Raw genomic sequence first — 45,846 nt, forward strand, 5'->3', positions numbered from 1 at the left:
CTATTACGGATAATGATATTGATGATTCAGAGGAATATTATGATAGTGCAAAAAATAGCAACTTGCAACTTTCTTTAGCATATAAATTCTAATTTATAAATTTATTTTTATAAATATTTCCAAAAAGCCTTTCCCAACGGAAAGGCTTTTTTACTTATAGATTTTTGTCGCAAAATAAAACTATTTTATGTAAGTATATTTTTATATTTTCGCGACAAATTTAATCTAGTATAAAAATGAAAAGAATTCTTTTATCTGCGTTTGCATGTATGGTATTTGCATTTGTGAATGCTCAAGATAACCATTTTAAAGTAGGAGCTCACGTTGGTCTTCCAATTGGGAAATCGTATGATTTATTTGACATGAATTTAGGTGTCGATGCCGCTTATCTTTGGAGTATTAACGACAAATTTAGTGCGGGAGTAACAAGTGGCTATACAATGTATATTAGTAAAACATATATAGGACAGGCTGGAAGAATGAGTAGAAGTACAAATCAAGATTTTGTGCCAGTAGCGGGAACAGCGCAATATTCATTATCAGAGAATTGGTTTCTTGGTGCAGATTTAGGATTTGCTGTTAATGTCTATGGAGATCTGGATCGAGGCATTTTATATCAGCCTAAGTTTGGTTATCAAACAAAAAAGATTGAATTGTTTGCAGCTTATAAAGGAATTGCAGATGAATATACGGTTTCTTCTCTGAATATTGGATTTAATTATAAGTTCTAAAAATCTTAATTAGTACATAACCTTCTAAAAAAAAATGGAAGGTTTTTTTTATGTAAATTTTTTCTATTAAATGTTTATTTGGTAAGTATATTTTTATATTTGATTAATTAATTCTAACTAAATAAAAGATCTTAAAGAATGAAAAAAGTTATTTTATCTGCTCTTGCAGTTATGGCATTTGGTTTTGCAAATGCACAGGACGGACATTTTAAAGCAGGAGTTCATGCTGGTGTAGTTCTAGGTGATTTAAAAGATTCATACACCTCTAATTTTGGTGTTGATGTGGCATATCTATGGAATGTTGCCGATAAATTTAGTGTCGGGGCAACAAGTGGTTATACCGTTTATATCCCGAAATCTTACAATTATAATGATATCTATGGCTCATATAGAGTAGAAAGTTCTGAAGCGGGTTTTATTCCAGTTGCAGGAACAGCACAATATTCAATAACTAATTATTTGTTTGTTGGAGCTGATTTAGGATATGCTATTTATGTAGGAAGTGGCAGCGGAGATGGAGGTATTTTGTATCAGCCAAAATTTGGTTACCAAAATAATAAAATCGAAGTATTTGCTTCTTATAAAGGAATATCTGATGATGCAACGTTATCTACTTTTAATATCGGATTTAATTACAAGTTCTAAAAAAAATCTTAACTAATGAATAACCTTCCAAAAAAATCAGGAAGGTTTTTTTTATGTGAATTTTTCAGATTAAATATTTATTTAGTAGGTAAATTTTTATATTTGGTTAATTAATCTAACTTAACAAAAAGATCTTTAAAGAATGAAAAAAGTTATTTTATCTGGTCTTGTACTTATGATATTTGGTTTTGCGAATGCCCAAGGAACTGGGAGTAGATTTGGAATCAAAGGAGGTGTTAATTTTCCAAATAGTTCTAGTGATTTTCATGAAAATGAAAATTTAATAGGGTATCAGGCTGGCATTTTTTCGGAAATTAAAACAGATGAAAGATTTGGTATTCAGCCAGAACTGCTATATTCAACTCACGGATTGAAAAATAAATTTGTAAAGGACGGTATAGCCTACGATCATAAGGTTGATATGAGCTATTTAAATTTGCCTATTTTGGCTAAATATTTTGTCACTCAGGGATTAAGCGTTCAGGCAGGTCCTAAAATTGGTTTTTTAATGCATGCTGAAGAAAATGGTATAAATATTACAGATCATGTTAAAACTATCGATTTTGGTTTGGACTTTGGTATTGGTTATAATTTTCTTGAGGTTTGTTCGGTAGATCTTCGCTATAGCTTAGGTTTGTCAAATGCCCTGGATTTTCATGTTGGAGATGATAATTATAAAATTAAAAATAGTCTATTTTCTTTGGCTGTGGGATATAAATTATAATATTTAGATAAAAAAACTTTCTCTTTGAGAAAGTTTTTTTATCGCGTTGTATGGGACATTTTTATGTTTAAAAATGTTTACTTTGTAAATATGAATTGGAGCAGATATATAAAAGATTATCAGTCGTACTTGAGGATTGAAAGGGGTTTGTCTAAAAATACAATAGAAAACTACGGCTTTGACATTGAGCGTTTATGTCTTTTTCTGGAAATTAATCAGATTGATGTTTCTCCAATAAAAATTTCTGATGAAACACTGCAGCAGTTTATTTATACTGTGGCCAAAGAAGTAAATCCAAGATCGCAGGCGAGGATTATTTCTGGGCTTAAAAGTTTCTTTAATTATCTGGTTTTTGAAGATTATAGAAATGATAATCCTTTAGAATTAATCGAAGCGCCAAAAACAGGCCGTAAATTACCCGATACTTTATCGCTAGAAGAAATTGATCGCTTGATTGAAACCATCGATTTAAGCACCAATGAAGGCGAACGAAACCGTGCGATGCTTGAAACGCTATATGGTTGCGGATTACGTGTTTCTGAATTAATTTCGCTTAAAATTTCAGACCTTTTTTTTGACGAAGGTTTTATTAAAATTACTGGTAAAGGAAACAAAGAAAGATTTGTTCCTATAGGATCATTAACGCAAAAATATATTGACATTTACCGGAATGCTGTTCGTTCTGGTCTTAATGTTAAAAAGGGAGCGGAAGATACTTTATTCTTAAACCGAAGAGGAAATCAGTTAACTCGTGCCATGGTTTTTACAATCATTAAAGATCTTGCTCAAAAAATGGGACTCAAAAAGAGCATAAGCCCACATACATTAAGACATTCTTTTGCGACACATTTGCTTGAAAATGGCGCAGACTTGAGATCAATTCAGTTAATGTTGGGACATGAATCTATTACCACAACAGAAATTTATGTGCATTTGGATCGCCGTTTTCTAAAAGAAGTAATGCATAGTTTTCATCCCAGAAAATAATTTTTTACCGTATTGTGTGTTTTTTGTTTTGAAAATTTATATATTGTGTTAAAATTTTGTTTTAATTTGAATAAAAGGCACTGAAACATTGTCGTTTGTTTTGCTTTTTCTGAATAAGTTCTCAATATCTTATTTACATAAAAAGAAGTAGTATATGGTTTTTGATTTGTATGGAAATGAAGATTGCTTAGAGGTAAATAATTTTTATAAAAAATTGTTGGCCGAAATGCCCGACCTGCTTTTTCAGTTTGTTATTGATGCTGATAATAATTACTCGTTTCCTCTTGTAAGTAAATCAGCAGATGAGATATTTGAGCTTTCTGTAGCAGATTTTAATAATGATATTAAGTTTATAGTTTACGATCGAATTGTACCGCAAGATCGTGAGCTTTTTTTTCAGTCTTTGATCAAAGCTAGAAAAGAAATAAAACCTTGGGAAATAGAATTTAGGGCTACTCTTCCTAAAAAAGGAATTCGCTGGTTTAAAATTGCCGCAAAAACAGAATCTTCAGCAAATGGAAATGTGGTTTTTTATGGTCATGTTTCGGATATTACCGAATTAAAAGATAAAGAAGAAAAGCTTAGAATTTCTGAAGAGCGTTTTCAATTTGCTCTCGATGCTTCTACCGCCGGGATTTGGGATTGGGATATGGTTACCAATAGCGTTTTTTATTCTTCTCTGTCTCTTAAAATATTAGAATTGGAATCTACTGATATTTTTGATGATCCAGAACGATGGGATAAAATTGTGCATCCTGATGATCTTCCGAAATATTATTCAGATATTCATGAACATTTTGACAATAAGATTCCGTTTTACGAAAATTACCATCGTGTAATGACTTCTAGCGGTAATTACAAATGGATTTTAGATCGTGGAAAAGTAATTAAGCGTGATGAAAACGGAAAGCCTTTACGTGTAATTGGGACTCATACAGATGTTTCGGCGCAGAAAGAAAAAGAGCTGGAACTAATGAAAACAATGAAACTGTATAGCGATCAAAATAGTCGATTGCTGAATTTTTCGCATATTGTTTCTCATAATTTAAATACACAGGCTGGAAATATAAAATCGATTTTAGATCTTATTGATGCAGATGTTAGTAAACAAACTGTAGCAGAGATGCTGGAATACTTGCGAGCTGTTTCTAATGATCTAAATGAGACTATTTCAAATCTTACTCAAATTGTAAAAACACAGAGCAATATTAACATTGCGGTAGTTCCGTTAAAGCTTTGCGAGTATATTGAGAAAACTATTTCGACAATTAAGGGGTATGATAAGCAGCGAAAAGTTACCATTGTAAATAATGTTCCAAAGTATTTAACGATTAATTTTAATCCAGCTTATATGGAAAGTGTTTTGTTGAATTTTACAACAAACGCAATTAAATATGCGCATCCAGATCGAGATCCGATTATTACTTTTGATTTTGCAATTGAACCTGAAGGTTATAAATCGCTCACAATTACAGATAATGGTTTAGGAATCGATTTGAAAGTTTATGGCGAATTATTATTCGGAATGTATAAAACTTTTCATAAGCACGAAGAAGCTCGAGGAATTGGCCTGTACATTACAAGAAATCAAATAGAGGCCATGAAAGGAACGGTTGAAGTAGAAAGTGAAGTAGGAGTTGGAACAAGCTTTAAAATCGTTTTTAATGATATGTAAAATGTAAATAGATATAAAAAAACAAAGGCTGTCAATTGACAGCCTTTGTTTTTTTTATGTTCCTTAGATTATTTAGCAATATTTACAGCTCTAGTTTCTCTAATAACTGTAACTTTTACCTGTCCAGGATAAGTCATTTCTGTTTGAATTTTTTGTGAAATCTCGAAAGATAAGTTTGCAGCATTATCATCAGAAACTTTTTCGCTTTCTACAATTACGCGAAGCTCTCTACCGGCTTGGATCGCATAAGCATTTTTAACGCCGCTGAATCCGTAAGCTACATCTTCAAGGTCTTTCAAACGCTGAATGTAAGAATCAAGAACCTGACGTCTAGCGCCTGGTCTAGCTCCAGAAATAGCATCACAAACCTGAATGATTGGAGACAATAAAGATTTCATTTCAATCTCGTCGTGGTGCGCTCCAATTGCATTGCATACTTCTTCTTTTTCACCGTATTTCTCAGCCCATTGCATACCTAAAAGCGCGTGTGGCAAATCGCTTTCTGTGTCTGGCACTTTTCCGATATCGTGTAATAAACCAGCTCTTTTTGCCAGTTTTACGTTCAGTCCTAATTCTGCAGCCATGATACCGCAAAGTTTGGAAACCTCTCTTGAGTGCTGCAATAAGTTTTGTCCGTAAGATGAACGGTATTTCATTCGGCCAACAACTTTAATTAATTCTGGGTGCAAACCGTGAATACCTAAGTCAATAACTGTACGTTTTCCAACTTCGATAATTTCGTCGTCGATTTGTTTTGCAGTCTTTGCAACAACTTCTTCAATACGTGCTGGGTGAATACGTCCGTCAGTTACTAATTTGTGTAAAGACAAACGAGCAATCTCTCTACGAACAGGATCGAAACAAGAAAGGATAATAGCTTCTGGCGTATCGTCAACAATAATTTCAACCCCAGTTGCAGCTTCAAGTGCTCTAATATTACGTCCTTCACGCCCGATAATTCTACCTTTTACATCATCAGATTCTATATTGAAAACAGAAACACAGTTTTCAACTGCTTCTTCAGTTCCAACTCTTTGGATCGTATTGATGATGATTTTTTTAGCTTCTTGCTGTGCAGTCAATTTAGCCTCTTCAATAGTTTCTTGAATATGAGACATTGCTTTTGTTTTAGCTTCAGCTTTTAAGCCTTCTACCAATTGTTCTTTTGCTTCTTCAGCAGAAAGTCCAGAGATTACTTCTAATTGCTGTAACTGGCTTTTGTGAAGTTTGTCAACTTCAGCTTGTTTTTTGTCTAAAACCTCAATTTTGTTATTGTATTCAGCTGTTTTAGCTTCGTAATCTTCGTTTACTTTTTTGGCTTTAGAAAGCTCGTTAGAAACTTGAGATTCTTTATCGCGCACGCGTTTCTCTACTTCAGCAACTTTTTTATCACGTGCTAAAATAACTTGTTCGTGCTCTGATTTAAGTTCGATAAAACGCTCTTTTGCTTGAAGAATTTTATCTTTTTTGATATTTTCTGCTTCTAAATTAGCATCTTTTAAGATAGAAGCTGCTTCTTTTTTAGCGTTTTTAATTAGATTTGAAATATTACTTTTCTCGATAATTTTAGCTATTGCAAATCCTGCTGCAATACCCACAATACCAATAATGATCGTTATGATGTCCATGTTTGTTAGGGTTTATATATAAAAAAAGCCTACATTAATTGCTTGTATAAACTCGTAAAGACAAGTTTTGAGCTAACTCACTGTTCAAGTTTCCCAGCCAAATGGAGGGCATACTATAGTAGCGACGATTTGCTCATTCTAAATTGTTAGTGTTGAGTTTACCAATTGTGAACTAATGTAGGCAGTATCTTAGTTTCTGTAAAGAACGTTTATTTTTCGAGATATTGATCTAAAAGCGTATTTAATCTTTTAATTCTTTCGATAGTCTCTTCTCCATCGATTGTATTATCAATCTGTTTTTGTTCTACCTGCGATGCAAATTGTAATGCACACATAGCTAGAACATCTTGTTTGTCACGAACCGCGTAATTTTCTTCGAACTGCTTGATCATGGCATCAATTTTTTTAGAAGCACTTCTAAGTCCTTCTTCCTGAGCGGGTTCAACCGTAAGTGGGTAAACGCGGTCGGCAATTGATATTTTAATTCTAAGCTTTCCGTCCATACTGTTAATCTGATAGTTGTGCTATACAGTAATCAATTTCGCGAATTAATGAATTTATTTTAAGCTTTGTCTCTCTCTTGTTATTGTCGCTGCCAAGCAACGAATTGGCTATCTTAAGTGTTTCATTTTGCTTCTTCAAAGCTTCCATTTCCTCAGATTGTTTCTGGATAATTTGCGCAGCTTTGGCTAGTTCTAATCGTAATACTTGATTGTTTTGTTCCAAACCTTTTGATTTCTCAAAAAGCTTTTCGACTTTATATTCAAGAGTATCAATTATTTCTGCAATTACACTCATTATACATCCTATTCATTACTTAATCCTACAAAGTTAGTATTCCTTTTTATTAATGCAATTTTTTATCGATTTTTTTATATTAAAAATAAGCAAATAAATGAAATTCAAGTTATTGTGTTTTTATGAGGGTTTTCCTCGGTTTTCCCCTGTTAATTTTTTATCTTAGCAAAAATGTTGCTTATGAGATTTTCTGTCCTTACCCTTCTGATTTGTAATTTTATATTTGCTCAAACGCAATATCCTAAAGACTATTTTCGTCCTCCACTAGATATTCCAATGCAGCTTTCCGGTAATTTTGGAGAGCTAAGGCCTAATCACTTTCATGCGGGTTTTGATTTAAAAACCAATCAAAGAGAAGGATTGACTGTACATGCAATTGCGGATGGATATGTGTCAAGAATTAAAATTTCGACTTTCGGAAACGGAAAATGTATTTATATCACACATCCAAATGGGTATACTTCTGTTTATGGGCATTTGCAAACGCCAACGGGTGCAATTTTAGATTATGTTAAAAAAACGCATTATAAAGAAAAGGCATACGAAATTGAAATGTTTCCAAAACCAGACGAACTTCCTGTAAAAAAAGGAGATATAATTGGACTTTCTGGAAATACAGGCTCTTCAGAAGGACCGCATCTTCATTTTGAAATTCGAGATACCAAAACAGAATTTGTTATCAACCCGATTTTCTTTGGCTTTGACCAAAATTTAAAGGATACCAAAAAGCCAACTTTGTCTAGTTTGTATGTATATCCTTTGGATAATGCTACGGTTAATCAGTCCAAACAGCCTTTGCTGGTGAATATGGCGCTTCAAAAAGACGGGACTTATTTGGCTTCGAAAGTTAAAGCAAACGGAAAAATTGGTTTCGGAATTAATGCTATTGATACCGATGATGTGTCTCATAATAGAAATGGGGTTTTTAATGTTTCGACTTTTTTGAACGGAAATCAGAATTATAACTATCAATTTAATACCTATTCTTTTGATGAAATGCGATATATTAATGCATTGATCGATTATTCTCGATATAAAAAAGCAGGACAGCGTGTGCAGAAACTTTTTATGAAAACGCCTTTTCCTTTAAGCATTATCAAAACAGATTCTCTTCGCGGAATTGTAAAAGCAGAGCCTAATTTAACTTCAAATTACAAAATTGAAGTTTCGGATTATTTCGGGAATTTGAATTCGGTTACTGTTCCGATTGAGTTTGATGCTGCCGTACCTCTTGTAGAGTCAGAGTCTGTTAATGGGAAGTATTTTATAAAATACAATAGAGATGCCAATTTTGAGAAAGATAACATGTCGGTTTTCTTTCCAGCTGGAACTTTTTACGATGATTTTAATATGAATTTTGATGTAAGAAATAACAAAATTTATATTCACGATGATACAGTTCCTGCACATTCTAATTTCACAATTACCATAAAAGACAGCACTTATCCAGAAGATTTGCGTGATAAGCTTTATATTGGTAAAGGAACAAGTTTTAACGGAACTATTAGAAAAGGTGATGTTTTTACTGCGAAAGCAAAAATATTAGGAACGTACGGTTTGGTTCTAGATACGATTTCGCCGGTTGTTAAAATTGCAAAACCAATTGAAGGAAAATGGATTAGCGATCAAAAGAAAATTGATTTAACGATAAGCGATTCTTTGTCTGGAATAAAATCTTATAACGGATATTTGAATGGAAGTTGGGTTTTGTTTGAATACGAAAATAAAGCCAGAAGAATCACGCATACTTTTGATGATCAATATTTGGCAGAAGGTGAAAACGTATTAAAAGTTGAAGTTGTTGATAATGTAGGAAATACTACTATCTTTGAAACTCGTTTTTTTAGAAGTCAACAAAAATAAAACCCAAAATCTTTGAGTTACAATAGGTTTACATTCGCTTTTCTTTTTTTATTTTTCAGCTGTATTGCTTTAGCTCAAAACGCTCGTGTGAAAGGGCTGATTTTAGACGCAGATAAACATCCTGTCGCAAGTGTAAATATTTCTTCGCAGGAAACTTCTACGCAATCTGATGCAAATGGATTTTATGAAATTGTAATTCCATCAAACAAAAAAGTTTCTTTAATTTTTACTCACGTTTCTTTAAAAATGATGAGTTTGACGGTTAGTTTAAAAACAAATGAAGTTTTTGTTTTTAATCCGATTATGAGTAATTCTGAAGAGCAGATGGGAGAAGTTTTTGTTTCTTCTGGAAATAGAAAACGGGTTCAGGGGATTACATCGGTTGATACTGAAACCATAAAAAAGATTCCAGGTGCAAATGCTGGAATCGAAAATATTCTAAAAACACTTCCCGGCGTTAATTCAAATAACGAATTAAGCACACAATATATGGTGCGAGGCGGGAATTATGACGAAAATCTAGTTTATGTAAATGAAGTAGAAGTATATCGTCCGTTTTTAATTCGTTCTGGACAGCAGGAAGGACTTAGTTTTACCAATACAGATTTAGTGCAGAATGTTGAATTTTCTGCGGGTGGATTTCAGGCAAAGTTCGGAGATAAATTATCTTCTGTTTTAGATATTACATATCGAAAGCCAACTCAGTTCGGTGCTGCTTTTGAAGCCAGTTTTTTAGGAGGAAGCGCTGCAGTCGATTTGGTTTCAAAAAATAAAAAATGGTCTGTCGTAACAGGAGTCCGTTACAGGAATAATAGTCTTTTAGTAAACAGTCAAGATACGGAGACAAATTATAAACCGACTTTTGCAGATATTCAAACCAATGTAAATTATGATATTTCTGAAAAATGGCAAATGAGCTTTTTAGGAAATATTTCTCAGAATAAATATTCGTATGAACCTTTGGTTCGTCAGACGAATTTTGGAACAGCAGATCAGCCAATGGCGCTTGCGGTTTATTATGACGGACAAGAAAAAGATCAATACGACACCTATTTTGGAGCTTTAAAAACTACTTATAAAGCGTCGCCTTCGCTTACTTTAAAATTAATTGGATCTTTATTTCATACCACGGAAAAAGAGCATTTTGATATTTTGGCACAATATCGTTTAGGAAATATAAATGCTGAAGACCCAGAAAATGAATCTGAAGTTGATTTTACTCGCGGAATTGGTTCTCAGCTAAACCATGCTCGAAATGATCTCGATGCTTTAATTGCAAATATCGAACTGAAAGGAACTAAAGACTGGAAAGAAAGCCAATTGGAATTTGGTTTAAAATATACAAGAGAATCTATTCGGGATCGAGTAGTGGAGTGGGAAGTTATTGATTCAGCAGGATTTTCTATAAACCCGCCTTTAGTAATTCTTCCAAAGAATAATCAGCCATATACGCCTTATACAGGACCACTTTTGCCGTATCAAAATATCAGAGCGACAAATTTTAATACCATAAATCGATTCTCGGGTTATGCACAATGGAACAAACAATCAGAAATTGGTTCGAGTCAGATCTGGTATCATTTGGGAGCGCGTTTTCAAGGTTGGAATGTTGCAGGAGCTTTAGAAGAAGAAAAAACGCAGTTTGTGGTAAGTCCGCGTGCGCAATTTGCGATAAAACCAGACTGGGATCGTGATATGGTGTTCAGGATTTCGGGAGGATTATATCATCAACCTCCGTTTTATAGAGAATTGCGAGATTTGGAAGGAGTTGTGAATCCGAATGTGAAAGCTCAGGAATCTGTTCATATTGTTTTGGGTAACGATTATAATTTTAAAATGTGGAATCGTCCTTTTAAATGGGTGACAGAACTGTATTATAAATCACTTTCAGATGTCAATGTATATTCTATTGATAATGTTCGAATTCGTTACGTTGCCAATAACAATGCAAAAGCCTATGCGCAAGGTCTGGATTTTAGATTAAATGGAGAGTTTGTGCCAGGAACAGAATCATGGATAAGTTTTGGATATTTGAAAACCGAAGAGAATTACGAAAACAGAGGTTATATTGCCCGTCCCACAGATCAGCGTTTGAAATTTGCGATGCTGTTTCAGGATTATATGCCAAATATTCCAAGTGTAAAAGTGTATTTGAATTTGGTTTACAATACAGGATTGCCAGGAGGCGCTCCTGCATATACTGATCCGTATTTATATCAAAACCGATTGAATGATTACAGAAGAGCTGATATTGGTTTTGCGAAGGTTTTTGTTGACCCAAGTACGCAAAATACAAAAAAAGGCTGGCTGAAAAACTTTAAAGAATTAGCAGTCGGGTTGGAAATTTTCAATCTTTTCAATAATCAAAACGCTATTACAAATACTTGGGTTCGTGATGTATATTCAAAAAATCAATATGCGATTCCAAATTATATGACTTCGAGGGTTTTTAACGTTAAGATAAATGCGAGGCTGTAATACTGCTTCGTAATTGTTCAGTAAAATTCAATAAAACTCAAAAATACAATCAAAAATAGTATATTTGATAATCGTATATAATCATTGTAGATGAAAAAGTATTTTAAATATATCGCCTTAATACTCATCGGGACAGTAATAAGCTGTAGAGAAGAAGTTCAAAAACCAAAAGTAAGTTATGGCGCTTCAAATAAAGTAAGTGTTACTAAAGCCGATACAACGCAGATTGAAATCGCTGATTTGCCAATTCAAATGGAAGGAACCAATTATTTAATTCATCCAGTTGGAGATTTAAGGGTTTTCGAAAGAGGATCTAAAGCCAGATTTGGTTCTTCGAGTGTAAATGATGTAAGCTTTACGATTTCTAATTTAGGCGAATATGAAATTACAGGATATCTTCAGAATTTAAAATTCCAAAAAGTAGATTCAGATTCTATCCGACCTTTATCAGATAAACCAGTTCTGATTTTAACAGCAACTTATCTAAAAACAGTTGCAGACAGAACGCATAATAATGTAATGGTTTATACGCTGACGGATTCAGATACCAATAAAGATGGTAAAATAGATACTAGTGATATCAAAACTTTATATCTAAGTGACATCAGCGGAGAAAATTTTACCAAAGTTTCAGCTGATTTGCAAGAACTGGTAGATTGGAGCTTAATCGAATCTAAAAACCGTTTGTATTTTAGAACTATTGAAGACACGAACCAAAACGGGCAGTTTGATAAAAATGATGTGTTGCATTACAATTATATAGATCTAGCTTCTAAAAAATGGGAAGTGAAGAATTATAAACCAATCTAAGCTGTTAAGGTTCTGAGATACTTAGGTGCTAAGTTTTTTTTCTTGCCACAGATTAAAAGGATTAAAAAGATTTTTATAAAAAAGAGAGGCTGTTTCAACTTATTGAAACAGCCTCTCTTTTTTAAATTGTTTTCATTAATGAAAACAGCGTTTTCCATTTTTATACATCGAATCGTCATTCCGTAGGAATGTCTGGTCGGTAGAAAAAAAATCATGCCAGCCAATTTGCGTTCCGTAGGAACGTTTGATGCGTTGCATTGTTGAAAAAATATATCGAAATTAAACGTTCCTACGGAACGTAAAATAACTGTAACGGTATAATTTTCTACCAATGAAATGTTCTAACGGAACATAATCAGAAACTGAAAAAAAATCTTTTAATCTGTGGCAAAAAAACTTAGAACCTTAGCATCTTAGCACCTCAGAACCTTTAAATCAATATATCACTTTCCAAGTCTGATTTTTCAATTTCGAAACCAAAACCTAAGCGTTCTACCAATTCTATTACCAGCTTTTTATACCAGTTTTCGGATTTTGGATGAATGTATATTTTTTCAATTAATTGATTTATGTCCACATTGATTTTTAATCCGTCGTTTAATTTGATGTCGCTTTTTGAAGTATCACTCAGAATCCTGACTTCTCTTTCGTATTGAAAACTTTTTCTTTTAAATAAAAACGGAAAGAATAAATCGTCAAACGGAATATATTCTTTTTTATAATCGATGTAGTTTACTTCGCCGATATATTGGTCAAAATTGTTTTCAGGTCTCACAGCTTTCTGTAATCTTCTAATGGTAGACTGAATGGCTAATCCTTCGTTATTTTTGGTAAAAATCTGCCACATGGCAAAAGATTCATATTCGTTAATATGCCAGCTGCTAATCGCTACTTTTTCGCGATGCGTTTTGTAGTAATTTAAAAATTCGGGATTATCTGCGGCGAGCTTTTTAATCTCTTCGTAAGTAGGTTCGCTGAAAGTACCTTCATATTGGTCTTCAAACTTGTCCGAACGCGACATAAAAAGTTTCTTCGAAAGCAATAAATCAAGAAATTTAGAGAGGTCTAGGTATTTCCAAACAATAGTATCGGGATCGTCAGGAAGTTTTATGTTGGGGTTGTTAAGATACATTTTCTGAAAGAATTTAGTTTCAATCGTTAACTATCCTAAAGTTATAAAAATAAACACAGATTAAAGAAAATTAAACTGAGTTTTAATATTTCCTTAATCTGTGTTAGATTATTTGGTTGTGTGAAAATCTTACGATTCGAAAGACTGCATGGTAACCAATTTATTGTAAGTTCCGTTGTGAGCAATCAGTTCTTCGTGAGTTCCCTGTTCAACGATTTTTCCTTTTTGCATTACCACAATCACATCTGCTTTTTGAATCGTAGAAAGACGGTGTGCAATTACGATCGATGTTCTGTTTTGCATCATATTTTCAAGTGCAACCTGAACAAATTTCTCACTTTCTGTATCCAATGCTGATGTTGCTTCATCCAAAATCATGATCGGTGGGTTTTTCAATACTGCTCTTGCAATAGATAAACGTTGTTTTTGACCTCCAGAAAGTTTGTTTCCGCTGTCTCCGATATTAGTATAAATTCCCTGTGGAAGGTCTTTTATAAATTCATAAGCATTCGCAATTTTAAGAGCCTCGATAATTTCGTCATCAGTAGCGTCTAATTTTCCTAGAGAAATATTGGCTTTGATAGTGTCATTAAATAAAATGCTATCCTGAGTGACCAATCCCATTAAGCTGCGAAGTGATTGCAGATTGATGTCTTTAATGTTGATTCCGTCAATAGAAATAGAACCGTCGTTAACATCGTAAAAACGAGTTAATAAATTGGCAATAGTACTTTTTCCACTTCCAGATTGACCAACTAATGCAACAGTTTGTCCTTTTTTAATTTGAAGAGAAAAGTCTTTTAAAACGGTTTCTTCTTCATATTTAAAGTTGACATTTTGAATATTTATTTCGTTGTCAAAAGAGGTTTTTTCAATTGCATTTTCTTTAGAAACAATGGTGTTTTCTTGTTCTAAAATTTCAAGAACACGTTCTGCAGCTGCATTTCCTCTTTTTACTCCATAAGAAGCTTTAGAAATGGCTTTTGCAGGAGTAAGGATGTTGTATGCTAATCCCATGTAAGCGATAAATGCAGCGCCTTCTAAAGTTTTATCAATCAAAACCATCTGACCACCGTACCAAAGTAAAATGGCAATAACTGTTATTCCCATAAATTCACTCGCTGGTGAAGCTAGGTTTTGACGGTTTCCAATGCTATTTGATAAAGAGAAAAAGCGGTCTGTTGAATTTTGAAAAACGTTATTAAAGTAATTTTCAGCATTGTATCCTTTTACCACTTTTAATCCTCCAATTGTTTCTTCGATAGTAGAAAGGAATTTTCCTTGTTCTTCTTGCGCTTTGGTAGATTGTTTTTTAAGCTGCTTTCCGATCAATGAAATGATATATCCAGAAACAGGAATAAAGATGAAAACAAACAAAGTCAGTTTGGCACTAATGACAAGCATAGCAATGATCGTAAAAATAATCGTTAAAGGTTCTTTTACGATAAGCTCTAAAATTGCTAAAAAGGAGTTTTGAACCTCATTTACGTCAGCTGAAATTCTAGAAATTACGTCTCCCTTTCTTTTTTCAGAATAAAAAGCCAAAGGAAGTTCTAATGTTTTTTTGTACAATGCATTTCGCATGTCTTTTAAAACACCATTTCTTAAGAAATTAATGAAAAACATAGCCAAGTAATCAGCTAAGTTTTTTAATAAAAAGATGGAGATGATTATGGCAACCATTATAGATAGCACATATCCAGATTCGTGAGTTCCTTTTGAAGTTGTAATATAGTAGCTTAAGTAATTTTCTCCATATTCTTTAATATTCAAAATTCCTGTGTATAAAGGTTTTTCGTAGTTTTCTTTGGTTTTGTCAAATAAAACTTGAAGCATTGGTATTAAGGCAATGAATGAAAGTGTACTGAAAAGCGCATATAAAATATTGAAAAAGATATTTAAGAATGCGTATCTTTTATACGGGTATATAAAAGGAACTATTTTTTTGAAATTACTCATTTATTTTTGGATGTTATTTTTTCTGCTTGGTTATGCTTATTTGAGTTTTAGCATTATTTTTTCTGTGATAATGAATTCGCGTTAACGAATTTTTACTGCACAAAATTAATCCAATTGGACTGTTTTCAATTTCTTTTTAGTTTTTTTTATAAAAAAAAACTCTGATTTTGCATCTTCTAAGAAATGCAAATCAGAGTTTTAAATATTGGACTCCTTGTTTTTAAAGACTATTTGCAAATGGAAATATTTTCAAAAAAAAGGATTTATTTAATTCAACTGCATATCTGCAATAATGTTCTGGATTTTCTGATCTAAGAAACTTTCTGCTTCGTCAAAATCTGAAACGGATTCTATTTCTGCATTTACACTGATATAGAATTTGATTTTAGGCTCAGTTCCGCTTGGTCTTGCGCAAATTTTAGAACCGTCCTCTGTATAATAAATCAATACATTCGATTTCGGAATATCCATTGTCGATTCTGAACCATCTAATAAATTTAAGGCAATAGATGATTGATAATCTTCAACCATAATAACTCTTTGTCCGTTGATTTCTTTTAAAGGATTTTTGCGTAGATCAATCATCATTTGGTTGATTTCCTGTAAACCTTCCATTCCTTTTTTAGTTAGAGAAACTAAGAATTCTTTGTAGAAACCATTTTCAACATAAAGCTGTAAAAGTTCTTTGTAAACAGAGCTTCCTGCAGCTTTTGCTTGCGCAGCAACTTCGCATATTAATAAAGTTGCAGCAACAGCATCTTTATCTCTAACGGCATCACCAACCATAAATCCGAAACTTTCCTCACCGCCTCCAATAAATTCCAGTTCAGGAAAATCTTTGATCATTTTTGCGATCCATTTAAATCCTGTTAATCCAACTTTGCACTCAACTCCATAACTTGTTGCCAATTCCATCATCATTGGAGTTGAAACGATTGTTGAGCCAACGAATTGTTTTCCGTTAAGTTTACCTGCTTTTTTCCATTGTTTCAATAAGAAAGAAGTCATTAAAACCATTGTTTGGTTTCCGTTCAATAGAATCATTTTGCCGTCATTGTTGCGAACAGCAACTCCTAAACGGTCGCAGTCTGGATCTGTTCCTACTACGATGTCAGAATTTGTTTTGTCAGCTAGAGCCAAAGCCATTGTTAAAGCTTCAGGCTCTTCTGGGTTTGGAGATTTTACTGTTGGGAAATCTCCGTCTGGAATAGCTTGCTCAGGAACAATATGAACATTTTTATATCCAGCTTGTGATAAAACATCTGGAATAGATTTTATAGAAGTTCCGTGCAATGAAGTGAAAACAATATGAAGATTGTCTTTGGCTTCAGCCGGAGTATTAAAACTTGCGTTTTCGATAGATGATTTTATAAATGCTTTGTCAAGTTCGGTATCGATGTACTGAATCAAACTTTCGTTTGCGTTAAATTTGATTTTGTCATAACCTAAACTTTCAATCACATTTACAATTTCTTTGTCTTGCGGAGGTACAATTTGTCCTCCATCTTGCCAGTATACTTTGTATCCGTTATATTCTGGCGGATTGTGAGAAGCTGTTAAAACAATTCCGCACTGACATTTTAAATATTTAAGAGCAAATGACAATTCTGGAGTTGGTCTCAAATCAGAAAACAAATAAACCTGAATTCCGTTTGCTGAGAAAACATCGGCTACAACTTTGGCTAAAGTGTTACTATTGTGACGACAGTCATAAGCAATAACCACCTTTAAAGGTTCGTTTGGAAAAACTTTGTGTAGGTAATCAGATAATCCCTGAGTGTTTTTTCCAAGCGTGTATTTATTGATTCTATTGTCACCAACACCCATAACACCACGCATTCCTCCAGTTCCGAATTCTAAGTTTTTGTAAAAACTCTCTTCTAGTTCTTTTGGAGAAGTTGTCATTAATTCTTTAACTGCGGCTTGTGTTTCTTGGTCAAATGTTGGCGTTAACCATTCATTGACTGCGTTTAGTATGTTTGGTGCGATATTCATTTTAGATTTCGTTTTATGTTTGTTTAAAATAGTTTGTTATGGAGGGTAAAATGTGCTTTATACAATATTTTTATAGCTTAATGAAAATATTGTTGAAAAAGCTTTTTTAAAAATTAACCTCTCTTGCTACTTTATATCTTGCTTCGTTATTTTTTGTTCTTAAAATAATTTCCCCTAAGAATCCTGCTAAAAATAGCTGAGTTCCAAGAATCATGGTCGTTAAAGCAATATAAAACCATGGATTGTTTGTAACCAAGCTGTATTTCATTCCAGTATACATATGGTATAGCTTAGAAATTCCAATGTACCCAGCTGCTAAAAATCCTATAATAAACATTAAGGAGCCCATAGCGCCAAATAAGTGCATTGGTCTTTTTCCGAATCTTGACAAAAACCAGATAGTAATTAAATCTAGAAAACCGTTTATAAAACGTTCCATTCCAAATTTAGTTTCGCCATATTTTCTAGCTTGGTGAATAACCACTTTTTCGCCGATTTTCCCGAATCCGGCATTTTTAGCCAAAACAGGAATATAGCGGTGCATTTCTCCAGAAACTTCGATGTTTTTGACCACTACGTTTTTGTAGGCTTTCAATCCGCAGTTAAAATCGTTTAGCTCAACGCCAGAAGTTTTTCTAGCCGCCCAGTTAAATAATTTTGAAGGAAGATTTTTGGCCACGACAGAATCGTAACGCTTCTTTTTCCAGCCCGAAACCAAATCGTATTTCTGAGCGGTAATCATTTCGTACAATTCAGGAATTTCATCTGGGCTATCTTGCAAGTCGGCATCCATTGTAATGATAACATCACCTTTTGCTTTTGCAAAACCAGCATGTAAAGCCTGAGATTTTCCGAAGTTTTTCATGAAACGAATTCCTTTTACATTTGGATTTTCGTTAGAGAAACCTTCAATAATCTGCCAAGAATTATCTGTACTACCATCATCTACAAAAATGATTTCATAAGAGTAATTGTTAGACTGCATCACTTTAATGATCCAAGTATAGAGTTCTTTAAGTGATTCCTCCTCGTTTAGAAGCGGTATAAGTATAGATAAATTCATTTATATTTTATTATGGACTTAAGGTTTTTCATTTTTTACTATTCCTCCAATTATTAAGGAATATATTAATCCAATTAATGCATACATAACAAGTGTTACTGGAAAAACAATAAATGGATTCATGAATTTTTTAACCATCCCAAGTCCCATTTCAAGTTCTTTTGATGTTATATTTGGATTTTGTTTAATCATTTGTTCTTTGGTGATATCCATCATTTCATTTATGAAATCAGGAAAAATGAAATTAAAAATAACACTAAAGACGGCATATGTTAAGCCAGCAATAACTGTAATAGAAACGCCAGTTTTTAAAGACTCAGAGAAGGATATAAATCCATTGTTTATATTTTTTTTGTAATTTGTGCAACCTAAATATATAAACAATAGTGGCAAAATCAGATAATTTGCAATGTTTACAATTGTTCCTACGCTTGTATTTACTAGCGATTTCATGCCTATAACGTACATGATAACAAATTCTAAAATCATAATAACACCGAACAAAAGACCATAAGGCGTGCCTGACTTTGCAGGAGATACTTTTACATCCATAAAGTTATATTTAATTAATCCACAAATATAGTAATTCCCACTATAATCGGATATAAAAAAAGCTTTTCGAAATAAACTAAAAAAAAGTAGGCTAACTGTTTGTTTATTAAAAAAGAATTGTAAATTTGCACACTCAAAAATAATTAAATTTTTAAACAAAAAAGAGTATTGGTTATTTATACCTTTTTCTAACCATGAAAAAGCTTCAAAATAAAAGTGCTCTATAACAATAAATAAAAAGAAAAGATGAAAAAAGGAGTTCACCCAGAAAATTACAGATTAGTTGCATTTAAAGACATGTCTAATGATGACGTTTTTATCACTAAATCTACTGCAGATACAAAAGAAACAATTGAAGTTGACGGAGTTGAGTATCCAGTTGTAAAAATGGAGATTTCTAGAACATCTCACCCTTTTTATACTGGTAAATCTAAACTTATTGATACTGCAGGACGTATTGATAAATTCAAAACTAAATATGCTAAACACGCTAAAAAATAATAGCTGTTTTAAATTATACAAAAGCCTTCCAATTCTGGGAGGCTTTTTTTTATGCGCCGATTTTTGATAATTGAAAGGAAGGGAATTTGATTTTAATATAGCCCGTGGTTTCAACGACGGGAAACGTATTGCGAATATGTTGCGTTCCAGCGGTTGAAACCGCTGGTTATGTTTTTTAGATGAGATTGTTTTTGATGCTATTTAAAAAAGATAATTTTTCCTTTAATTAAATAGCCCGTGGTTTCAACCACGGGGAACGTATTGTAGAAATATTGCATTTCAGTGGTTGAAACTGCTAGTTATGTTTCCCTTGAAGGTTGAAAAATCAAACTATTGAGCTTGTCAAATAATCTTAATTTTGCTGAACTAAGATTAAGAGTAATTTAAAAATTTGTGAATTCGTGGCTATTTACATATAAACATGATTAATGTAACGTATAAATATTTGTAACTTTGAAGCCAGGTAACCAAATCAAATTTTAACAAACACTCAATTATTTATGAACTACATTCTTTTCGACGGTCCCGTTCGGAATGCTTTATTACCCTTTACTTTTACACGGCCTGTAGCTGATATTTTGGTAGGAATTATGACAATTCGCCAGAAATGGGAGAAATATTTAGGCTCTACAATCACTACGATAACCGAAGAATATTTGTCTGAAAAATTTCCAATGGTCGAAATGGAAGAAAATGTAATGATCAACGCAGCGTATTTGCCAAATGATACTCTTGCGGAGATGGTTTCTAATTTGACCGAAAATCAGGCAATCTTTAAAGGTGAAGATGTGATTGCATTTTTTGCAAGTGAAAATCAGGAAGAAGTCGATTTTGATTCTTACGAAATTATTCAATACAACGAAGATTGTATTACGATAGAACATACTTGGGATATTTTCTCTAAGAATGATGCTGCAATTCGCCAGGATTTTAAATATCTGACTGAAGACCGTACCTCTCAGCCAATTCCTAAAAGCGTTAATGTAATGTCGCCAGAGAATATTTTTATCGAAGAAGGAGCAAAATTGGAGTTTGTGACTTTAAATGCATCAACTGGTCCTATATATATAGGTAAGAATACCGAAATTATGGAAGGAACCGTAATTCGTGGGCCATTTGCTTTATGCGAAAATGCAATGGTAAAAATGTCGGCTAAAGTTTATGGGGCAACAACTGTTGGACCTGGAAGCCGAATAGGAGGTGAGGTTAAAAACTCAGTGCTTTTTGCTAATTCAAATAAAGGGCACGAAGGATTTTTAGGAGATTCTGTTTTAGGAGAATGGTGCAATATCGGGGCAGATTCTAATAACTCAAACCTAAAAAATAATTACGAAGAAGTAAAATTATGGAGCTATGAAACAGAAGGTTTTGCTAAAACAGGACTTCAGTTTTGCGGTTTAATGATGGGAGATCATAGTAAATGCGGAATCAATACGATGTTTAATACAGGAACTGTTGTTGGTGTAAGCGCTAATATTTTCGGGAGCGGATTTCCTCGCAACTTTGTTCCAAGTTTTTCTTGGGGAGGTGCGGCAGGATTTACAACTTATGTAACTAAAAAAGCTTTTGAAACAGCTAGGCTGGTAATGAGCCGAAGAAATATTGAGTTCGATGCAACAGAAGCTGCAATTATGGAACATATTTTTGAAGAAACTAAAAAATGGAGAAAAGACTAATGAGATAATTAGTTAATTTGAAAATTAGATAATTTTTGTAACCCGACAGGTTTTTAAAACCTGTCGGGTTTTGTTATTTTAAGATTTTGATAATTTTCTAATTGCCACATTATCAAATTGCCACATTTTCTCATTTATCAATTTTGATAAAATCCCCTTTTAAGTTGAATTTTAATTCTAAACCATTGGTTAATTTTGTTTCGTAGCCAGAACTTCCAAGTTCGATTTTGGTTACATCTTCTTTTGGGAAATTCGATTTTATATAAGAAGCAATTTTTTTCGGGATAATAGATTTTGGAATTTTTCCTGTTTTAGCATCCACTTCTTTCCAGTTTCCTTTTTTGTCAAATTCAATTTCAATCTTGTTGTCAAACTGAACTTTATATTCGGTAGAAAGAATTTCTTTGTCTTCTAAGATATAACTCGGTTTTTTAGATCCAAAATGGGTTTTTAAGAAGGTTTGAGCATTTCCTGGTAAAGCTTCTTTTTTAATTACAGTTTTTTGAGCATTTGCAGAAAAACCAAACAGCAATCCTGCAATTATGTAAACAGCTAGTTTTAATTTTGTTCTCATATTTTACTGATTTTTAAAATTATAGGACAAGTTAAGGCTAAAATTTTGAAATACGGTAAAACCAATTGAGGTTTTGTTCATTGCAATTTAGGTGTTATTTAATAGGTGTATTATCTAATTGACACATTTTCAAAATTATCTAATTATCAAATTGGCACATTATCTAATTAAATCTATCTTTGCAGCACGAAAAAAATGGGTAGTCAGATAAACGATTAACCGATTAAATAAAATTCACAAACACAAATGATTACAGTTAACGATATTTCGGTTCAATTTGGTGGAACTACACTTTTTAGCGATGTTTCTTTTGCTATTAATGAAAATGATAAAATTGCCCTTATGGGTAAAAATGGTGCGGGAAAATCGACACTTTTAAAGATAATTGCTGGTGCAAACAAACCTTCAACTGGAAGTATTTCTGCTCCAAAAGAGGCTGTAATCGCTTATTTGCCACAGCATTTGCTTACTGAAGACGGTGCAACGGTTATGGAAGAAGCATCAAAAGCTTTCAGTGAAATTTTTAAAATGAAATCTGAAATTGATGATATCAATGAACAGTTGACTGTTCGTACCGATTATGAAAGTGACGAATACATGAAATTGATCGAAAGAGTTTCTGACTTAAGCGAGAAATTTTATGCTATTGAAGAAGTGAACTACGAAGCAGAAGTTGAGAAAATATTAGTTGGTTTAGGTTTTGAAAGAGAAGATTTTGCACGTCAAACTTCGGAATTTTCAGGAGGATGGAGAATGCGTATCGAATTGGCTAAGATTTTGTTGAGAAAACCAGATTTGATTTTGCTGGATGAGCCTACCAACCACATGGATATCGAGAGTATCCAATGGTTAGAAGATTTCTTATTGACTCAGGCAAAAGCAGTTGTGGTAATCTCGCACGATAGAGCGTTTGTAGATAATATTACAAATAGAACTATCGAAGTTACGATGGGAAGAATTTACGATTACAAAGCAAAATATTCTCATTACTTAGAATTAAGAAAAGATCGTAGAATTCACCAGCAGAAAGCGTATGATGAACAGCAAAAAATGATTGCTGAGAATCGTGCTTTCATTGAACGTTTCAGAGGAACATTTTCTAAGACTGATGCAGTTCAATCTCGTGTTAAAATGCTTGAGAAGCTTGAAATTGTAGAGGTTGATGAAGTTGATACATCTGCATTGCGTTTAAAATTTCCACCAGCGGCACGTTCTGGTCAATATCCTGTTATTGTAAAAGAAATGTCTAAAGCGTACGGAGATCATGTTGTATTTAAAGATGCAAACATTGTAATCGAGCGTGGACAAAAAGTAGCTTTTGTTGGAAAAAATGGTGAAGGTAAATCGACCATGATTAAAGCGATCATGAAAGAAATTGGCGTTGATTCTGGAAGCGTTGAAATCGGACATAATGCACAAATCGGATATTTTGCTCAAAATCAAGCCGCTTTATTAGATGAGAATGCAACTATTTTTGAAACAATCGATAGTATTGCAGTTGGAGATATTAGAACACAGATTAAAAATATCTTAGGAGCTTTTATGTTCCAAGGAGACGATATTACTAAAAAAGTAAAAGTGCTTTCTGGAGGAGAAAAAACACGTTTGGCAATGATTAAATTGTTGTTGGAGCCTGTTAACTTATTGATTCTGGATGAGCCTTCGAATCACTTGGATATGAAAACTAAAGACATTATTAAAGATGCTTTAAGAGATTTTGACGGAACTTTAATCTTGGTTTCTCACGATCGTGATTTCCTTGACGGATTAGCAACTAAGGTTTTCGAATTCGGAAATAAACGAGTAAAAGAACATTTTGAAGATGTTGCAGGTTTCTTAGCGCATAAGAAAATGGATTCTATGAGAGAAATCGAGAAATAATATTTTTCAACATAAATTTCAAAAGGGCATAAGTTTTAATCTTATGCCCTTTTTTTTATTTAAAATCCATAACAGTATTTTAATGCAATTTTTTTTACATAAAATATCTTTTTTTGTTATTTTAGTGTTTCCATTCCGTGTTGACTACAAGCAGTTAACTTTTGATCTCAAGAATAAAGAGCTGATTTTTAAATTGGCTATATAAGCATTAATGTTTCAATTTATTTTAAGCCTATGAGTAAAAGTCTACTAATGCCAATTTTTTTTCTTTTTTTTTTAACGCCAATTTTTTTACAAGCCCAAGGCGATTTGAATCAAGGAGCCGATAAAACCGATAAAACTGATAAAAAGGAGAATGGAGAAGTAAAATATCCGCAGTTTCAGTTAAAAGGACTGCTTCAGGCGAGATATCTGGAAAGTTTTGGTGATAATGTAGATGTTTTAGGAACTCAGCATTCAACAGGAGATGCAACACAAAGTTCTTTTGATATAAAGAGGATGCGTGTTGGTCTAAATACCAAACTAAGCGAGACAACAGAAATTGTAATTCTGGTAAATTTGGCAGATTTTAAGTCAGATACAAAAGGTAAAGTTCTTGAAAATGCCTACGGAAAATATACTTTCAATAAATATATTGCCTTAACAGGAGGGCAGTTTCGTCCTGCTTTTGGTATTGAGGAGCTTGTTCCGGTAGATATTATTAAGTCTTTCGATTTTTCGAACCAGTATTATGAATTTGGAAAAAATGGATGGACGAGTTTTCAAATTGGAGCATCGGCAACGGGAGCTTTTGATATTGGGAAAATCCCTGTAAATTATGCTGTTTCGGTAATAAATGGAAATGGGAAAAACCAAGAAATGGATAAGGATAACGGAAAACAATTTTCTTCAAGATGGGTTTTTGGTTTGTCAAAAGAGTATGAGATTAATTTAGGTTTAAACGGTGGCTTCGGAAAAGTTTTTAAAGAAGATGTTTTTGCAATTGGAGCAGATTTTACCAGTGATTTTAAATTGACTGATAAACTTAGTTTTGATTTGCAGATAGAATATAAGCAAGGAACAAACCATAATTTGTACTATTCCCTGCCAGTTGAAAGCCGGACAGATAATGTTGCCGATTATCAAATGCGTGGCATTTATTTTCTGCCAAACTTTAGATATACTGTAAATTATCAAAAACTCACAGCGCTTGAATTGTCGTGTCGTTACGAAACTTTCGATCCTAGTTATAAAATCAATTCAAATGTGCGCACTACTTACACGCCAATGGTTAGTTTAGAATTCGGAAAATCGTATACAGGCCGTATCGAAATGGGATTTGAAATTGACAGATTCGATAAAAGTATCCCAGATACATCAACCTACAATGATAACCTGTTTTTAATACAGTTACAGCTTAGAATTTAATTCACTTAATTTTTGTTTTTATGAAAGAAGTAAAAATTCCACAGACCTTAATTACGCTGGCAGTTTTAGTTGCCATTTGGTTTATTCCAGCTCCAGAAGGCGTTGTGACAGAAGCTTGGCATTTATTTGCCATTTTCGTAGCTACTATTTTAGGAATCATCTTAAAAGCAGCTCCGATGGGAACAATGTGCATGATTGCAATCGCTTTGACAGCAATGTCTCAGGTATTGGCTCCGGGAGATCCTGGAAAATCGATCACATTAGCGCTAAAAGGATTTGGCGATAAAGTAATCTGGCTGATTGGAATTTCATTTTTTATAGCAAGAGGATTTATAAAAACAGGTCTTGGAAATAGAATTGCTTTTTTATTCATAAAAATATTCGGAAAAAGTTCTCTGGGATTAGCATATGGCTTAGGATTGGCAGATTTGGTTTTAGCGCCTGCCGTTCCAAGTAATACGGCTAGAGGTGGAGGAATTGTTTATCCGATTATGAAATCTATGTCGATGAGTTTTGGCTCAATGCCAGATAAGCCAGAAACGCATAGAAAATTAGGGGCTTATTTGACCTTGAATAGTTATAATATGAATCTGATTGCTTCTTCTATGTTTTTAACAGGGACGGCAAGTAATCCGATGTGTCAGAAGTTTGCTTTGAATTTAGGTATAAAAATCAGCTGGATGTCATGGGCGGCTGCGGCAATTGTTCCGGGGTTATGTGCTTTTATTGTCATTCCGTTTGTGCTGTATAAAATTTATCCGCCAGAATTAAAAAAGACGGGAGATGCTCCACAGATTGCAACGCAGAAATTGAAAGAAATGGGCGCCATAACAAGAGATGAGTGGATGATGCTGCTAACATTTTTTATTCTGCTTTTCCTTTGGATGACAGGAGATCTGCTTTCTATTGATGCAACAACAACAGCTTTTATCGGATTGGTAATTTTACTTTTAACGTCGGTATTGACTTGGGATGATGTAAAAGCCGAAAAAGGGGCTTGGGATACTATTGTGTGGTTTTCTGTTCTGGTAATGATGGCCAGTTCGCTTAACGAATTGGGTTTTATCGCATGGTTTAGCGATTTGGTAAAAGCAGAAATTGGCGGATTAAGCTGGCAAATGGCTTTTCCGATTATTATATTAGTGTATTTCTTTAGCCATTATCTTTTTGCAAGTGCAACCGCACACGTTGCAGCAATGTATGCGGCTTTACTTGGTGTTGGTGTTTCGCTCGGAATTCCGGGGTTATTGCTAGCATTTATGCTTGGTTTTGTCGGATCTCTTTACGGAACTTTAACTCATTATGGTCATGGCCCGGCACCTGTGTTTTTCGGGAGCGGTTACGTTGACCTAAAGAGCTGGTGGGTCAAAGGGCTTATAACTGGTTTGGTTATGCTCTTTATTTATATGGTAATAGGAGGATTGTGGCTCCGAATTATTGGGTATTTTTAGATTCTAATTCCTGGAGGAAGTAGCTCTTTATATTTAGGATTTTTTTTGAAAAACGAAACAATCTTTGGATGGATAGGAACTACTCTGTAATTTTTTTCAGAACTTAACTCTAGTATGTTTTTAAGTAAAGTGTTGATCGTTTCTTCGTTCTCGAAAGAATCAGGTTTGTTGATTTTGGTTAAAAAGATTTTCTTTTCTTGAAATTGATACTCAACTGCCAACATTCCTTCAGGAATAACAGTTTCGAATTGGCGTGCAAATGTGTTGTCTTTGATTTCCATAGTTACAGATGTTTCCATAGTAATTTCTTGTTAGGTTATTGGTAAATAGTGAATTTGGGACTCGAAACAAGTATTGAAAGAAAATTCTTTATAAGATTTAAAATCAAAAAATATTTCGAAATGCAAAGGTAATCATTTGATTTTCAATATTAAATTATTTTTTGCAGCTGTAAACTTTAAGTTATCGTTTCGAAGTTTGATTTTTTGCGTGAGGTGCAATAAATAGGTCTGAAATTTGATTATCATGATATTAAAAAAAGGTAACTTTATTTTTTAGAATAAATATCCTAATGGTAATTTCATTTTAATGTTATGAGTAAAATTCCAGTTTATTTTATGCCAGGTTTGGCAGCAAGTTCGTCTATTTTTGAAAGAATAAAATTGGATGAAACTATTTTTGAGACACATCTTTTGGAATGGGAAATTCCAAATTCAAAAGAATCTTTATCAGATTATGCACTTCGAATTAGTAAAAATATAAAACACGAAAATCCGGTTTTAATAGGAGTTTCTTTTGGCGGAATCCTAGTGCAGGAAATTTCGAAACATATCAAAACTCGAAAAGTAATTATTATATCGAGTGTAAGAAGCAATCATGAATTTCCTAGAAGAATGAAAATAGGGAAGTCTACGAAAGCTTATAAACTAATTCCGATGCAGCTGATTCTGAATATTGAGAAGCTGGCGAAATTTTCGTTTGGAGAAAAAGTCAATAAGAGAATTAAGTTGTACGAGAAATTTTTATCTGTCCGTGACTTAGGTTATCTGCAATGGGCTGTAGAAAGTGTAATTTTATGGGATCGAGATAAAATTGACGAAAATGTAGTTCACATTCACGGAGATAAAGATGATGTTTTTCCGATTAAATATATTGATAAATGCATTTTAGTTAAAGGAGGAACGCATATTATGATTCTTAATAAGTATAAATGGCTGAATGAGAATTTGCCTTCGATTATACTTGATTAAATTCCAATTTTAAAAATTATAAATTCCAATTCTTTACCTATGTAGTTTTGTCATTATGAGGGACAAAGGATCGCACTAGAAACTCCGTGCAGAGAATCATTAATCTTTGTCGGCCTAAGAGTACGATCCTTTGTTTTTCAGCATGACATATCAAACGCTACAGATTTTTCAATTCTTTTAATTCCTTACTAAGCCACTCAATTTTTTCGTCTTTAAGAGTAATAATTTCAAGTCTTGCTTCGGCTAGTTCTTTGTAATTAATATTGGTTTCAGTAATACTGCTGCTCTTTAGCATAGATCCTTCACCCGTTAAAAGCCAGTTGGCATCAATATCTTTATACCTAGCTAATAGATTAGATATAGGAACCATTCCCACATTTGATCTTTTTTTACAAATTTCTGTAATAAGCGAGGTACTGATGTTTAATTCTGTTGCAAAGTGTTTTGTATTTGACACAATCTTAGTCTCTTTTAGATATTCGTAAATAATTAAAAATCTTGAAGTTACATCATTCATTGTGAGAAAATTACAGAGCTTTGTATTTTGTAGGTATTTTTATACAGAATTTTGTATATATTTGCGTATTATTTAGCGATCAAAGATAAACTTTTTGTTATGACAATCGAACAGATTAAGGAAAAAACGCTGTATGGTGATTACACTTTGCTTGGTCAGGTAATGGGCATTAACGCCCCAGCAGCAAAAATGAGATTCTTTCGTGGAGATGAAATTGCAAAAAAAGCTTTGCTTAAAATAATTGCAAATCGTGAAGCATTAATCAAAGAATTTCAAAAGAAAACGTAAAAGGGAGTACTGTAATAAATCCCCATAAACTACAGTAGTGCCGGCTGAGCAGAATTAAGATCATTAACAAATGAAAATAAATAAAATGGATAACAGTAAGCAGAAAATTTACAAATCCTATGATTCTACTATTTTAGAGGCATTGTTTTTAAAATATGGCGTTTCAAAATATTATATACGTCAGAGCATAAAGGGAGCTGTACAGGGAATAACGCCAGACAGCATCAAGAAAGATTACAGTACTATGGAAAAAGCAAGTAAAGAGATTATTAAGCTTCTCATTCAAAAAACGATGCGATAATAAATTTAGAGTTATTTGCATACTCCTGTTAAACTAAAGCCTTTAAGGCTTATAAGATAAATATCTTAAAATTAAGCGTTAGATTGCAAAGCGGGCAAAAACTTTAATCATAAGCCCATTAAAAAAAATAATAGCGCCTATTTTCCACACAACAATACCACAACTATAGACGAGTATCCATAAGGGTATTTATAACGTATGCCTTTTAATCTGCTGCTTTTTGAGCAATGGTATTGGGCGTGCCATTTTAAAAAATTAAACAATTTAAAAAATGAAGAAAAATCTATTTTGTATGTGGCTTCTCCTTCTGGCCATATTTTTTTCGGCAACCACGCAGGCCCAGATGACCATAGGAGGCAAAAAAGCTCCCGAGCCTTTCTCAGTGCTCGAACTGCTTAACAAAGGCGGACTTAGACTGCCTCAGATGACAACTGCACAGCGTAATGCATTTGCGGTACAGAGCAATACTAAAGGCGAAGGCCTAACCATTTATAATATCGACACTAAATGTGTGGAGTATTGGAACCAAAAACGCTGGATAAGTATGTGTGATGGAACATCTCAGGCCACAATTAGCCCAGAGCCTTGCATAGATGTAGCGGCTGACGGCAGCGGCTGTGATCAAAAATTTGAAATTAATGATCCGGACTGTCCTAACGGGCCATTTAATATTAGTATCGTGGCTGGCGGCGATTATGCATCTTTAAATGATGTCGATAATACCAATGGGACTTTTAAAATTGATTTTAATATAAATGAGTCCGTAAATAGCCGTATTGTATTAGTGCGTGTTACAAGTACCTGTACTAACTTGTATAAAGAGTTTTTATTCTCGCAAAACGGTGTTGATTGCAGTACTATGCCTTATAGTGCACCAAATATTTCACCTTCCGGTGCATCTTTAACCTATTGCGCAGGCGGTGCAGTGTATTTATCAGTTCCGGTTAATACACCGAATCTTGATAAATTAATCTGGACCCGTAACAATAAGGAGATAGCACGTGGAGTTCCGTATATTGTCGTGAATCAAAAAGGAATTTATAATATATCAATGGGAGCTGTAGGCTGTAATACCAATGCGGCAAATGAGCGTAATATTTCAGAATCCGGATCAACAGCATCAGTTACTCTCAAGGCATTTGCTTCGAATAACGGTGTGCTTTGCGGTACGAATGATGTCACACTTTGGGTAGATTATGCAGGCACTATAGCTTGGTTTCATAACGGTAAAGAAGAAAAAACTGGTTCATCTGTAAAAATAAGCGGTGATAGCAGTGTTGGGGAATGGTTTGCAGCTGTAAAAGACGGTGCATGTTATTCTACGCCATCTAACATTATTCAGGTAACAAAAAGCGAAGCAGGCGGGCAGATAAGTCTACCTGATGCTGATGTACTTGTAAACGGAAAACCATTAAAAACATTTACTGCATTCTGTTCTGGCGGAGCTTTGTATTTAAATATTGCTAATAAGCAGGCAGGTATCGTTTATACATGGTACAATGGTAATGAACCAATAACAGCCAGCCCATTTATAGTGCCTGGTTCACAAAGTAAAATATCACTGCGTATGGTGGCAACTGATGACAGCGGTGCGCAATGTCCTGCTGAACAGCAGGCTTTAGATATGGATGTTATTAACGGAAGTACTCCGGACAAGCCAACGATCAATACCACAAGTACGCTTTGTAAAGGTAAAGCAACTTTAACTATTTTAGAAAGTGGGACTTATACCTGGTACAAAAATGGTGTTCCATTAAGTAATAGCACTAACGTACTTGTTGTAGATTCTGAAGGTACGTACGGCGCTACTATAACAAATGCAACTGGCTGTATCAGCCTTATGACAGAAAAAACAATTTCAGGAAATTCAAGCGAGCCTAATATTTTGTGGGATTCTAACGTGCCTTTTCCTGATAATGCATCTTTTGGTTCATCGATTACTGTAACCCTTACTAATTCGTATGATTCCTCTTATACCTGGACTATGGATGGAGTTAAACTTCCGAATGCTAGTGGAAAAACTGCAACAATAGACCTTCCAAAGACGGGAACTGACGGTCAAAAAGTAAAAATTGCGGTAACCGCTAAAAATGAATGCGGTGAAAAAACATTAGAGAAGGAAGTAACCATGAATAATATCTGTCCAACACCGGATATTGCTTCGATATCTGCTACGCAGACAATAACGGCAAAAACTAGTGTTACTGTAAATATTTCGGTAAACGACACTAACTCAGAGACGTATCAGTGGTTCCGTAATAGTGCAGACAGTACGACAGGAGGTACTTTTGTAGGCAGTGGAACTTCGTATACTACAGCTGATCTTGCAAAGGGAACATATTATTTTTACTGTATTGTAACGAATGGCTGTACAGGCAATCCATATGCAACATCGCTAACTAGTAAAATTATAGTAAACGAAAATCCAGAAGATATGAAAGTAGGAAGCGGTACTTTAAGTGGCGTGACTTGTTTTGATATTGCTGAGAGTAATGATAATATTTTAGGCTGTGGTACAGTGCCATCTCGTTTATCTCAAAAAGCAGATTTTACTAAAACTTATACTTATACTTTTACACCAAGCGGTACAGTAAATAATGTCCGTTTTGTATGTATAGAAAGTGCAGCAGGTGCAGGTAAAATTGTTGAAAAAGTTGAAACTAATGGTTATTCGGTAATAGTAACATATAAAACAGCATTAGGCGGTTCGCAAGGTTATGCCAAAGGCTTGGCAACCGCAGATGCCCTTAAACTGAATGTATATGCAGTTTACACTGACGGAACAGGGATAGAAAATGCAGTAAAACTAACAGTGCAAATTAAAGACTGTGCTTGTTGTGGTGCATTCTTGACTAATGTCGCAGGAACAACAGAATGGAGAAATTTCATGTGTCATAACCTAGGCGCTGATCAATCTAAAGATCCTTTTGCTCCTGTATCTGCGTTACTGGGGGATTCCTATTATCAGGGAGCTAAAAGTCCTACTGTTTCTCCTGGTCTCTCTGGTCGTTCTGGTTGGGGAAACGGCAGTGGTGTTAAAACAGTAAATGATCCATGTCCTGTAGGTTATCGTGTACCGACAAAAGATGAATGGGCTGCGGTAGTAAAATACAATGTTAGCACTAAGAATGTGTGGTTAGGTGCAAAAGACATAAATGGAAGTGGTGGACTTAGAATTGGCGAGAGTCTAATGTTGCCTGCTAAAGGAGCTCCTAATATTTTATATCAGGCTGCTACTGCTTATCCTATTTCATATTGGAGCTCTACTGTGGCGTATGTTTTGTATACAAATAAGTATGTAACTTCTTTGAATTCAAGTAATTGGAATTCTAATGCTGATAATACTAAACTGGCTGTACGTTGTATAGCAAAAAAAGATGGTGAGGCGGGCGAGCCATAGTTTTTAATAGTTTGTAATGTAGGTTAGTTAAAAAAAAAGCTGAGAGGATGTTTTCTCTCAAGATCAAACAAAAGTGCGGCATTATGCCCGCAATTATGCGATAAGTATAATTAAATAATAGATTGCCAAAAAAAGGCTGCAACGCTTTTCATTTTCTGCTCACAAGCAGGAGTGAAGGGCGTTTCGGTATTTAATGAAGTTTTAAATTAATGATCGAATAAAAAGGCGGTTCTTATAGAGCTTTCGTCGCAAAGACAACGATGAGGTTAAACAATCATTATCGAGTTGCTTACGTGTCTTTCGACTTCGCTCAGGATGACAACCAGACTAAAATGAAAAATCCCAAACTCGCATTGGAATTTGGGATTTCAATATTGTAATTTAAAGAAGTTTAGATTTTCTTCATTTGCTCTTTCATCATAGAGATTTGCTCTTTTAGCATACCTTGTTTGTCTAATTTTTTAGCTTCGTTTAATAAATTAGTCGCTTCCAATTTTCTTCTGCGTGACATGGCAACTCCTGCAAGGTTTAATTTAGCTACAGCTAAATCCATATCCATTGATAAACCAAGTTCGATTGCTTTTTTGAAATGTTTCTCAGCTTGGTTGATATTCGTTTGAGATAACATGATACCTTGCAAGTAGTTTAAGTATCCTTGTTGTTTTCTTACTAATGCACCTTCTGGATTTTTGATATATGATAACCATTTATTAGCCCCTGCGAAGTCTTGTTTTCTTAATTTAAGGAAAGCTAAAAGGATAAATTCGTTTTTGAAATAAAGAAAAATTGGAATTGCAGTCAATAAGATAAGGAATATTCCGTTCCCGATATTACTTTCTGTAAATTGCCAAATGCCCGCCACTACAAGAAGTCCGGCCAAAATAAGTTTAATATTCTTGTGAAACATAATTATTGTAAATTTGTGATTGCAAAGATAGTAAAAGGAATTAAAAATATTTTTATAAAAGTGCTTGCCAGAAAAAAAAGTCTTTGTATATTTGCACTCGGTTTTTGAATAACGATATCCAAAACCAAATAAACGAGTTAATAGATACCATTTTTAAAGATACAAAGCAATGAGCAAAAGAACATTTCAACCATCGAAAAGAAAAAGAAGAAATAAGCACGGATTTATGGACAGAATGGCTTCTGCGAATGGAAGAAAAGTTCTAGCGCGTAGAAGAGCAAAAGGAAGACATAAATTAACTGTTTCTAGCGAGCCTAGACACAAAAAATAATGTTTGTATAAACATACATAAGGCGATTACTTTTTTAGTATCGCCTTTTTTTATACCTTTTCGGTAAAATTTTATCCAACTTTCTAGTTTATAATGCACTAGAGAGGTTTTTAAAACGTAAATAACTACACAATACATACAAAATGCCTAAAGACACATCAATAAAATCAGTTTTAATAATAGGTTCAGGACCTATTGTTATTGGCCAAGCTTGCGAATTCGATTATGCGGGATCTCAATCTGCACGCTCGATTCGTGAAGAAGGAATTGAGGTTATCTTGATTAACTCGAATCCAGCGACGATTATGACCGACCCATCTATGGCCGATCATATTTATTTGAAACCTTTAACGACAAAATCGATTATTGAAATTCTTAAGGAACATCCGCAAATTGATGCAGTTTTACCAACAATGGGAGGACAAACTGCTTTGAACTTGTGTTTGGAAGCTGAGGAAAAAGGAATCTGGCAGGATTTCGGAGTGAAATTAATCGGAGTTGATGTAAATGCAATTAATATCACAGAAGACAGAGAGCAGTTTAAGCAGCTTTTAGAAAGAATTAATGTGCCAACTGCACCTGCAAAAACAGCTACTTCTTACTTAGAAGGAAAAGAAATTGCTCAGGAGTTTGGTTTCCCGCTTGTAATTCGTCCTTCGTTTACACTTGGAGGAACTGGAGCAGCGGTAGTTTACAAAAAAGAAGATTTTGATGAGCTTTTAACTCGCGGACTTGAAGCTTCTCCAATTCATGAAGTTTTGATCGATAAAGCTTTAATGGGATGGAAAGAGTACGAGTTAGAACTTTTAAGAGATAAAAATGACAACGTTGTAATTATCTGTTCTATCGAAAACATGGATCCAATGGGAATCCACACTGGAGATTCGATTACAGTAGCTCCAGCGATGACATTATCTGATACAACTTTCCAAAAATTACGTGACTACGCTATCTTAATGATGAGAAGTATCGGAAATTTTGCGGGAGGATGTAACGTACAATTCGCAGTTTCGCCAGACGAAAAGGAAGATATCGTAGCTATCGAGATCAACCCTCGTGTATCTCGTTCTTCTGCTTTAGCATCAAAAGCAACTGGATATCCAATTGCAAAAATTGCTTCTAAACTAGCTTTAGGATACAACTTAGATGAATTGCAAAACCAAATTACAAAATCTACTTCGGCTCTTTTCGAACCAACTTTAGATTATGTAATCGTAAAAATACCACGTTGGAACTTCGACAAATTTGAAGGTTCAGACAGAACTTTAGGACTTCAGATGAAATCTGTAGGTGAGGTTATGGGAATCGGACGCTCATTCCAAGAAGCGCTTCACAAAGCAACTCAATCTCTTGAGATTAAGAGAAATGGTTTAGGAGCTGACGGAAAAGGATACAAAAATTACGAACAAATTATCGAGAAACTAACTTATGCAAGCTGGGATCGTGTCTTCGTAATTTACGATGCAATCGCAATGGGAATTCCGTTGAGTACCATTCACGAAATTACAAGAATCGATATGTGGTTCTTAAAACAATACGAAGAGCTTTATACTTTAGAGAAAGAAATCTCAAACTATAAAGTTTCAAATCTTCCTAAAGAATTATTGCTTGAAGCAAAACAGAAAGGTTTTGCAGATAGACAAATCGCTCACATGATGAGTTGTTTGGAAAGTGAAGTTCACGCTTTACGTATGGATATGAACATCAACCGTGTATTCAAATTAGTAGATACTTGTGCGGCTGAGTTTAAAGCTAAAACACCTTATTACTACTCAACTTTTGAGGCAGAAATTGAAAAAGCAAACGGAGAACGTTACGTAGATAACGAAAGTATCCTGACAGATAAAAAGAAAGTAATCGTATTAGGTTCTGGACCAAACAGAATTGGACAAGGAATCGAGTTTGATTACTCTTGTGTACACGGAGTTTTAGCAGCTAAAGAATGTGGTTACGAAACGATCATGATCAACTGTAATCCTGAAACAGTTTCTACAGACTTTGATACGGCTGATAAATTATACTTTGAGCCAGTTTTCTGGGAGCATATTTATGACATTATCCAACACGAGAAGCCAGAAGGTGTAATCGTGCAGCTTGGAGGTCAGACAGCGCTTAAATTAGCAGATAAATTATCTAAATATGGTGTAAAAATCATCGGAACTAGTTTTGACGCACTTGACTTAGCAGAGGACAGAGGAAGATTCTCAGACTTATTGACTGAATTGCATATTCCTTTCCCAAGATTCGGAATCGCTGAAACGGCTGATGAAGCTTCAAAATTGGCTGATACTTTAGATTTTCCACTTTTAATTCGTCCTTCTTATGTATTAGGAGGTCAGGGAATGAAAATTGTAATCAACAAAAAAGAGCTTGAAGAGCACGTAATCGATTTGCTGAAAGCAATTCCAGGAAACAAATTATTGCTAGATCACTACTTAGCTGGAGCAATCGAAGCTGAGGCTGATGCCATCTGTGATGCTGACGGAAATGTTTACATCATCGGAATTATGGAGCACATTGAGCCTTGTGGAGTTCACTCTGGAGATAGTAACGCAACATTGCCTCCTTTTAACTTAGGAGAGTTTGTAATGCAGCAAATTAAAGATCATACGCATAAAATTGCGAGAGCTTTAAAAACAGTTGGATTAATCAATATCCAGTTTGCGATTAAAGATGATACAGTTTATATTATCGAGGCAAACCCAAGAGCTTCAAGAACGGTTCCGTTTATTGCAAAAGCTTACGGAGAACCTTATGTAAACTACGCTACAAAAGTAATGTTAGGACACAATAAAGTAACTGACTTTGATTTTAACCCGCAATTAAAAGGATACGCAATCAAACAACCAGTTTTCTCTTTCAGCAAATTCCCGAACGTAAACAAAGCGTTAGGACCAGAAATGAAATCGACAGGAGAAAGCATCTTGTTTATTGATGACTTGAAAGACGATCAATTCTACGAATTGTACTCTAGAAGAAAAATGTATTTGAGTAAATAATCTCAAATTCTAGTATAAAAGAAAAGCTCCAATGAAAATTGTAGCTTTTTTTGTTTTATACGTTTTGATGTTCCGTAGGAACATTTTGTTGGTAGTAGAAATATTGTGTTGTTGTCGTTGTTACGTTCCGTAGGAACGTTTGGTATTGACATCATTTTTTAAACAACCCAATAATCAAACGTTTCTACGGAACGTAAATACTACTGTTGGCTGTTTTTTTTTCTACCGATGAGACATTCCTACGGAATGAAAGCTAGATATAAAAATACAAAGCTAAAGTTGTGTTTCATTAAAAGGGTAAAATAACAAAGGGGCTGTCTCAGTATTTGAAGCAGCCCCTTTAGTATTTTAATTATAAAACTTATTCGTTTTGACCAAAGTTCATATTGTCTCTAGTATTTTTCTGAACAGAAATAGCGCCAAATAGTGCTAATAGAAAAGCAAAGGCATAAAATCCTTTTTCGCTTGGCAGTATCGTTGCATTCCAAAGTCCAACCACTAAAAGAACTATTGAAAGCAATGTTCCAAACCAGCAGATTCCGTAATAAATATCAGTAACAGGAAGTTTTTCTAATCGGTCTCTTACGCTTTTTTGCAGTGAAACAACGGCAAAAAGTCCGAACATTAAAACAGTGAAATAATATCCTTTTTCGTTTAATAGCATTTCAGCTCTGGCAAGTCCAACAATAAAGCCAACTGTTCCTGCTCCAAGAGCAACCCAAGATGCCGCGATAAAGGCATTTGATGTTTTTTGTATCATAATTTATTATTTTGGTAAGAAGCAAATATAATTAAATTAGATTCAGAACAAAATAAATAGCAGTTGTTTTGTTCAGTAAAATCTCTCAAATAAGTAAAAAGAAAAAGCTCCAAAATTTGGAGCTTTTCTCGTTGTAAAAAGTAAGATGTATTTTATTTTTTTAGCAGTTGTTCTAAAGGTTTTAACTGTTCCATGTCTATTTTAGATTTTTGCAGAACAGACATTAAAGTCATAATATTATTCGGGTTCATATCTTCTCCTAACACGCGAACTACTGCAAATCCAGTTTCTTTTCTGTTGGCAAAAATGACAAATTCTTTGATGTTGTCGTCACTTCCAACGTAACTTACAGAAGCGCCATCTTTACCAGAACCAAATTTCATTAATTCTTGATATTTTGGATCTTTTAATATGGCTTTTACCTTTGTTCTTTCTGTCTCAAACTGCGCTTGATTGCTTTGATCGGCTTTAAAAGCCAGAATGTTCATTTTGTCAAACGAGTTTAAAGCTTCGTTTTGTTCTGCAGATAATTTTGTTGGATCAACATTTAAAATGTTTGGTGAAATATCTAAAGAAATAAATTCTTTTTTCTCTGAATTCTCAACAAAATACTTTTGCAGTGAAGGTTCAGAATTACAGCTCCCCAAAGTTAGAAGAGCTGTAAGTGCTATGATGAAGATACTTGTTCTCATTTTTATTTTTTGCCTTTAGAAGCTTTCTTTAAGTCTGAACCGCCAGGAAGCTGCATTTTATCTGTTAATACTGAGATTTCGTTTAAGTCAAAATTACCAGTTAAAGATAGTAAAACCGTCTCATCGTTTTTTGCACCGTCAACATACATTAAAAGTTCTTTTATCTGTGTGTCAGTAGCGCCAGATTTTACCATTATTCTAACGTTTTTTCCGCCATCATTTACTCGCATTAATTCTTCCAAACCGGCAGTTTTTACATATTTATCAGCAGTAGCTTTCATGTCGGCTTCGATTTTTGGATTTTTAGTGGTAAACACTTTTAAATAATCCAGTTTTTTTATTAGAGCTATATATTGCTGAGTTTCTTTATCAGAAGCATCAGTTTTTACTTTGCTCATTAAATCGAACATTTTTTTGTTTACAATTACTGAGGTTACATCATCCTGACCATCAAATTTATCGAAAGCACTTTGTGCATAAAAAGCGGTGGAAACGAATGCGAAGACTAAAGTTATAATGAAATTTTTCATGATTTTTTGATTTAATTTACTGTTTAAAAATTTTGTTTTTTGATTGTTCGTATTCTTTAATGTAATGTACACTTTCAATACCTACATTAACATTGCTTGATAATAAAGCCAAAGCTTTTTGAGTTGCTTTTAAGGCTTCTTCGGGATCATCGTAAGTTCCTAATTCTGTTTGCGAAGCTACTGCAGTTGTGTCATTTTTTTCGCTAACAAAAAAGTAAGTTCCGATGCCCAGCAAAACAACAGCAGAAGCTGCAATCGATAACCACGCTACGTTTCGTTTCTTAGTTTGTAGTGGAATCTCATACGTCGATTTCTGTTCTTTTGCTTGAGAGAAATAGCCAAACATAGGTTTGTACTGCTCCAAATGCTGCGCAACATTTGATGAAGAAAAGTATTCTTTTAATTGATTTTCTTCAGCAATAGAAGTTTCTCCCTGAAAGTATTTTTCTAATATCTCTTCTATTTTATTTAGTTCCATAAAGGTGTGTATTTGTCATTGATTCTCTAATTTTTTTTCTCGCTCTCGAAAGTGCCACTCGTATTGCGGTTTCGTTCATATTTACGATTTTGGCTATTTCTTCAAATTCATATTGTTCCACATCCCGTAGCTGAATTAATAGCTGCATTTGTTCGGGCATTTCGTTTATAATTTTTTCGACCCATTCTAAACTGTCTTGGTCTTCTAATTTTTTATCCAATTGCGGCTGCCGATCGGTAAAATTATTATGGACAATTTGCAGATTACTGGCTCTTTTAGATTTCAGCTGGTCCAGACAATAGTTTTTAGTCATCGTCATGGCCAATGCTTCTACGCTATTGTAGCTTTGCAGATTCTCTTTTTTGTTCCATAATTTTACCATTACTTCCTGAGTTGCATCTTCTGCTTCTTCAGTGCTGGTAAGCAATCTTTTTGCCAGACGAAAAACTTTGTCTTTGAAAGGATTTATTAATTCTATAAATACAACTTGGTTCATTAATCTGATGGTTAATCGTTAGCTTATATATTCAAGACGAGGCATAATTCTATTTGTTACAGCAAAAAGAAAAAAAAATTCTGTAGAAAAAATACTGCTTTTATGATAAAGGTAAAACTAAAGATATTACTTTTACACTTATACCACTAATATATTGAATGATTATGAAAACAACTTTAAAGAGTATTCTTTTTCTCTTTTTATTCGCTTTTTCTTTACAGTCTTGTGAAGATCAGGATGACGTAGCTGCTCCAGCTGACTTGCAGATTAATAAATTTGTTTGGAGAGGATTAAATGAGGTTTATTTGTGGCAAGCCGATGTGCCAAATCTAGCCGATGGACGAAATTTGCAACCTGATTTTGATCAGTTTTTAAGAGGATATTCTCATCCTGAAGATTTGTTTGAAGATTTATTGAATAAACCAGAAAGCAAATATCCTAATGGCGATGCAATTGATCGTTTCAGCTGGATTGTTGATGATTATACTGTTCTAGAGCAGGAATTAAGTGGTGTTACAAAAAATAATGGTGTCGATTTTAGACTGAGCCGCGTGTCATCAGGATCAAATGATGTGGTGGGTTTTGTGCGATATATTATTCCAAACTCTGATGCTTCTACAAAAGCTATTAAGCGCGGTGATTTATTTACAAGTGTAAACGGAACAAAACTTACGGTTTCAAATTATCAGGAATTATTATTTAATAAGGATAGCTATACGTTAAACTTAGCAGATTATAATGGAAGCAGTTATGTTTTGAACGGAAAATCGGTTAACTTGACTAAAACTGTTTTAGAAGAAAATCCTATTTTTATTAATAAAGTGATTACTTCTGGAGGTCGTAAAATTGGTTATTTGATGTACAATGGTTTTTATTCAAATTATGACGATAGATTAAATCAAGCTTTTGGAGAACTGAAATCACAAGGCATAACAGATTTGGTTTTAGATCTTCGATATAATGGAGGAGGAGCGGTACCTTCGGCTATAAGACTTTCTAGTATGATCACGGGACAGTTTGATACTCAGATTTTTGCTAAAACGCAGTTTAACACAAAGTGGATGAAAGAAATGACTGCTGAGGATTTAGAAAGTTTGAATTACAGATTTGTAAACAATATTGACGGGAAACCATTAAACAGCTTAAATTTAACTACTGTTTATGTTATTACCACTGCAAGTACGGCATCTGCGAGTGAATTGGTTATTAACGGATTAAAACCATATATAAATGTAGTTCAGATTGGAGAAACCACTACTGGTAAAAATGTTGGGTCTTATACAATTTATGATTCAGAAACTTTGTTTACTAAAAAAGGAATCAATCCAAATCATAAATATGCAATGCAGCCTCTAGTTTTTAAAATCTCAAATTCTGCAGGTTTTGGTGATTACCAGCAAGGTTTACAGCCTACTTATCAGCAAAGAGAGTATTTGGATACATTTGGTGTTTTAGGAGAAACCTCTGAGCCTTTGCTTAATCTAGCTATTTCGAAAATTACAGGATCTACTGCTAAAAGAATTCTGAATGATTCTCAACCAGAGATGCCGTATTTGACAGATTCAAAAATCATAAACGGATTAAGGCACGGAATGTATATTCAGAATCCGACAAAATAAAATATAATAAATAGAAAAGGCTTTCATAATTGAAAGCCTTTTCCATAAAAAAAAAACAAAAACTAATTCTAAAGGTAAAATTAATCGTTAAAGTAGAATCCGTTTGGACCTAAACCAACAGTTAATTCTTTTATTAAGCTTCCGCTTAAGTTGTAAATGTATGCTGTGCTGCTTGAAGCAAAATCTCCACCGTCTGCAATAAAGATTTTATCATCTTTAACCGCAAAACCGTACATTTTTCCGTATTGAGAAGTTGAGTTATATTGAAAAATTGGAGTTGTAGAAGCAGATGTTGCCGCGTAGTCTATGGCATAAACTGCAGTTTCTAGCGTATAATATATTTTATTGTTGTAAATGTCTAGGTTTCTAACTCCATCAAGAGATTCGGGGAACGTAATTTTGCTAATAGAATTATCAGATAATTTTACTTTTACAATTTCACTTCTTTCTCCGTATGAGCTTCTAATTGTGTATAAAACACCGTCTTTAACTTCCATTGTATCTGCTCCTAAACCAATAGCTACAGAAGTTTCAAGTTTGTTTGTCGCTGGATTTATAACTAATAATTTGTCGTTATTATATGGCTCAGTTACATAAAGTTTATTGTTAGAAATTTCAATATGGTTAGCAGTTGTATTTAGCGCAATTGTAGATTCTACTTTGTTTGTAGCTAAGTTGATAACAGCGATAAAATCATCTGTGTTTCCTGCAGGATTTGTTTTAGACCAATAAGTGTTTGCATTAGTAACATAAGCTTTTCCGTCTTTTACAACACCGTATCTTGGAGTGATTAGGCCAGTTTCAATTTTTGCTACAAGTTTAAATGTATAACGATTTACTACATTTATAACATTAGAACCACCTGCAATGATATACGCTTTATCTCCATCAAAAAATATATTTTGAAGATATTTTCCAATAAAATCAGAACCATTTACAGTACTGTAAACATCTTTTGTGAAAGTATTTAAATCGTCGCTAACGAAAGAAACAGAACCGCCATCAGTAAAATTCCCCTCATTTAAGATGAAAATTCCATCATCATAAACTCCTTTTGGATCATTGGAGTCATCATCATTAGAACAAGAAACAAGAAGCGAAACGCTAAGTGCTGCTAAAAATAATCTAGTTAATTTCATTATATTAAAATTTAAGGTTTAAGTACAAATTAAAATTTCTTCCTGGCATTGGTCTATATTCTAAACTTTGATAAAAGGTATTCCAAAGATTTAGAACCTGAAATCCTACTTTGAAAGAAGATAAAAGTTTAAAATCGTAATCAATTCCGATATTTGATACATTGTAGGCATCAACAATTTTCTCCGGATCGTTGTCAGATTGTGTGTAGACAAAACCATTGTAAAGAAATTGATAATAGGCAGAAATGTTTTTTCTTGAATAAGCAACAGATGTCGTAACTTTATTAAAAGGAACAAAAAACAGCTGTTTTTTAGTTTCGACATTTTCTGAAACTGTATACGCATAAGTTGCATTTGCCGTTAGGTTGTTTTTGCCAAAACTTTTTTTCCAGCCCAACAATGTTTCTGCTCCATAGCTATTTACCTTGTCTGTATTTTGTGGCATCCAAATTCCGTTTGTTCCGGGAACCCATCTTAGCAAATCTTTTATTTTCATGTAATAAAAAGTCTGCGTTATATTAAAATCGTGAAAAGTAAAAACATTGCCGATTTCTGCCTGATAAGAACTTTCAGGTTTTAAGTCTGGATTTCCGCCTTCTTCCCAATACAAATCATTAAAAGTTGGAATCCTGAAATTTCGTGATGCATTCAGCTTCAAATTATATAGTTTTCCAAACTGATAAGAAGAACCAATTGAAAACAGAACAGGTGACTTATAATTTTCTGTAAATTCTTTGCGAATACCGAATTCATTTTTCCAGTTAGCTGATGCATCTTGTTTAACAAGTAAAGCTGCAGAACTTATTTCTCTTACATTATCGCCAAAGCCAGAACCATATCCTTTAGTTCGATTATAGTCCAAAATTCCGTTGACTTGCAATGATTTGAATAATTGGTATCCTAAATCTGCTTTTGTAATAAAGCTTTCGGTTTTTCCGTAAGTATAAATATTACTCGAATTATCTGCATAATACTGATAGTTCTCAAAAATATAAGCAGTTTTTAAATTGGTTGTAAACTTTCCAAAATTACCGTCATATTCTAATAAGTTTCTATTAAAGCCATTAACATATTTGCTTTTCGTTTCCGATTCAGAAACTAAAGAAGTATTTCTATCTGTATTTGAGGTTTGCGTGTATAATTTAAGAATGTTTTTGGCATTAATTTTATAACCCGCATTGGCACTTAGTGTAATAACATCATATTGCCCATTTTGATTCCAGCGCTGTTCGCCTTTCCAGTTGTACTGGTTCAGGTATTTATAGTCGTTTGTCGAGCTGTTTTTTGAAAGCCCGATTTGAGCGCTCCATTTTTTGTTAGAAATAGAAGTTTTATAATTAATTCCAATCGTATTAAAACTGCCGTAATCTAGTCTTAAATTATTCTCAAAACGATTAAAAAATAACAAATCGTTGTTTAAATGCACTGTTCCTCCAACAGCACCGCTTCCGTAAATGACACTTCCGCCACCGGCTTTTACACTTATCGAATTATAATCGGAACCTGAAATGGTATTAAAATCGGTACTTCCATTCATTTGAGAATTGATGTTTATTCCGTTCCAGATTACTGCTGTCTGAGAAGAAGTTGTTCCTCTAAAAGAGACTGTAGAAAGCATTCCCCGTCCGTATTCTTTAAAATACAACGTTGAATTAAAATTTAATAAATCGGTTAGGAGAGCCTCATTTTTATTGATTATAGAATCATTGAGTTTTAAAACAGACTGCGAAGCAGAGTAAGTTTTTAAATTTTTGTCTGAGACAAAAACCTCTTTAAGGCTGGTAATAGAATCGTTTTGCGCCGAAATAATCTGGCACACCACAAATAAACAAAAAGCAAAAAGTCGTTTTAAAGTCATAATTTCTACACTCTTTTTCCCGAGAGTTCGATAAATTGTTACAAAGGCAGGTCTCCTGGCTTGCGTCTTGCTGTTTACCTTCCCATCACGCAAGGCGTGACAGTGGTGATGTAGTTACAGCAAGCATTCGTTTTTGTGAACTTAGCTTACAGTTGCGGGTACAGCTCAAGAATTTTACTTGATTCCCTTTTAATGCATTTTTAAATTAAAAACACAACCTTAATTTGCTGCAAAGATAAAGTTAAAAATATTGATTATTCAAATTTGTTTTGCGTTTCATGAAAAATTATAAATTATTTGCATTAAAAATCGATTTTTATAACTTCTCCGAAATCAACTTTATTATTGAAAGCTTCTTTTAAAGGCAGTGAACTCTGATGGCATAAAATGCTTCTGATAATTCCGGCGTGAGCAACTATTACTACTGGCTGATTTATTTTTGAAATAGCATCCGATAAAAAATCACCAACTCTTTCATGCAGTTCGACAAAAGATTCTCCGTTTGAAACTTTAATATTCACAAAATCTTCCATCCACGGATTAAGTTCTTCTGCCGGAATTTCGTTCCAGTTTTTTAATTCCCAATCGCCAAAATTCATTTCTTTTAAACGTTTGTCTTCTTGATAAGAAATGGTTTTAATATTTTCTTGAATATGTTTTGCTAAAATAACGCAACGCTTTAACGGACTCGAAAAAATAAATGCTTCTGAAGGTAATTCTGAAATAATTCTGACAAAAATTTCATCAAAAGGTTCCGCAATATCAACATCTGACTGCCCATAACAGATTCCTTTTTCGCAGACAGTTTCGGTATGACGAACTAGATAAATTTCCATAAAAATAAAATGCTTAAATAAAATATCACTTCGCAAACCTGTTGTGTAGCTCCAAGACAATCTCCAGTATAACCGTCAATCCATTTCTGGAAATAGCGAGCTAAAAAATAACGAGTTATAAAAACGGGAACTATAGCAAGAAGAAATTTCAAATCAAAATAAGAAAATACAAGCAGCGGAATTAAACCAAAAAAGAATGACCCAAAAACTTCTTTCCAAGTATATTGTTTCGCAATTGGTTTGCTTTTGCTAGAAGCATCATCACGAGAATATTCATGTGTAAAAATAATACTGATTGCTGCCAAGCGGCTCAAAGAATGAGCAGAAACAAATAAAAGGAAAACTAATAAAATGTTATTAGTGAAAAGTAAAATGGATTCTGAAAGTAGTTTGAATTTTAATAGAAAAAGTAAAACCAATCCGATTGCTCCATAAGCACCAATGGCACTATCTTTCATAATCATCAAGATTTTTTCTTTGGTCCAGCCTCCGCCAAAACCATCACAGACATCGGCAAATCCGTCCTCGTGAAAAGCTCCTGTAGTTAAAATAGAAGCAATAATCGCTAATATAACAGCAATTTCTGTGGAAAGAAAAAATGAAAAAAGATAAAAAGCCAGAAAAGAAATACTCCCAACAATCCATCCAATAAAAGGAAAATATCTTGTGGCTTTATTTAAATAATCTGGATGATGCGTAATGTTTTTTGGACACGGAATTCTGGTGTAAAACATTAAGCAGGTGAAGAAAATGTGTAGTTCTTTTTTCATTTATATAATTAGTTTTCCATTTAGTATGTCATTTCTGTAAAAGTCATTTATTTCGGTAACGGATTTATCATTTCGATTGGCTTTTTTCCATCAATTCCCTGATGGGGTCTTTCATGATTATAGTAATATAAATATTGTAATAATT

42 protein-coding genes and 1 riboswitch (1 of these 43 running past the window's edge) are annotated in these 45,846 nt (G+C 33.8%); of the genes, 21 read left to right on the forward strand and 21 right to left on the reverse strand.

What is annotated here, in order from left to right; translation table 11 throughout:
* The 6 genes from RB618_RS11505 to RB618_RS11530 all read left to right on the forward strand — a co-directional run.
* Nucleotides 1-92: the end of a porin family protein gene (locus RB618_RS11505; RefSeq protein WP_308068845.1), read on the forward strand. Its footprint begins 490 nt before the window's first position; the window shows 92 of its 582 coding nt (coding positions 491-582); the start codon falls outside the window, past its left edge; its stop codon occupies nt 90-92.
* Between the two features lie 144 nt (nt 93-236).
* Nucleotides 237-731 carry a hypothetical protein gene (locus RB618_RS11510; protein ID WP_308068846.1) on the forward strand — a complete coding sequence of 165 codons (495 nt, stop codon included), beginning with the start codon at nt 237-239 and terminating at the stop codon, nt 729-731.
* Between the two features lie 138 nt (nt 732-869).
* The gene (locus tag RB618_RS11515; RefSeq protein WP_308068847.1) at nt 870-1,376 is read left to right on the forward strand and encodes a hypothetical protein; all 507 of its coding nucleotides are present in this window, start codon (nt 870-872) and stop codon (nt 1,374-1,376) included.
* Nucleotides 1,377-1,518: 142 nt separating this feature from the next.
* Nucleotides 1,519-2,100, forward strand: coding sequence for a porin family protein (locus tag RB618_RS11520; RefSeq protein ID WP_308068848.1), 582 nt, complete (start codon nt 1,519-1,521; stop codon nt 2,098-2,100).
* Between the two features lie 90 nt (nt 2,101-2,190).
* On the forward strand, nt 2,191-3,087 hold the full coding sequence (gene xerD / locus RB618_RS11525; protein ID WP_308068881.1) for a site-specific tyrosine recombinase XerD: 897 nt from the start codon (nt 2,191-2,193) through the stop codon (nt 3,085-3,087).
* A gap of 154 nt (nt 3,088-3,241) precedes the next feature.
* The gene (locus RB618_RS11530; protein ID WP_308068849.1) at nt 3,242-4,762 is read left to right on the forward strand and encodes a PAS domain-containing protein; all 1,521 of its coding nucleotides are present in this window, start codon (nt 3,242-3,244) and stop codon (nt 4,760-4,762) included.
* 68 nt (nt 4,763-4,830) lie between these two features.
* On the opposite strand, the gene rny is transcribed toward RB618_RS11530, so the two are convergent.
* From rny to RB618_RS11545, 3 genes are all read right to left on the reverse strand, one after another.
* On the reverse strand, nt 4,831-6,390 hold the full coding sequence (gene rny / locus RB618_RS11535; protein WP_202006048.1) for a ribonuclease Y: 1,560 nt from the start codon (nt 6,388-6,390) through the stop codon (nt 4,831-4,833).
* A gap of 209 nt (nt 6,391-6,599) precedes the next feature.
* Nucleotides 6,600-6,893 carry a cell division protein ZapA gene (locus RB618_RS11540; protein WP_198858207.1) on the reverse strand — a complete coding sequence of 98 codons (294 nt, stop codon included), beginning with the start codon at nt 6,891-6,893 and terminating at the stop codon, nt 6,600-6,602.
* Nucleotides 6,894-6,897: 4 nt separating this feature from the next.
* Nucleotides 6,898-7,188, reverse strand: coding sequence for a hypothetical protein (locus tag RB618_RS11545; protein WP_198858206.1), 291 nt, complete (start codon nt 7,186-7,188; stop codon nt 6,898-6,900).
* A gap of 180 nt (nt 7,189-7,368) precedes the next feature.
* Here RB618_RS11545 and RB618_RS11550 point away from each other — a divergent pair, with 180 nt between their 5' ends.
* The 3 genes from RB618_RS11550 to RB618_RS11560 all read left to right on the forward strand — a co-directional run bounded on the left by RB618_RS11550 (nt 7,369) and on the right by RB618_RS11560 (nt 12,339).
* Nucleotides 7,369-9,051 carry a M23 family metallopeptidase gene (locus RB618_RS11550; RefSeq protein WP_308068850.1) on the forward strand — a complete coding sequence of 561 codons (1,683 nt, stop codon included), beginning with the start codon at nt 7,369-7,371 and terminating at the stop codon, nt 9,049-9,051.
* A gap of 12 nt (nt 9,052-9,063) precedes the next feature.
* Complete coding sequence (locus RB618_RS11555) at nt 9,064-11,529, forward strand: carboxypeptidase-like regulatory domain-containing protein (RefSeq protein ID WP_308068851.1); 2,466 nt, start codon at nt 9,064-9,066, stop codon at nt 11,527-11,529.
* 90 nt (nt 11,530-11,619) lie between these two features.
* Nucleotides 11,620-12,339, forward strand: a complete 720-nt coding sequence (locus tag RB618_RS11560) for a hypothetical protein (RefSeq protein WP_308068852.1) — start codon at nt 11,620-11,622, stop codon at nt 12,337-12,339.
* 430 nt (nt 12,340-12,769) lie between these two features.
* Here RB618_RS11560 and RB618_RS11565 read toward each other — a convergent pair whose 3' ends face one another.
* The 5 genes from RB618_RS11565 to RB618_RS11585 form a co-directional block, all read right to left on the reverse strand.
* Entirely contained in the window at nt 12,770-13,471 is a 702-nt protein-coding gene (locus tag RB618_RS11565; protein ID WP_274254197.1) for a hypothetical protein, read from the reverse strand.
* 129 nt (nt 13,472-13,600) lie between these two features.
* Complete coding sequence (locus RB618_RS11570; protein WP_308068853.1) at nt 13,601-15,430, reverse strand: ABC transporter ATP-binding protein; 1,830 nt, start codon at nt 15,428-15,430, stop codon at nt 13,601-13,603.
* Nucleotides 15,431-15,697: 267 nt separating this feature from the next.
* A complete protein-coding gene (locus tag RB618_RS11575; RefSeq protein ID WP_308068854.1) occupies nt 15,698-17,425 on the reverse strand; it encodes a phospho-sugar mutase in 1,728 nt (575 codons plus the stop codon).
* A 106-nt stretch (nt 17,426-17,531) separates the two neighbouring features.
* Entirely contained in the window at nt 17,532-18,488 is a 957-nt protein-coding gene (locus tag RB618_RS11580; protein ID WP_308068855.1) for a glycosyltransferase family 2 protein, read from the reverse strand.
* Between the two features lie 18 nt (nt 18,489-18,506).
* A complete protein-coding gene (locus tag RB618_RS11585) occupies nt 18,507-19,040 on the reverse strand; it encodes a DUF4199 domain-containing protein (RefSeq protein ID WP_198858199.1) in 534 nt (177 codons plus the stop codon).
* Nucleotides 19,041-19,286: 246 nt separating this feature from the next.
* Here RB618_RS11585 and RB618_RS11590 point away from each other — a divergent pair, with 246 nt between their 5' ends.
* Both RB618_RS11590 and RB618_RS11595 read left to right on the forward strand, forming a co-directional pair.
* The gene (locus tag RB618_RS11590) at nt 19,287-19,541 is read left to right on the forward strand and encodes a type B 50S ribosomal protein L31 (RefSeq protein WP_007804523.1); all 255 of its coding nucleotides are present in this window, start codon (nt 19,287-19,289) and stop codon (nt 19,539-19,541) included.
* Between the two features lie 500 nt (nt 19,542-20,041).
* Complete coding sequence (locus RB618_RS11595) at nt 20,042-21,217, forward strand: GlmU family protein (protein ID WP_308068856.1); 1,176 nt, start codon at nt 20,042-20,044, stop codon at nt 21,215-21,217.
* Nucleotides 21,218-21,347: 130 nt separating this feature from the next.
* Here RB618_RS11595 and RB618_RS11600 read toward each other — a convergent pair whose 3' ends face one another.
* A complete protein-coding gene (locus RB618_RS11600; RefSeq protein WP_308068857.1) occupies nt 21,348-21,791 on the reverse strand; it encodes a PepSY-like domain-containing protein in 444 nt (147 codons plus the stop codon).
* Between the two features lie 246 nt (nt 21,792-22,037).
* Here RB618_RS11600 and RB618_RS11605 point away from each other — a divergent pair, with 246 nt between their 5' ends.
* The 3 genes from RB618_RS11605 (at nt 22,038) to RB618_RS11615 (ending at nt 26,530) form a co-directional block, all read left to right on the forward strand.
* Complete coding sequence (locus tag RB618_RS11605) at nt 22,038-23,672, forward strand: ABC-F family ATP-binding cassette domain-containing protein (protein ID WP_308068858.1); 1,635 nt, start codon at nt 22,038-22,040, stop codon at nt 23,670-23,672.
* Nucleotides 23,673-23,924: 252 nt separating this feature from the next.
* Entirely contained in the window at nt 23,925-25,079 is a 1,155-nt protein-coding gene (locus tag RB618_RS11610; RefSeq protein ID WP_308068859.1) for a porin, read from the forward strand.
* A gap of 20 nt (nt 25,080-25,099) precedes the next feature.
* The gene (locus RB618_RS11615; protein WP_308068860.1) at nt 25,100-26,530 is read left to right on the forward strand and encodes an anion permease; all 1,431 of its coding nucleotides are present in this window, start codon (nt 25,100-25,102) and stop codon (nt 26,528-26,530) included.
* On the opposite strand, the gene RB618_RS11620 is transcribed toward RB618_RS11615, so the two are convergent.
* Nucleotides 26,527-26,829: a GNAT family N-acetyltransferase gene (locus RB618_RS11620; protein ID WP_239457909.1), complete on the reverse strand. Its 303-nt coding sequence runs from the start codon at nt 26,827-26,829 to the stop codon at nt 26,527-26,529. The two genes, RB618_RS11615 and RB618_RS11620, sit on opposite strands and share 4 nt — an antisense overlap.
* Before the next feature lie 294 nt (nt 26,830-27,123).
* Between RB618_RS11620 and RB618_RS11625 the strand changes: the two genes are divergently transcribed.
* Entirely contained in the window at nt 27,124-27,780 is a 657-nt protein-coding gene (locus tag RB618_RS11625; RefSeq protein ID WP_308068861.1) for an alpha/beta hydrolase, read from the forward strand.
* A 157-nt stretch (nt 27,781-27,937) separates the two neighbouring features.
* Here the strand turns inward: RB618_RS11625 and RB618_RS11630 are convergent, their stop codons facing one another.
* Complete coding sequence (locus tag RB618_RS11630; protein ID WP_308068862.1) at nt 27,938-28,297, reverse strand: hypothetical protein; 360 nt, start codon at nt 28,295-28,297, stop codon at nt 27,938-27,940.
* 99 nt (nt 28,298-28,396) lie between these two features.
* Between RB618_RS11630 and RB618_RS11635 the strand changes: the two genes are divergently transcribed.
* The 3 genes from RB618_RS11635 (at nt 28,397) to RB618_RS11645 (ending at nt 32,286) form a co-directional block, all read left to right on the forward strand.
* Nucleotides 28,397-28,585, forward strand: coding sequence for a hypothetical protein (locus tag RB618_RS11635; protein WP_308068863.1), 189 nt, complete (start codon nt 28,397-28,399; stop codon nt 28,583-28,585).
* Between the two features lie 85 nt (nt 28,586-28,670).
* A complete protein-coding gene (locus RB618_RS11640; RefSeq protein ID WP_308068864.1) occupies nt 28,671-28,886 on the forward strand; it encodes a hypothetical protein in 216 nt (71 codons plus the stop codon).
* A gap of 271 nt (nt 28,887-29,157) precedes the next feature.
* Complete coding sequence (locus RB618_RS11645; protein WP_308068865.1) at nt 29,158-32,286, forward strand: hypothetical protein; 3,129 nt, start codon at nt 29,158-29,160, stop codon at nt 32,284-32,286.
* 391 nt (nt 32,287-32,677) lie between these two features.
* Here the strand turns inward: RB618_RS11645 and RB618_RS11650 are convergent, their stop codons facing one another.
* Nucleotides 32,678-33,193 carry a hypothetical protein gene (locus RB618_RS11650; RefSeq protein WP_008464839.1) on the reverse strand — a complete coding sequence of 172 codons (516 nt, stop codon included), beginning with the start codon at nt 33,191-33,193 and terminating at the stop codon, nt 32,678-32,680.
* 169 nt (nt 33,194-33,362) lie between these two features.
* On the opposite strand from RB618_RS11650, the gene rpmH reads away from it, so the two are divergent.
* Entirely contained in the window at nt 33,363-33,524 is a 162-nt protein-coding gene (gene rpmH, locus RB618_RS11655) for a 50S ribosomal protein L34 (protein WP_008464848.1), read from the forward strand.
* A 143-nt stretch (nt 33,525-33,667) separates the two neighbouring features.
* Nucleotides 33,668-36,523: a carbamoyl-phosphate synthase large subunit gene (gene carB, locus RB618_RS11660; protein WP_308068866.1), complete on the forward strand. Its 2,856-nt coding sequence runs from the start codon at nt 33,668-33,670 to the stop codon at nt 36,521-36,523.
* A gap of 361 nt (nt 36,524-36,884) precedes the next feature.
* Here carB and yiaA read toward each other — a convergent pair whose 3' ends face one another.
* From yiaA to RB618_RS11685, 5 genes are all read right to left on the reverse strand, one after another.
* The gene (gene yiaA, locus RB618_RS11665) at nt 36,885-37,283 is read right to left on the reverse strand and encodes an inner membrane protein YiaA (RefSeq protein ID WP_308068867.1); all 399 of its coding nucleotides are present in this window, start codon (nt 37,281-37,283) and stop codon (nt 36,885-36,887) included.
* A gap of 152 nt (nt 37,284-37,435) precedes the next feature.
* Nucleotides 37,436-37,975: a DUF4252 domain-containing protein gene (locus RB618_RS11670; RefSeq protein WP_308068868.1), complete on the reverse strand. Its 540-nt coding sequence runs from the start codon at nt 37,973-37,975 to the stop codon at nt 37,436-37,438.
* Between the two features lie 2 nt (nt 37,976-37,977).
* The gene (locus tag RB618_RS11675; protein WP_308068869.1) at nt 37,978-38,505 is read right to left on the reverse strand and encodes a DUF4252 domain-containing protein; all 528 of its coding nucleotides are present in this window, start codon (nt 38,503-38,505) and stop codon (nt 37,978-37,980) included.
* Between the two features lie 16 nt (nt 38,506-38,521).
* Nucleotides 38,522-38,983: a hypothetical protein gene (locus RB618_RS11680; RefSeq protein ID WP_308068870.1), complete on the reverse strand. Its 462-nt coding sequence runs from the start codon at nt 38,981-38,983 to the stop codon at nt 38,522-38,524.
* Nucleotides 38,970-39,479, reverse strand: coding sequence for a sigma-70 family RNA polymerase sigma factor (locus tag RB618_RS11685; RefSeq protein ID WP_308068871.1), 510 nt, complete (start codon nt 39,477-39,479; stop codon nt 38,970-38,972). The genes RB618_RS11680 and RB618_RS11685 overlap by 14 nt, the downstream gene beginning before the upstream one ends.
* Before the next feature lie 164 nt (nt 39,480-39,643).
* Here RB618_RS11685 and RB618_RS11690 point away from each other — a divergent pair, with 164 nt between their 5' ends.
* Nucleotides 39,644-41,098, forward strand: a complete 1,455-nt coding sequence (locus RB618_RS11690; RefSeq protein ID WP_308068872.1) for a S41 family peptidase — start codon at nt 39,644-39,646, stop codon at nt 41,096-41,098.
* 80 nt (nt 41,099-41,178) lie between these two features.
* Here the strand turns inward: RB618_RS11690 and RB618_RS11695 are convergent, their stop codons facing one another.
* The 4 genes from RB618_RS11695 to RB618_RS11710 form a co-directional block, all read right to left on the reverse strand.
* Complete coding sequence (locus RB618_RS11695; RefSeq protein WP_308068873.1) at nt 41,179-42,237, reverse strand: DUF5074 domain-containing protein; 1,059 nt, start codon at nt 42,235-42,237, stop codon at nt 41,179-41,181.
* A 4-nt stretch (nt 42,238-42,241) separates the two neighbouring features.
* Nucleotides 42,242-44,095 carry a TonB-dependent receptor domain-containing protein gene (locus RB618_RS11700; protein WP_308068874.1) on the reverse strand — a complete coding sequence of 618 codons (1,854 nt, stop codon included), beginning with the start codon at nt 44,093-44,095 and terminating at the stop codon, nt 42,242-42,244.
* A gap of 27 nt (nt 44,096-44,122) precedes the next feature.
* Nucleotides 44,123-44,332: riboswitch (cobalamin riboswitch) on the reverse strand.
* A 65-nt stretch (nt 44,333-44,397) separates the two neighbouring features.
* Complete coding sequence (cobC, locus tag RB618_RS11705) at nt 44,398-44,931, reverse strand: alpha-ribazole phosphatase (RefSeq protein ID WP_308068875.1); 534 nt, start codon at nt 44,929-44,931, stop codon at nt 44,398-44,400.
* A complete protein-coding gene (locus tag RB618_RS11710; protein ID WP_308068876.1) occupies nt 44,916-45,701 on the reverse strand; it encodes an adenosylcobinamide-GDP ribazoletransferase in 786 nt (261 codons plus the stop codon). The genes cobC and RB618_RS11710 overlap by 16 nt, the downstream gene beginning before the upstream one ends.
* Nucleotides 45,702-45,846 lie beyond the last annotated feature (145 nt).

Origin of the sequence: Flavobacterium sp. LHD-85 (genome assembly GCF_030929595.1) — a bacterium.
Lineage (GTDB): Bacteria > Bacteroidota > Bacteroidia > Flavobacteriales > Flavobacteriaceae > Flavobacterium.

Coding starts and splice junctions, on each gene's coding strand:
- RB618_RS11625 (WP_308068861.1), top strand. CDS start 27,124: ATGAGTAAAATTCCAGTTTATTTTATGCCAGGTTTGGCAGCAAGTTCG.
- xerD (WP_308068881.1), top strand. CDS start 2,191: ATGAATTGGAGCAGATATATAAAAGATTATCAGTCGTACTTGAGGATT.
- RB618_RS11680 (WP_308068870.1), bottom strand. CDS start 38,983: ATGGAACTAAATAAAATAGAAGAGATATTAGAAAAATACTTTCAGGGA.
- RB618_RS11650 (WP_008464839.1), bottom strand. CDS start 33,193: ATGTTTCACAAGAATATTAAACTTATTTTGGCCGGACTTCTTGTAGTG.
- carB (WP_308068866.1), top strand. CDS start 33,668: ATGCCTAAAGACACATCAATAAAATCAGTTTTAATAATAGGTTCAGGA.
- RB618_RS11580 (WP_308068855.1), bottom strand. CDS start 18,488: ATGAATTTATCTATACTTATACCGCTTCTAAACGAGGAGGAATCACTT.
- RB618_RS11620 (WP_239457909.1), bottom strand. CDS start 26,829: ATGGAAACATCTGTAACTATGGAAATCAAAGACAACACATTTGCACGC.
- rny (WP_202006048.1), bottom strand. CDS start 6,390: ATGGACATCATAACGATCATTATTGGTATTGTGGGTATTGCAGCAGGA.
- RB618_RS11670 (WP_308068868.1), bottom strand. CDS start 37,975: ATGAGAACAAGTATCTTCATCATAGCACTTACAGCTCTTCTAACTTTG.
- RB618_RS11590 (WP_007804523.1), top strand. CDS start 19,287: ATGAAAAAAGGAGTTCACCCAGAAAATTACAGATTAGTTGCATTTAAA.
- RB618_RS11610 (WP_308068859.1), top strand. CDS start 23,925: ATGCCAATTTTTTTTCTTTTTTTTTTAACGCCAATTTTTTTACAAGCC.
- RB618_RS11605 (WP_308068858.1), top strand. CDS start 22,038: ATGATTACAGTTAACGATATTTCGGTTCAATTTGGTGGAACTACACTT.
- RB618_RS11700 (WP_308068874.1), bottom strand. CDS start 44,095: ATGACTTTAAAACGACTTTTTGCTTTTTGTTTATTTGTGGTGTGCCAG.
- RB618_RS11690 (WP_308068872.1), top strand. CDS start 39,644: ATGAAAACAACTTTAAAGAGTATTCTTTTTCTCTTTTTATTCGCTTTT.
- RB618_RS11565 (WP_274254197.1), bottom strand. CDS start 13,471: ATGTATCTTAACAACCCCAACATAAAACTTCCTGACGATCCCGATACT.
- yiaA (WP_308068867.1), bottom strand. CDS start 37,283: ATGATACAAAAAACATCAAATGCCTTTATCGCGGCATCTTGGGTTGCT.
- RB618_RS11595 (WP_308068856.1), top strand. CDS start 20,042: ATGAACTACATTCTTTTCGACGGTCCCGTTCGGAATGCTTTATTACCC.
- RB618_RS11550 (WP_308068850.1), top strand. CDS start 7,369: ATGAGATTTTCTGTCCTTACCCTTCTGATTTGTAATTTTATATTTGCT.
- RB618_RS11640 (WP_308068864.1), top strand. CDS start 28,671: ATGGATAACAGTAAGCAGAAAATTTACAAATCCTATGATTCTACTATT.
- RB618_RS11545 (WP_198858206.1), bottom strand. CDS start 7,188: ATGAGTGTAATTGCAGAAATAATTGATACTCTTGAATATAAAGTCGAA.
- rpmH (WP_008464848.1), top strand. CDS start 33,363: ATGAGCAAAAGAACATTTCAACCATCGAAAAGAAAAAGAAGAAATAAG.
- RB618_RS11560 (WP_308068852.1), top strand. CDS start 11,620: ATGAAAAAGTATTTTAAATATATCGCCTTAATACTCATCGGGACAGTA.
- RB618_RS11515 (WP_308068847.1), top strand. CDS start 870: ATGAAAAAAGTTATTTTATCTGCTCTTGCAGTTATGGCATTTGGTTTT.
- RB618_RS11695 (WP_308068873.1), bottom strand. CDS start 42,237: ATGAAATTAACTAGATTATTTTTAGCAGCACTTAGCGTTTCGCTTCTT.
- RB618_RS11600 (WP_308068857.1), bottom strand. CDS start 21,791: ATGAGAACAAAATTAAAACTAGCTGTTTACATAATTGCAGGATTGCTG.
- cobC (WP_308068875.1), bottom strand. CDS start 44,931: ATGGAAATTTATCTAGTTCGTCATACCGAAACTGTCTGCGAAAAAGGA.
- RB618_RS11645 (WP_308068865.1), top strand. CDS start 29,158: ATGAAGAAAAATCTATTTTGTATGTGGCTTCTCCTTCTGGCCATATTT.
- RB618_RS11675 (WP_308068869.1), bottom strand. CDS start 38,505: ATGAAAAATTTCATTATAACTTTAGTCTTCGCATTCGTTTCCACCGCT.
- RB618_RS11685 (WP_308068871.1), bottom strand. CDS start 39,479: ATGAACCAAGTTGTATTTATAGAATTAATAAATCCTTTCAAAGACAAA.
- RB618_RS11520 (WP_308068848.1), top strand. CDS start 1,519: ATGAAAAAAGTTATTTTATCTGGTCTTGTACTTATGATATTTGGTTTT.
- RB618_RS11540 (WP_198858207.1), bottom strand. CDS start 6,893: ATGGACGGAAAGCTTAGAATTAAAATATCAATTGCCGACCGCGTTTAC.
- RB618_RS11510 (WP_308068846.1), top strand. CDS start 237: ATGAAAAGAATTCTTTTATCTGCGTTTGCATGTATGGTATTTGCATTT.
- RB618_RS11615 (WP_308068860.1), top strand. CDS start 25,100: ATGAAAGAAGTAAAAATTCCACAGACCTTAATTACGCTGGCAGTTTTA.
- RB618_RS11575 (WP_308068854.1), bottom strand. CDS start 17,425: ATGAATATCGCACCAAACATACTAAACGCAGTCAATGAATGGTTAACG.
- RB618_RS11530 (WP_308068849.1), top strand. CDS start 3,242: ATGGTTTTTGATTTGTATGGAAATGAAGATTGCTTAGAGGTAAATAAT.
- RB618_RS11710 (WP_308068876.1), bottom strand. CDS start 45,701: ATGAAAAAAGAACTACACATTTTCTTCACCTGCTTAATGTTTTACACC.
- RB618_RS11635 (WP_308068863.1), top strand. CDS start 28,397: ATGACAATCGAACAGATTAAGGAAAAAACGCTGTATGGTGATTACACT.
- RB618_RS11570 (WP_308068853.1), bottom strand. CDS start 15,430: ATGAGTAATTTCAAAAAAATAGTTCCTTTTATATACCCGTATAAAAGA.
- RB618_RS11585 (WP_198858199.1), bottom strand. CDS start 19,040: ATGGATGTAAAAGTATCTCCTGCAAAGTCAGGCACGCCTTATGGTCTT.
- RB618_RS11630 (WP_308068862.1), bottom strand. CDS start 28,297: ATGAATGATGTAACTTCAAGATTTTTAATTATTTACGAATATCTAAAA.